The organism is Micromonospora sp. NPDC049679 (genome assembly GCF_040659735.1).
In the GTDB taxonomy this organism is placed as follows: Bacteria; Actinomycetota; Actinomycetes; order Mycobacteriales; family Micromonosporaceae; genus Micromonospora_I.
The window spans coordinates 228,264-272,925 of sequence record NZ_JBFANZ010000002.1; the positions used below are offsets into that span (position 1 = coordinate 228,264).

Annotated in this window: 39 protein-coding genes, 2 tRNA genes, 1 other RNA gene and 1 pseudogene (1 of these 43 running past the window's edge); 16 read left to right on the forward strand and 27 right to left on the reverse strand. The window is 70.5% G+C overall.

Features of this window, described 5'->3' with window-relative positions; all coding sequences use genetic code 11:
• The 6 genes and pseudogenes from AB0J06_RS02770 to AB0J06_RS02795 all read right to left on the reverse strand — a co-directional run.
• Positions 1–250 carry the 5' portion of a protein kinase gene (locus AB0J06_RS02770; RefSeq protein WP_357423873.1) on the reverse strand. 1,340 nt of this gene lie to the left of the window's left edge, so the window shows 250 of its 1,590 coding nt (coding positions 1–250); it begins with the start codon at positions 248–250; its stop codon lies beyond the left edge, outside the window.
• Positions 251–281: 31 nt separating this feature from the next.
• Positions 282–725 carry a hypothetical protein gene (locus AB0J06_RS02775; protein WP_357423875.1) on the reverse strand — a complete coding sequence of 148 codons (444 nt, stop codon included), beginning with the start codon at positions 723–725 and terminating at the stop codon, positions 282–284.
• A gap of 116 nt (positions 726–841) precedes the next feature.
• Positions 842–4,492, reverse strand: a pseudogene (locus AB0J06_RS02780) (adenylate/guanylate cyclase domain-containing protein); the annotation flags it as partial.
• The gene (locus AB0J06_RS02785) at positions 4,489–5,319 is read right to left on the reverse strand and encodes an MBL fold metallo-hydrolase (RefSeq protein WP_357423877.1); all 831 of its coding nucleotides are present in this window, start codon (positions 5,317–5,319) and stop codon (positions 4,489–4,491) included. The gene AB0J06_RS02785 and the pseudogene AB0J06_RS02780, both read right to left, overlap by 4 nt.
• A 48-nt stretch (positions 5,320–5,367) precedes the next feature.
• Complete coding sequence (locus tag AB0J06_RS02790) at positions 5,368–5,823, reverse strand: RidA family protein (RefSeq protein ID WP_357423967.1); 456 nt, start codon at positions 5,821–5,823, stop codon at positions 5,368–5,370.
• 29 nt (positions 5,824–5,852) lie between these two features.
• The gene (locus tag AB0J06_RS02795) at positions 5,853–6,008 is read right to left on the reverse strand and encodes a hypothetical protein (protein ID WP_357423880.1); all 156 of its coding nucleotides are present in this window, start codon (positions 6,006–6,008) and stop codon (positions 5,853–5,855) included.
• A 222-nt stretch (positions 6,009–6,230) separates the two neighbouring features.
• On the opposite strand from AB0J06_RS02795, the gene AB0J06_RS02800 reads away from it, so the two are divergent.
• From AB0J06_RS02800 to AB0J06_RS02810, 3 genes are read left to right on the forward strand one after another with little or no spacing between them, the layout of a single operon-like run.
• Positions 6,231–7,070 carry a hypothetical protein gene (locus AB0J06_RS02800; RefSeq protein ID WP_357423882.1) on the forward strand — a complete coding sequence of 280 codons (840 nt, stop codon included), beginning with the start codon at positions 6,231–6,233 and terminating at the stop codon, positions 7,068–7,070.
• A 43-nt stretch (positions 7,071–7,113) separates the two neighbouring features.
• Positions 7,114–8,085, forward strand: a complete 972-nt coding sequence (locus tag AB0J06_RS02805) for an ArsA-related P-loop ATPase (RefSeq protein WP_357423969.1) — start codon at positions 7,114–7,116, stop codon at positions 8,083–8,085.
• A gap of 54 nt (positions 8,086–8,139) precedes the next feature.
• Positions 8,140–9,291 carry an ArsA-related P-loop ATPase gene (locus tag AB0J06_RS02810; RefSeq protein ID WP_357423884.1) on the forward strand — a complete coding sequence of 384 codons (1,152 nt, stop codon included), beginning with the start codon at positions 8,140–8,142 and terminating at the stop codon, positions 9,289–9,291.
• Here AB0J06_RS02810 and AB0J06_RS02815 read toward each other — a convergent pair.
• The gene (locus tag AB0J06_RS02815; protein WP_357423886.1) at positions 9,278–9,574 is read right to left on the reverse strand and encodes a WhiB family transcriptional regulator; all 297 of its coding nucleotides are present in this window, start codon (positions 9,572–9,574) and stop codon (positions 9,278–9,280) included. The two genes, AB0J06_RS02810 and AB0J06_RS02815, sit on opposite strands and share 14 nt — an antisense overlap.
• Before the next feature lie 407 nt (positions 9,575–9,981).
• Between AB0J06_RS02815 and AB0J06_RS02820 the strand changes: the two genes are divergently transcribed.
• Positions 9,982–12,462: a transglycosylase domain-containing protein gene (locus AB0J06_RS02820; protein ID WP_357423971.1), complete on the forward strand. Its 2,481-nt coding sequence runs from the start codon at positions 9,982–9,984 to the stop codon at positions 12,460–12,462.
• A 72-nt stretch (positions 12,463–12,534) separates the two neighbouring features.
• On the opposite strand, the gene AB0J06_RS02825 is transcribed toward AB0J06_RS02820, so the two are convergent.
• The gene (locus AB0J06_RS02825; protein ID WP_357423888.1) at positions 12,535–12,990 is read right to left on the reverse strand and encodes a GatB/YqeY domain-containing protein; all 456 of its coding nucleotides are present in this window, start codon (positions 12,988–12,990) and stop codon (positions 12,535–12,537) included.
• A 25-nt stretch (positions 12,991–13,015) separates the two neighbouring features.
• Between AB0J06_RS02825 and AB0J06_RS02830 the strand changes: the two genes are divergently transcribed.
• The 3 genes from AB0J06_RS02830 to AB0J06_RS02840 all read left to right on the forward strand — a co-directional run bounded on the left by AB0J06_RS02830 (position 13,016) and on the right by AB0J06_RS02840 (position 15,103).
• On the forward strand, positions 13,016–13,909 hold the full coding sequence (locus AB0J06_RS02830; RefSeq protein WP_357423890.1) for a metallophosphoesterase: 894 nt from the start codon (positions 13,016–13,018) through the stop codon (positions 13,907–13,909).
• Positions 13,910–13,993: 84 nt separating this feature from the next.
• Positions 13,994–14,070: transfer RNA gene (locus AB0J06_RS02835), tRNA-Pro, on the forward strand.
• A 394-nt stretch (positions 14,071–14,464) separates the two neighbouring features.
• On the forward strand, positions 14,465–15,103 hold the full coding sequence (locus AB0J06_RS02840) for a hypothetical protein (RefSeq protein ID WP_357423892.1): 639 nt from the start codon (positions 14,465–14,467) through the stop codon (positions 15,101–15,103).
• 63 nt (positions 15,104–15,166) lie between these two features.
• Here AB0J06_RS02840 and AB0J06_RS02845 read toward each other — a convergent pair whose 3' ends face one another.
• The 6 genes from AB0J06_RS02845 to AB0J06_RS02870 are packed head-to-tail and all read right to left on the reverse strand — an operon-like array spanning position 15,167 to position 18,633.
• Complete coding sequence (locus tag AB0J06_RS02845; protein WP_357423894.1) at positions 15,167–15,598, reverse strand: VOC family protein; 432 nt, start codon at positions 15,596–15,598, stop codon at positions 15,167–15,169.
• A 9-nt stretch (positions 15,599–15,607) separates the two neighbouring features.
• Positions 15,608–16,066: an AraC family transcriptional regulator gene (locus AB0J06_RS02850; protein ID WP_357423896.1), complete on the reverse strand. Its 459-nt coding sequence runs from the start codon at positions 16,064–16,066 to the stop codon at positions 15,608–15,610.
• 44 nt (positions 16,067–16,110) lie between these two features.
• The gene (locus AB0J06_RS02855) at positions 16,111–16,929 is read right to left on the reverse strand and encodes a GvpL/GvpF family gas vesicle protein (RefSeq protein ID WP_357423898.1); all 819 of its coding nucleotides are present in this window, start codon (positions 16,927–16,929) and stop codon (positions 16,111–16,113) included.
• Positions 16,930–16,981: 52 nt separating this feature from the next.
• Positions 16,982–17,305 carry a gas vesicle protein K gene (locus AB0J06_RS02860; protein WP_357423900.1) on the reverse strand — a complete coding sequence of 108 codons (324 nt, stop codon included), beginning with the start codon at positions 17,303–17,305 and terminating at the stop codon, positions 16,982–16,984.
• A complete protein-coding gene (locus AB0J06_RS02865) occupies positions 17,286–18,245 on the reverse strand; it encodes a gas vesicle protein (protein WP_357423902.1) in 960 nt (319 codons plus the stop codon). Before AB0J06_RS02865 ends, AB0J06_RS02860 begins: the two co-directional genes overlap by 20 nt.
• Complete coding sequence (locus tag AB0J06_RS02870; protein ID WP_357423904.1) at positions 18,238–18,633, reverse strand: gas vesicle protein; 396 nt, start codon at positions 18,631–18,633, stop codon at positions 18,238–18,240. The genes AB0J06_RS02865 and AB0J06_RS02870 overlap by 8 nt, the downstream gene beginning before the upstream one ends.
• Before the next feature lie 429 nt (positions 18,634–19,062).
• Between AB0J06_RS02870 and AB0J06_RS02875 the strand changes: the two genes are divergently transcribed.
• Positions 19,063–20,487, forward strand: coding sequence for a diguanylate cyclase (locus AB0J06_RS02875; protein ID WP_357423973.1), 1,425 nt, complete (start codon positions 19,063–19,065; stop codon positions 20,485–20,487).
• 70 nt (positions 20,488–20,557) lie between these two features.
• On the opposite strand, the gene AB0J06_RS02880 is transcribed toward AB0J06_RS02875, so the two are convergent.
• The gene (locus AB0J06_RS02880) at positions 20,558–21,637 is read right to left on the reverse strand and encodes an aspartate-semialdehyde dehydrogenase (RefSeq protein WP_357423906.1); all 1,080 of its coding nucleotides are present in this window, start codon (positions 21,635–21,637) and stop codon (positions 20,558–20,560) included.
• Between the two features lie 3 nt (positions 21,638–21,640).
• Entirely contained in the window at positions 21,641–22,906 is a 1,266-nt protein-coding gene (locus AB0J06_RS02885; RefSeq protein ID WP_357423908.1) for an aspartate kinase, read from the reverse strand.
• 203 nt (positions 22,907–23,109) lie between these two features.
• Here AB0J06_RS02885 and AB0J06_RS02890 point away from each other — a divergent pair, with 203 nt between their 5' ends.
• Both AB0J06_RS02890 and AB0J06_RS02895 read left to right on the forward strand, forming a co-directional pair.
• Positions 23,110–23,919, forward strand: a complete 810-nt coding sequence (locus AB0J06_RS02890; RefSeq protein WP_357423910.1) for a hypothetical protein — start codon at positions 23,110–23,112, stop codon at positions 23,917–23,919.
• Positions 23,920–24,003: 84 nt separating this feature from the next.
• Positions 24,004–24,549, forward strand: a complete 546-nt coding sequence (locus AB0J06_RS02895; protein ID WP_357423912.1) for a nitroreductase family protein — start codon at positions 24,004–24,006, stop codon at positions 24,547–24,549.
• A 16-nt stretch (positions 24,550–24,565) separates the two neighbouring features.
• On the opposite strand, the gene AB0J06_RS02900 is transcribed toward AB0J06_RS02895, so the two are convergent.
• The gene (locus AB0J06_RS02900) at positions 24,566–25,573 is read right to left on the reverse strand and encodes a hypothetical protein (protein WP_357423914.1); all 1,008 of its coding nucleotides are present in this window, start codon (positions 25,571–25,573) and stop codon (positions 24,566–24,568) included.
• A gap of 371 nt (positions 25,574–25,944) precedes the next feature.
• Between AB0J06_RS02900 and leuA the strand changes: the two genes are divergently transcribed.
• Entirely contained in the window at positions 25,945–27,717 is a 1,773-nt protein-coding gene (gene leuA / locus AB0J06_RS02905; protein ID WP_357423916.1) for a 2-isopropylmalate synthase, read from the forward strand.
• A gap of 90 nt (positions 27,718–27,807) precedes the next feature.
• Here the strand turns inward: leuA and AB0J06_RS02910 are convergent, their stop codons facing one another.
• The gene (locus AB0J06_RS02910; RefSeq protein ID WP_357423918.1) at positions 27,808–29,214 is read right to left on the reverse strand and encodes an MFS transporter; all 1,407 of its coding nucleotides are present in this window, start codon (positions 29,212–29,214) and stop codon (positions 27,808–27,810) included.
• A gap of 99 nt (positions 29,215–29,313) precedes the next feature.
• Here AB0J06_RS02910 and AB0J06_RS02915 point away from each other — a divergent pair, with 99 nt between their 5' ends.
• A complete protein-coding gene (locus AB0J06_RS02915; RefSeq protein WP_357423920.1) occupies positions 29,314–29,982 on the forward strand; it encodes an HNH endonuclease family protein in 669 nt (222 codons plus the stop codon).
• Positions 29,880–30,248, forward strand: coding sequence for a hypothetical protein (locus AB0J06_RS02920; RefSeq protein ID WP_357423975.1), 369 nt, complete (start codon positions 29,880–29,882; stop codon positions 30,246–30,248). The genes AB0J06_RS02915 and AB0J06_RS02920 overlap by 103 nt, the downstream gene beginning before the upstream one ends.
• A 41-nt stretch (positions 30,249–30,289) precedes the next feature.
• Here the strand turns inward: AB0J06_RS02920 and AB0J06_RS02925 are convergent, their stop codons facing one another.
• The 7 genes from AB0J06_RS02925 to AB0J06_RS02955 form a co-directional block, all read right to left on the reverse strand.
• Positions 30,290–31,414 carry an ABC transporter ATP-binding protein gene (locus AB0J06_RS02925; RefSeq protein WP_357423922.1) on the reverse strand — a complete coding sequence of 375 codons (1,125 nt, stop codon included), beginning with the start codon at positions 31,412–31,414 and terminating at the stop codon, positions 30,290–30,292.
• Positions 31,411–32,394 carry an ABC transporter ATP-binding protein gene (locus AB0J06_RS02930; protein ID WP_357423924.1) on the reverse strand — a complete coding sequence of 328 codons (984 nt, stop codon included), beginning with the start codon at positions 32,392–32,394 and terminating at the stop codon, positions 31,411–31,413. Before AB0J06_RS02930 ends, AB0J06_RS02925 begins: the two co-directional genes overlap by 4 nt.
• A gap of 50 nt (positions 32,395–32,444) precedes the next feature.
• Positions 32,445–33,401 carry an ABC transporter permease gene (locus AB0J06_RS02935; RefSeq protein ID WP_357423926.1) on the reverse strand — a complete coding sequence of 319 codons (957 nt, stop codon included), beginning with the start codon at positions 33,399–33,401 and terminating at the stop codon, positions 32,445–32,447.
• Between the two features lie 76 nt (positions 33,402–33,477).
• Complete coding sequence (locus AB0J06_RS02940) at positions 33,478–34,485, reverse strand: ABC transporter permease (protein WP_357423928.1); 1,008 nt, start codon at positions 34,483–34,485, stop codon at positions 33,478–33,480.
• Between the two features lie 98 nt (positions 34,486–34,583).
• Positions 34,584–36,254: an ABC transporter substrate-binding protein gene (locus AB0J06_RS02945; protein ID WP_357423930.1), complete on the reverse strand. Its 1,671-nt coding sequence runs from the start codon at positions 36,252–36,254 to the stop codon at positions 34,584–34,586.
• 256 nt (positions 36,255–36,510) lie between these two features.
• A complete protein-coding gene (gene recR, locus AB0J06_RS02950) occupies positions 36,511–37,104 on the reverse strand; it encodes a recombination mediator RecR (protein WP_357423932.1) in 594 nt (197 codons plus the stop codon).
• 59 nt (positions 37,105–37,163) lie between these two features.
• Complete coding sequence (locus AB0J06_RS02955) at positions 37,164–37,472, reverse strand: YbaB/EbfC family nucleoid-associated protein (RefSeq protein WP_357423977.1); 309 nt, start codon at positions 37,470–37,472, stop codon at positions 37,164–37,166.
• Between the two features lie 426 nt (positions 37,473–37,898).
• Here AB0J06_RS02955 and AB0J06_RS02960 point away from each other — a divergent pair, with 426 nt between their 5' ends.
• Positions 37,899–40,913 carry a LamG-like jellyroll fold domain-containing protein gene (locus AB0J06_RS02960; RefSeq protein WP_357423934.1) on the forward strand — a complete coding sequence of 1,005 codons (3,015 nt, stop codon included), beginning with the start codon at positions 37,899–37,901 and terminating at the stop codon, positions 40,911–40,913.
• A 54-nt stretch (positions 40,914–40,967) separates the two neighbouring features.
• Here the strand turns inward: AB0J06_RS02960 and AB0J06_RS02965 are convergent, their stop codons facing one another.
• Positions 40,968–43,268, reverse strand: coding sequence for a DNA polymerase III subunit gamma and tau (locus AB0J06_RS02965; protein ID WP_357423936.1), 2,301 nt, complete (start codon positions 43,266–43,268; stop codon positions 40,968–40,970).
• A 107-nt stretch (positions 43,269–43,375) separates the two neighbouring features.
• Positions 43,376–43,466, reverse strand: an RNA gene (gene ffs, locus AB0J06_RS02970) — signal recognition particle sRNA small type.
• Positions 43,467–43,547: 81 nt separating this feature from the next.
• Between ffs and AB0J06_RS02975 the strand changes: the two genes are divergently transcribed.
• Positions 43,548–43,635, forward strand: a tRNA-Ser gene (locus tag AB0J06_RS02975).
• 360 nt (positions 43,636–43,995) lie between these two features.
• Positions 43,996–44,529, forward strand: a complete 534-nt coding sequence (locus tag AB0J06_RS02980; protein WP_357423938.1) for a hypothetical protein — start codon at positions 43,996–43,998, stop codon at positions 44,527–44,529.
• Positions 44,530–44,662 lie beyond the last annotated feature (133 nt).

Consider the following 44,662-nt stretch of genomic DNA (forward strand, 5'->3'; position numbering starts at 1 on the left):
CCGCGTCGAAGAGGTCGACCACGTGCGGGTGCGACGAGAGCTTCCCGGCCGCACGCGCTTCGCGCAGGAAACGCTGCTGATCGCGCTCGCTGTCGAGTGTGCGGTTTTCGATCTTGACGGCCACCGCACGCCCCACCGACCCCTGGGTCGCGCGGTAGACGGTCGCGTAGCCACCCCGGGCAAAGACCGATAAATCCGACAGGCCAGGCACCACCGGTACCGGCAGCGCGCCTGGTGGGGTATCGGTCACGGGTTAAAAGGTACCCAAGGGCTCCGACGCATCACTGCGCCCCGTCCGTTGCGGGCGTCGCGACCGCCCCGGCGCGCCGCCGCCCGTGCCAGATCGCGGCCCCCGTGACCAACCCGCCGAGCCCTTCCCAGAGCGCCACCCCGATGAACCGCACCGGCGCGACCTCCATGACCACGAGCAGCGTGAACACCGCGAACGTCAGCATCCGGAACACCGCGCTGAACGAGAAGAACGGCTGCCAGTCGGTGCCGGCGGCCACCAGGTAATAGACCCCCATGTTCAGCGACGCCATCGAGGAGGCGGCCATGAACGTACGGGTGTGGTCGCCGGTGGCCCGCTCGACCGCCGGCAGCACCTCGAACCCGAGCAGATGGAGCAGGACGTCCGGGAAGACCAGCCCCACCGCCCCCAACAGCAGCGCCATCACGCCGAACACGGCGACCGTCCATCCTGGAACGGAGCGGGGCAGCTTCATGTGCGGTCCTTCCGGCGACCGGGGGCGTCCGCAGTGGACCCGATGTCGATCTAGGCTACCGGTCCCGACGCCGCCAGATAATCGCCAGGTTGGGCAGGGTCGGACCAACCCGTCGGCTCTTTCCCGGCGACACGGGCGCGTACCGCCTCGGCCTCGGCCCGCTCACTCGACTGCTCCGTGGCGTACGCCAACCGGACCGCCTCGTCGGCGACCCCGCGGGCCTCCTCCTCGTGGCCGTTCGCCGCGAGCGCCTCGGCCAGCACACCGCTGGCGACGACCCGGCTGCGTACGTCCTCGGCCGGCACCGCGACAGCCCGCCGCGCCCAGTCCAACGCCTGGATCTGCTGCCCGTCGGCGAGCAGCGCCGACGCGTACCGGGCCAACGCGAGCCGGCGCGGAAAGAGCAGCGAGGGCGCGTTGGTGGAGGCGGCGATCGGGGCGAGCAGACCGATCGCGGTCGACGCGTCCCCCTCGGTCAGTCGTGCCATCGCGAGCAGCACCCGCGGACCGACCTGCGCGGCGGCGAGCGGGTTGTGCGGCTCCACCGAGGTGAGCACGGCGCGGGCGTCGCGTTCGGCCCCCTCGACGTCTCCGCGTTCGAGGGAGACGAACCCACGCAGTGTGCCGGCCATTCCGGTCAAGAGCGGGTGACCGACCCGCTCCCCGTACTCCAACGCGTCGGTGAACAGGTCGATGGCGTGCTCCGTCTCGCCCAGCCCGCGCGCGACCGCGCCGCGCACGACGAGCGCGAAGCCCCGGCCCCAGTCGTCCGAACCGGCCGCGAAGTCGCGGTACGCCCGGCGGGCCTCCCGATCGGCTTCGGCCAGCTCTCCCAGCTCAGCGGAGGCGAACGCCTCGACGGCCTGCAGCGTGCCGACGGCCCAGGATTCGCCGACGCGCTCGCCGAAGGGAAGGAAGATCCGGGCCAACCGGCGCGCCTCGCCGAGCCGGCCGGCGAGCAGCCGGGCGAACGCGGTGGTGCCGCGCAGCCAGGCGCGCCCGACCGGGTCGCCGAGCTCGGCGAAGAGTCGAGCGGCCCGTCCGAGCACGGCGTCGGTGCCGGCGAAATCGCCCCGGGTGGTGGTCACCCAGGCGAGGTTCTGCAGCGACCACGCCTGTCCACGCCGGTCCCCGGCGGCCACGTTTACCTGGTAGGCGGCCGCGAACCTGCTGCTGGCCTGCGCCAACCGTCCGCTCAGGAAGTCGGCCATGCCCAGCCGGCGCATCGCCTCGGCGCGCTCGGCCGGCAACCCGGCGTCGGTCGCCACCCGGAGCGCCTCGCGCCACGCGGCAGACGCCCGCTGCAGCTCACCGAGGGCCCGCTGCGCCCGACCGCTGACAAGCAGGGCGCCCGCCCGACTGGCGGCGTCGTCACCGGCGTTGGCCAGGATCTTTTCCGCGTCGGCCAGCGCGTCGGCGGGCCGCCCGGTCTGCAGCAGGGCGCGGGCGTGCACGAGCCGGTCCGCGCTCGGCACGGATTCCTCACCCAGCGCGACGGCACGTTCGGCGAATTCGACGGCGAGGGCCGGCTCGCCCGCGCCGACCGCACGGCGGGTCGCGCGGCCCAGCGCGGCGACGCCCAGCGGGATGACCGTCCGCGCGGTGGCGTCGGAGCGCAGCCCGACGGCGTCGGCGAGCGTCGCGGCCCGCTCGACGTGGTGGGCGATGAATTCGTCGCGGGTCGCGGCCGGCATGCCGGGCGGACGCGCGGTGGCGTCGGCGGCGCGGACCATGGGGCGCGTCTCTCCGGTCGGGGGCGCGGCCCACCTAGCGAGGTAGGCGTGGCGCTCGGCGAGGTCGGCCTTGCCGATCCCGGCGTGCGCGGCCTCGCGCATGAGCGGCGTCGCGAAGGTGAACCCGCCACGCGTGCGGTGCAGCATGCGGCGCTGCAGCAGCTCGTCGACGGCGCGCTCCAGTTCGACGGCGACCACGGCGGCCGGCCGCCCGTCCCGCCCGCTCCGCCGCTCCCGCAACGCCTCGAGGGTGCCGGCGGGGACCGTGTCACCGATGACGGCGGCGTCGCGCAGCACCGACCGGGCGTCGGGCGGGAGCGCGTCGATGCGGGCGGCGAGCACGGCGGCGAGGTCACGGGAGAGCAGACGACTGCCCAGCGAACCCGGCGCCAACCGCCACATTCCGGCCGCCTGACCGCCCTGGCCCGGCGCCTCCCGCCCGGCCGACGTGCGCTCGGCCGTCTCGGTCAGCGCGCCCCGCTCGATCAGCAGGGTCACCAGCTCGGCGAGGTAGAACGGGTTGCCCTGCGCGGTCGCGAGCAGCCGGTCCGTGTCGGCCTGCGGCAGCTTGCCGCCGTTGAGATACGCGGCGAGCAGCCGGCCGGCGTCACCCCCGCGCAGCGGCGGCAGCGGATAGACCTCGGCGTCGGCGACCCGGGTCAGGGTGCCGGCGGTGCGCACCAGCTCGGGACGACCGAGCAGCAGTACGAGCACCGGGCCGGAGAGTCGGGACAGCATCGCGCCGAGCGCCTCGACCGTGTCCGGCGTGGCATCGTGCAGGTCGTCGACGACGAGGAGCAACGGCGTCTCCGTGGCGAGCGCGCTCAGCAGCTCCGCCACCGCGATCGGCACGGCCTCGGCATCGTCGGCGGGGACTTCGGCGCCCCATTCGGGGGTCGCCGGCACGCCGTGCTGGGCGGCGAGGTCGCCGTAGCCCAGCAGGGCCAGCAGGAGGTCATCGGCGATCGGCGGCGCGTCGGAGCCGACCCGGGCGAGTCGCTGGCCGAGCCGGCGCAGCCGCTCCTCGACGACGGGCCGGGTGACGGCCGTCGCCGAGTCGGTCGGCAGGCCGACGGCGATCCGGACCAGATCGGCGAGGGGAGCGAGCCGGCGGCGCTCGCCGAAGGCGGCGCAGCGCACCGACAGCACGCGCGCACCGGTGTGGGTGGCGCGGCGGCCGGCGGCGCCGACGTCATGGCCGGCGGCGAAGCGCTCGGCCTCGGCCGCGAACCGCGACTTGCCGATGCCCGCCTCGGCGGTCATGACCAGTACCCGCGGCTCGCCGCGGTCGACGACCTCGGCGAGCCGGCCCGCGACCCGTCCGATCTCGGCGTCCCGGCCGACGAACGGCGCCTCGTCACCGAGGCCGGAGCGCGTGCCGGGGGCGTCGTGCAGGCCGAGGAGTTCGTACGCCTCGACCGGCTCCCGCTTGCCCTTGAGTCGCAGCGGCCGCAGGTGGCGCCAGGACGCCACGTGCCGGGTGGCCGCGGCGGTGGTGGCGCCGGCGTAGACCGCGCCGATGGCGGCCGCGTCGGCCAGCCGTGCCGCGGTGTTGACGGTGTCGCCGATGACCGTGTACTCGATCGCGGCCTGGATGCCCGCGACGACGTCTCCGGTGTTGAGGCCGACGCGCAGGCCGAGCGGCGCGCCGCCGCCGCGTTCGTCGTCGAGGACCCGCCGGACAGCACGCTGCATGGAGAGCGCGGCGCGGACGGCGCGCTCGGCGTCGTCCTCGTGCGCCACGGGGGCGCCGAAGACCGCCATGATGCCGTCGCCGGTGAGCTTGTCGACGTGTCCGCCGAAGGTCTTGACCGCGCCGGCGAGCGCGGCCAGCACCCGGTCGGTGACGGCGCCGACCCGCTCGGGGTCGAGGTCCTCCGACCAGGAGGTAAAGTCCGATAAATCGCCAAAAAGCACCGTAACGACGCGGCGTTCGGCTGCCGGGAGGGACGCCGCGGCGGGCAACGCGCCGCCACAGTTGTGGCAGAAGCGCGCGCCTGGCACGGCTACGGTTCCGCACACTGCGCAAGTCACGGTGTGTCCAACCCCACGAACCCCGCGCCGGATTCCCGGCCTGCCTGATCCAGGTACGCGAGTTGGGCCCGCACCGACCATTCGGCCGCCGGCCACAACGACCGGTCCACGTCCGCGTAGACGGCCGCGACCACGTCCGGAGCGGTGCGCGCCCCGCTCGCCACCGCCTGCCGGACCTGATCGAGCCGGGCGCGGCGGTGCGCCAGGTAGAAGCGCGCCGCGGCGGCGCAGTCGGCCAGCGCCGGGCCGTGACCGGGCAGGGCCGGGATGTCGTCGTACGCGGAGAGCAGGTCAAGGCTCCGCAGGTAGTCGCCGAGGTCGCCGTCCGGATGCGCGACGACGGTCGTGCCCCGGCCGAGAATCGTGTCTCCGGTGAACACGGCCCGCTCGCTGCCGCCCTCGACCACGAAGCACGCGGAGTCGGCGGTGTGTCCCGGCGTGGCCACCGTGGTGATCGTCAGACCCGCCGCCCGGAACAACTCCCCGTCGGTCGGCGGGTCGTCCGGCCGCTGAACGCCTTCCATCAGCCCCCGGACGGAGGCCTCCGTCCGCTGCGCCAACTCCGCGACCGCTTCGACATGGTCCGGGTGGCCGTGCGTGAGCAGGATCAACGAGATCGGCTGATGTGCCACGATCGCGGCCAGGTGCCCCGGATCGAGCGGCCCCGGATCGATGACCACGGCGTCGCGCGCGCCGGGGGCGCGCAGGACCCAGGTGTTGGTGCCCTCAAGCGTCATGGGCCCCGGGTTGGGCGCGCGCAGCAGCGTCACCCAACTCGGCAGCTGATCCGCCAAAGCCGCAGCTGGCGCCGTCACGTGCCCCGTCATGGCTGCGATGGTACGACCAGCGCATGACGGGACCGTGGCGACTTTCGGTCAGACGACCTCGACGATGACCTCGACCTCGACCGGCGCGCCCAGCGGAAGCTCCGCGACGCCCACCGCGCTGCGGGCGTGACGCCCCGCCTCGCCGAAGACCGCGCCGAAGAATTCCGAGGCGCCGTTGATCACGGCGGGCTGTCCGGTGAACCCCTCCGCCGAGGCCACGAACCCGGTCACCTTGACGACCTTGACCACGTTCTCGAGCCCGACCAGCGCGTCGATCGCGGCGAGCGCGTTCAACGCACACTGCTGGGCGAGCTGCTTGGCCTGCTCCGGAGAGACACCCGCGCCCACCTTGCCCGACGCGAGCAGTTGACCGTCGGCGATCGGGACCTGCCCGGAGACGTAGACGTGCTTGCCCGACTGCACGGCCGGCACATAGGCGGCCACCGGCGGGACCACCGAGGGCAGGCTCAGGCCCAGCTCGGCGAGCTTGGCGTGCGGGTCCACGGCGCGTGGCCGTTCCGGCTGCGCCTCGGTCACGACCGCGGCCGCTTCATGTAGGCCACCAGCTGCTCCGGGTTGGGGCCCGGCACCACGGCCACCAGCTCCCAACCATCCTCGCCCCAGTTGTCGAGAATCTGCTTGGTCGCGTGGACCAGCAGGGGCACCGTCGCGTACTCCCACTTCTGCATTGCTCGAAGGCTCCCTCGGGTTGGCTACGGCGACAGCCTACGGGCTGCCCCTGCCGTGCCGGACGAGCGCCGACGCAATGTCGCCGGCCCGGCGGGCGGGGCCACATTCGCGCCACACGGTCGGCCGACTCCGGGTCCGCGCTTCGCCGGCATCGACCGTTACCCTGACCCGCGAACGGGCGCACCGGCTGGCCCGCCTGAACTGGATCCCTGGGGGGAACGATGACTCACCCGTCCGACGGCGGCACACAACCGCCGGACGGCCAGCCCGGCCAGACGCCCCCGGTCGACCCGGTCGCCCCGCCGCAGGCCGTCGCGCCGCCGTCCGAGCCCGCCGCGGGGGAGACTGGACCGCCGGTGGCCGCGTCCGCCGCCGCGACCCCGCCGGGCAGCGCCCCGGATGAACCCTCGCCGGTCGCGCCCGGCGAGCCGCACCCGACCGCACCGACGCCGGATCAGCCGGTGCCACCGCAGCCCTACCCCGGCCAGCCCTACCCCGGCCAGCCCGTATCCGGACAGCCCTACCCCGGCCAGCCCGTATCCGGACAGCCGCATCCGGGAGCGGCCGCGTTCCCACCGCCGGGCTTCCCGCCCGGCTATCCGACCCCGCAAGCGCCGAAGAAGCGGCGCGGCCTGCTGATCGCGTCGATCGTGCTGGCCGTGGTGCTGCTCCTCTGCGCCGTCGGCGGGATCGGCGCCTTCATGGTGCTGCGCAAGGCGGAGAACGGCGAGGGCGCGGCGGAGCCGGTGGCCGCGGTCGACAACTTCCTGCGCGCGGTCTACCAGGACCGGGATGCCGAGAAGGCGGCCAGCATGGTCTGTTCGGAGGCGCGCGACCAGGCGGAGATCACCAAGAAGGTCGACGAGGTCAAGGGATACGCGCAGACCTACAAGAGCCCGCGATTCCGCTGGGAGCCTCCGAAGGTCGACGAGCAGAACGCCGAGCGCGCGGTCGTGTCGGCCACGCTGACCATGATCACCGGGGACGAGAAGACGGCGGAGCAGCCGCTGCGCTTCACGGTGGTGCAGAAGACCGGCTGGTGGATCTGCGAAGTCGGCTGATTCCCGGCCATCCCGTCGAGCTGGCTAGGCTCGCAGGGTGAGGGTGACTGAAGAGTCCAACGGGCCGGTCAACCACGGTTGGCCGGCCCGTCTGCATGTCGTGACGGGCAAGGGCGGCGCGGGCAAGACCAGCGTCGCCGCGGCGCTCGCTCTTGCGCTGGCGGCCGAGGGGCGGAAGACACTGCTCGTCGAGGTCGAGGGGCGGCAGGGTCTGGCGCAGCTCTTCGAGACTCCGGCGCTGCCCTACGAGGAACGCACGATCGTGCCCGCCGGCCCCGGCAGCGAGGTGCGCGCGCTCGCGGTGGATCCCGAGGAGGCGCTCCTCGAATACCTCGCCATGTTCTACAAGCTCGGTGCGGCGGGGCGCGCGCTGCGCAAGTTCGGCGCGATCGACTTCGCCACGACGATCGCGCCCGGACTCCGCGACGTGCTGCTCACCGGCAAGGTCAAGGAGGCGACGACCCGTACGGCGAACGGGCAGCGCGTCTATCAGGCCGTGGTGCTCGACGCCCCGCCAACCGGGCGTATCGGTCGGTTCCTCAACGTCACGGCGGAGACCGCCCGGCTGGCCAGGGTGGGCCCGATCAAGACGCAGAGCGAGGGAGTCGCCGCGCTGCTCCGCTCACCGATGACCGCCGTGCACGTCGTCACCCTGCTGGAGGAGATGCCGGTGCAGGAGACGGTGGACGCGATCGACGAGCTGACCCAGCTCGGCATCCCGGTGGGCAACGTGATCGTCAACGCGACCCGCACCCCGCTGTCGACCGAGGGCAAGGTGACGCAGGCGGAGCTGCGCCGCGGGCTCGCCGCCGCCGGGCTCCCCACCGACCGGGCCACCGTCGCCGGTCTGCACGCCGAGACCAAGGCGCACCGCACCCGGTTGGCGCTGGAGGAGTCGCTCCGCGGCGAGCTCGCGGAGCTCGGGCGGCCGATGATCGAGCTCCCGCTGCTGCCGGGCGGGGTCGACCGGATGAGCCTGGAGACGCTCTCCGCAGCGCTGCGGGCAGCCGACTGACTCACACCACGGCCGCTGACCGGGCATCCGGGGGGTCGGCCCCTATACGCTCGATTGGTGCCTTCGGATCACGCCGCGCAGCGGCTGGATGTCGACCGGATCCTCGCCGACCCCGGCGTCCGGATCATGGTCTGCTGTGGCGCGGGCGGGGTCGGTAAGACGACGACCGCCGCCGCGCTCGCGCTGCGTGCCGCGGAGCGGCACGGTCGGCGTACGGTCGTGCTCACGATCGACCCGGCCCGCCGGTTGGCGCAGTCGCTCGGCCTGACCGAGCTGGACAACACGCCACGGCCGGTCAAGGGGATCGACGTCGAGTCCAGCGGCGGCGAGCTGCACGCGATGATGCTCGACATGAAGCGCACCTTCGACGAGGTGGTGCTCGCGCACACCGATCCGGTGAAGGCGGCGGAGATCTTCGCCAACCCCTTCTACCAGGCGGTGAGTTCGACCTTCGCCGGCACGCAGGAATACATGGCGATGGAGAAGCTCGGCCAGCTGCACGCGCGCGGCGAGTGGGACCTGATCGTGTTGGACACGCCGCCGTCGCGCTCGGCGCTGGACTTCCTCGACGCGCCGGCCCGGTTGTCCCGGTTTCTCGACGGACGGATGCTGCGCATGCTGCTCGCCCCGGCCCGGGCCGGCGGCAAGAGCATGTTCAGCCTGGTCACCGCGTCCTTCGGGCTCTTCTCGCGAGCGGTGCAGAAGATCCTCGGGGCGCAGCTGCTGACGGATCTGTCGGGATTCGTGGCGGCGCTGGACTCGATGTTCGGCGGATTCCGGCAGCGCGCGGACAAGACGTACCAGATCCTGCAGGCGCGGGAGACGGCGTTTCTGCTGGTCGCGACGCCGGAGCCGGACGCGATCCGGGAGGCCGCCTACTTCGCCCGCCGGCTCCGTGAGGAGAGCATGCCGCTGAGCGGACTGGTCCTCAACCGCGTGCACCGCACGGCGGTCGGGGACTTGTCCGCGGAGCGGAGTCTGGCGGCGGCGGCGGAGCTGACCGAGGCGGGCGGGCACGAGGGCACCGCCGACGCGCTGCGGGTCCACGCCGCGTTGGCCGAGCAGACCGTACGCGAGCGGCGGGTGGCGAAGATCTTCACGGACGACTTTCCGACGGTGCCGACGGTGGCGGTGACGGCACAGCCCGCCGACGTCCACGACGTCGACGGGCTGCGCACGATTGGCGCCGCGATCAGCCTGCCGTGACGAGCACCTTCTCCTTGTCACGCATGGCGGCTTCGAACATCTTCCGCCAACTGGCCACCTGCGGGTGACGGCGCAGCAGAGCCCGGCGTTCCCGCTCGGTCATGCCACCCCACACCCCGAACTCGATGCGATTGTCGAGTGCGTCGGCCAGGCATTCGTAACGGACGGGGCAGCTGCGGCAAACTCTCTTCGCCACGTTCTGCTCCGCGCCCTGCACGAACAGCGCGTCCGGGTCACCACTCTGACATGCCGCCAGTGTGGGCCAGTCTGCGATCATGCCCATCTGTCTACGTCCCCCCTTGCAGTCCCGCTACCGACTAGGACAACAGCCGGCAAAACCCCCGGCCACCCACGGACGCCTCGTTTCCCCCAAGCGACGCGCGGATGACGTGCGATACTCGCCGGACCATCATGCTCTGTAGTCAACCGACTACGCAACGTTGTCCGCCAAATCCATTAATCCGGACATCTACTCTTCTTGCGGCCGCGGAGCTCGCATACCCGGTCTCGATCCGTGAAAACGCCGCCCGGACCGCGTTCCGAGGAGGAAGCTGGGCGGTAGAGCGAAGGGCAACCGCAGGCGCGAAAGTCGTGCGTTTAGCACAACGAGGCCGGCGGACGCAGGAAATGGGGCAAGTACGCCTCCCGCGCCGCCCTGGGCCATTCACGTACCCTGACGTGGTGACCTGGATGCGGAAGCGTGACCACAACCTGCTGACCAACGCCGCATCGCTGCTGATCTGCGGACTCTTAGCCGGCGTGGTCGTCGCGGCCGCCGCCTTCCCCGCAGTTGCGATGTCGGGACTCGCCGCTAAGGCGGGCGCGGAAACCTTCGACAAGCTGCCGAGCGAGCTGACCGTCAAGCGGCCGCCCCAGATCAGCTATCTCTACGCCTCGGACGGCAAGACGCCACTGGCGACCCTTTATGACGAGAACCGCCGGGATATCCCACTTAAGGATATTCCGCCGATCATGCAAAAGGCGATCATCGCCGCCGAGGATCACGGCTTCTACGAGCACAACGGCGTCGACGCCAAGGGCATCGCCCGGGCGTTCGTGGCCAACAACAGCGCGGGTGAGACGACGCAGGGCGCTTCGACGCTGACCATGCAGTACGTCCGCCTGACCATCGCCTACTCCGCCACCCACCCCGAGGACGTGGTGGCCGCGACCGAGGACACGAGCGCGCGCAAGCTGCGCGAGATGCGCTACGCGCTGCAGATCGACAAGGAACTCTCCAAGGACGAGATCCTGGAGCGCTACCTCAACATCGCTCCCTTCGGCAATGGCGCGTACGGCGTCTTCGCCGCGAGCCAGGTCTACTTCGCGAAGGCGCCGAAGGACCTCAAGATCGAGGAAGCGGCGATGCTCGCCGGCATGGTCAAGGCGCCCACGGCCTTCAACCCGAACAGTCCGGGTGGCGCGCAGGCGGCGAAGGAGCGGCGTAACTATGTGATCGACAACATGGTCGATATCGGCGCGATCACGCAGCAGGAGGCTGACGCCGCGAAAGCGACGCCGCTCAAGGTCACCGGGAAGCAGGCCCCGAACGGTTGCGTGGCCACCAACAAGAACAGCTGGGGCTTCTTCTGCGACTACTTCTACCGCTGGTGGATGGAGCAGGAGACCTTCGGCGCCACCTCCTACGACCGTGAGCGGCGCCTCAAGAGCGGCGGCTACAGCATCGTCACGTCGCTCGACCCCAAGACGCAGGACGCCGCGAAGGCCAACATCGAGCAGCGCCTGAAGACCGGCAACAAGAACGCCCTGATGCTGGCCGCCGTCGAGCCGGGAACCGGCCGGGTCCGGGCGCTCGCGGTCAACCGCAACTTCAAGCTGGACGACCCGAACAAGCCGCAGAACAAGATCTCGAGCAACCCGGCCAAGGCCCGGAAGGGCATCAAGGGCACCTACCCCAACACCACCAACCCGTTGATGACCGGCGGCGGCGACATCACCGGCTACCAGGCCGGCTCGACGTTCAAGATGTTCACGATGGTCGCCGCGCTGGAAAAGGGCTACCCGCTGGCCACGACGATCAACGCGAAGTCCCCGATGCAGACGAAGTACGTCGTCGAGGCGGGCGGGCCCGCGTCCTGCAAGAGCACGAGCTACTACTGCCCCACCAACGCCAACCCGTCATGGATGAACGGCGTACGGAACATGTGGTCCGGCTTCGGGCGCTCGGTCAACACCTACTTCGTCAAGCTCGAAGAGATGGTCGGCGCGGAGAACGCGGTCAACGCGGCCAAGCGCCTCGGCATCAAGTTCCGCGCCCAGAGCGACGCGGACATCGCCAACAACAAGACCGCGGCGAACCAGTGGGGCGCCTTCACGCTCGGCGTCTCGGCCACCACGCCGCTCGACCTGGCGAACGCGTACGCCACCCTCGCGGCTGACGGCAAATACTGCGAGCCGATCCCGGTGCAGGAGATCCGCGACCAGGACGGCAACAAGCTCGACGTGGCCAATCCGCGCTGCCGGCAGGAGTTCAAGGCGGAGATCGCGCGGTCCGCCATCGACGCCGCACGCTGTCCGGTCGGTGACAACTCCGCGACGAGCCGCTGCGACGGCGGCACCGCGACCATGATCCGGGGCTCGGTGAAGCACCCGGTCGCCGGCAAGACCGGCACCACGGACGGCGAAAAGACCGCCTCCCTGGTGGTCACCAGCAAGCAGTTGGCCGTGGCCGGCATCCTCGCCGACCCGGACTGGGCGCAGACCAGCGCGGTGATGGACCACAACATCGTCAACCCGGCGGTGTACGAGACCCTGGCCGACGCGTTGAAGGGGAAGCCGAGCGTCCAGTTCACCCCGCCGGGCGGCAAGCTCATCGCCGGCGACCAGCGCTCCATCCCCGTCGTGAAGTGCCAGCCGCTCGACTCGGCGAAGTCCGAGATCCGCAACGCCGGCTTCGACGTCGAGGTGGACAACACCCCCGTCGCGTCGACGTGCCCGGCGGGCACGGCGGCCGGCACCACCCCGTCCGACCGCACCATCAAGGGCGGCGTCGTGACCATCCAGGTCAGTAGCGGCAAGGGCACGAAGGCCACCCCGGGCACCCGCCCGGCGGGACGCGGCGGTAGCACCGGCACTCCGGGTGGCGGCACCCAGCCCGGTTGGCCCGACTGGCCGGGCCTGCCCGGCGGCGGCAACCGCGCCAACGGATAAGCAGCGAGACGGATCAGCGAGAGCGGGCGGGCACCTGAGGGTGCCCGCCCGCTCCGTCTGGTCAGCTTCCCCTCAGACGCCGAGCTGTCGCCGTACCTCGGCCGCCACCCGGCCCCCCTCGGCCCGGCCGGCCACCGCGGCCTGGGCCGCCTTCATCGCCGGACCCATCTGTGTCTTCCCCTCGAACCCGCCCGCGGCGAGCGCGCCCGAGACCACGTCGGCAAGCTCAGCGTCACCGAGCTGCTTGGGCAGGTAGCGGTCGAGCACCTCGCCCTCCGCCAGCTCCTTCGCGGCCTGCTCGGTCCGACCGGCGTCGGCGAACGCCGTCGCCGCCTCGCGGCGCTTCTTCGACTCGCGGGTCAGCACGGCGAGCACCTCCTCATCGGAGAGCTCCCGCTTGGCCTTGCCGGCGACCTCGGCGGTGCCGATCGCGGCGAGCGCCATCCGCAGCGTGGAGGTGGTCAGCTCATCGCGGGCCTTCAACGCGGCCCGCATGTCGGCGGTGAGGGAGTCCTTCAAGGTGCTCATGGACGGTCAAACTACCCTGGACGGTATGCGAAAGCGCACTGTATTCCGCTTGACCGCCGGGACCGCCGCACTGGGCGCCGCCACGTTCGCGTACGCGTCGCTCATCGAGCGCAACATGTTCACCCTGCGCCGCTTCGACGTGCCGGTCCTCGCGCCCGACGCCGAGCCGCTGCGCATCCTGCACCTGTCCGACATGCACATGATGCCCGACCAGCGTCGCAAGCAGCAGTGGGTGGCGTCCCTCGCCGGGACCGACCCAGACCTCGTCGTCGTGACCGGCGACAACCTGGCCCATCCGGAAGCGGTGCCGGGCGCGCTGCGTGCGTTGCAGCCGCTGCTGGACTTCCCCGGCGCCTTCGTCTTCGGCTCCAACGACTACAAGGGCCCGGTCTGGAAGAACCCGTTCACCTACTTCAACCCGAACCGCGAATACCGGCAGGGCGCTGAGCTGCCGGCCGAAGACCTGCGCCAGGTGCTGACCGGCGCCGGCTGGGCGGATCTCAACAACGCGCGCACCTCGATCAAGGCGGGTGGGCGTCAGATCGAGCTGGTCGGCGTCGACGACCCGCACATCGGACGCGACGACTACGCGTCGGTGGCGGGTCCGGCGCCGGCCGGGGCGGACCTGTCGGTGGCGCTCACCCACTCGCCGGAACCGCGCGTACTCGACGAGATGGCGGCGGACGGGTTCGATCTGATGCTCGCCGGCCACACCCACGGCGGCCAGGTCTGTATGCCGTTCGTCGGGGCGCTCGTGACCAACTGCGAGCTGCCGCGACAGATGGCACGGGGACTGCACCGGTGGCCCGGCACCGACACCTGGCTGCACGTCTCCGCCGGCATCGGCACCCATCCCACCGCGCCGATCCGGTTCGCCTGCCCGCCCGAAGCGACCCTGTTGACGCTGATCCCCAGCTGAGCTGCCGCTCGCCGCCGCGACGGTCGCGGGGCGGGTACCGAATTTGATCCCCGGGCACGGTGGGCTACTATTCTCGGCGTACCTCGGGGTGTGGCGCAGCTTGGTAGCGCGCTTCGTTCGGGACGAAGAGGTCGTCGGTTCGAATCCGGCCACCCCGACCAGAGGTAAGAACGAATTAGGGCCCCTCCTGGAGGGGCCCTAATTCGTTTCCGACACCCACTGGCAGCCTCGGGCACCCACGGCCCAGCAACCGGTGCTCGGAGGAGGGGCGAGACGACCGAGGTAGCGGTATTGGCAACGGTGCCTACCCTCTTGACCATGGGAGCACTCAAACCGTGGCACCTCTTCGTCCTGACGCTCTGCTGCCTCTTGCCAACCGCTGCCGCGATCGTGGGCGGAGTCTGGGCGGCGCGCCGATCTCGCAACCGTCACTGATCCGCGGCCAAGCGACGGGCCGAGCAGCAAGGGGCGTCGCCCGTCGGTGGAAACCCTGGCGTCCCATTCCGGGTCTTCTCGGATAGCTTCTCGGCCCCGGACGCTGTGACCATCAGGTCCATGGGGAAGCGATGGCGTCAGCTCACGGTTTGGCTGCACATCCTGACATCAGCCGGATGGATGGCGCAGGCCATGACGCTGTGCGTGCTTCTCTCGGTCGGTCTCGCCGCGGACGATCTTTCCGTCCGCGACGCCGCGACGTCTATGGCCCTCGCCGTCGACGGCCGCCTGGTCGGTCCGATGGCCGACGCGTCGGCCTTCACCGGGATCATGCTCGCGGCCGCCACCCCGTGGGGTTTCTTCCGGCACTGGTGGGTGCTCGCCAAGTTCGCGATCACTCTCGTTCAGCTCTACATCGGGATCTTCTTGCTCTCGCCGAGGCTCGCCGACTCCGTCACCGCCGGACCGTCGCCGGCGCAGATCGCTGGGACGGTGTTGATGGCCAGCGCGATCGCGTTCCAGGGCTGGTTGTCTGTGGCGAAGCCGTGGGGCACCGTTCGCGGTCGTCGCCGCACCCCCGCGGGAACCGCACCGTGGTGGGTCTTCGCCGCCGCCGTCCTGGGCGGCCTTGCCGACCTGGCGCTCGCCTTCGCCATCGGCCACCCATTGCCGTTACTGTCCATGATCCTGCTCGCCGTCGGCCTGCCACGCCGGCGGCGATGGGCCGGTACCCGCCAGGCGACGCCGGCTCGGGCGTGAAGGGGCTACGCCCGGCCGGCCCGGTCACCGGGTTCCGTCCACGCTGGCAACCCGTCAGATGAGTCAGGCGAAATCGGCGGGGGTGAACTGCCGCGACTCGACCAGCACCATCCAGTTGCCCGAGTTGTCGCGGGCGACGGCCTCCACGCCGTAGGGGCGCTCCTCCGGTTCCTGGATGAACTCCACGCCCTTGGCCCGCAGCTCGTCGTAGGTCTTGCGGCAGTCGTCCACGTTCAGGCCGAGGCCATTCATGCCGCCCTCGTCGAGCGAACGGTTCATTGCGGTCACCATCTCGGGCGAAAACGGCGGGCCGGGGATGGTCAGGTGGACCTGCAGCTCGGGCTGGTTCGGGTGCATGACCGTGCACCAGCGGTAGCCGCTGTCGCCGAGGGTGATGTCAGTGTGCTCGGCGAAGCCGAGGACGTCGATGTAGAACGCTTTGGACGCTTCGATGTCCTTCACGAAAATACTGACGATGGAGATGTTGGTAATCATGTGACCAGGCTAGGAGCCGGCGGGAGGCGGTGGCTTCTCCTGGGTTGCGCACCCGCGTCGCTCGGCCAGCCCCCACATGAAGACGAAGCATCCCGGAATTCGCGGGGCACCGGTCGCCGCCCAGCGGCGCTGGAACTCGCTCGGCGTCTCCCCGACCAGCTCCCGGAACCGGCTGCTGAACGAGCCGAGACTGGAGAAGCCGACGGCGTGGCAGACCTCGGTGACGGTGAGATTGGTGGCACGCAGCAGGTCCTGCGCGCGTTCCACCCGCCGCCGCGACAGGTACGCGGCGGGCGAGAGGCCGTAGGTGGCGGTGAACAGCCGCTGGAGGTGGTATTTGCTGATACCCGCCACCGCGGCGAACGCCTTGAGGTCCAATGGCTCGGCGTAGTGACGGTCGGCGTGGTCGCGGGCCCGGCGCAGGTGCACCAGCAGGTCGCCGGGGGCCCGGCGCGGCGGAACGCTCACGGCGAGCCAGTCTAGGGGGCCGGGCAGTCCGGTGCTCGGCCGTCTCAGTCGCGCCGGTCGGCACCGTTTCGGCCGCTGATGCCCTCTGCCGGTGCCAACTCGCTGAAGGAGTACGGGGGCCACGGCCCCAGGAATCGGATCCTCGCCGCGGCCTGCTCGTCCTGGATGCGTGACAACTCGGCGCCGAGTTCCTGCACCCGGTCGCGATGCACGAGAAGAGCGGCGGCGAGCACCGGCACGTGCCCCTCCGCCCTGTCGCCGCGGCGGCCCTCCGAGATGTCCTCGACCAGGCTGACCAGGCGTCGGCGGTACTCCGGATAGACGCGGTCCGCCAACTTGTCCGCGGCGTCGCGCTGCATCTTCTCCAGCCTCTTCACCAGTAGCCGGCGAACACCCGCTGGCTTGCTCTCCAACTCGGCCGTCAGCGCGCGTACCTCTGGTTCGTCCTCCGTTACCTGGCCGCGGTCCAAGCTGATGTCCACGCGAAGCTCCACGCGGTCCTGCAGTGCGTCGAGCCGCGCCCGCAGCTCTTCCGCCGTGTCCCGCAGCCAGTTGCGCAGTGTCTCCTGGGCAGGGCGGTCCTCGTCGGCGCGGACGAGCACGTTGAAGGTGGCCGGTAGGGCGGTCCCGGCGATCTCCCAGGCACGCTCCACCACCGCACTGTGCTCCAGAATCCACCGCTTGGCGTCCTCGTCGGCTCCCTGGTAGGGCCCTGAGTTGGTCTCGTGAACGATCGCCGCGACCCCATCCGGGACGTCCACCAGCCGCAGGGGTGCGCCGTCGATTCCGGTTCCCAAGCAGTCGGAGGAGAGGTCCAGGGGCCAGGGAAGGACGGCGTAGACGTACAGGTCCGGACCGTTCATATCGTCCTCCACCTTTCACCGTGGTCCCGGTCGCAGCCGCACGCGATGGCGATCACAGCGTCCCCTTTTCCGCTTCGTCGGCCCATCGGGACGGATTGATGAGCTTGTCGACCACGTCGTCCACCACGTCGTCCAGGCCGCGTCGCAGGTCCTTGACCGAATTGGTGATCCCGTGCTCGGCCTTGATCTCCTCCATCGCCTCGTCGAGCTCCATGAGTGCCTCGCCAAGTCGGTTCTGCTCCTCCTCGGTGAGGTCTCCAATCTCCAGCCGCCTCACGGCCTGGGTCTCCAGCGCCTCCTCGATGATTTCCACGAGCGTGACGACGAGCGTCAGGACGCCGTGCTTCAGACTCTTCTCATCGACGGTGAGCGCCACTGTCCACCTCCGCGACCTGCCCGGACGACGCCGGTTTTTCCGTGATCTCCCGAATGAGCTCAGCCCAACCCGGCGCGTCGTCCGGGGCGAGCAGGACCGTTCCGTCAGCGGTCGTCAAGGCCAATACGTGCGTCTGTCCCCGCGGGGTCCGCCCCCAGCGAACCTCCACATCCACGATGTCGCGCGGGGCCAGGCTGACCGCCGCACGCGCGTCCAACGGCGATCGCCACGTCAACCCCGCGTGCCTTTCGAGCCGCGCGGTCCCACCACGCCAGAGCACCGATCCTGCGCGCATCTCCTGGTACCACGCATGGGCTTCCCGGGCGGGCGCCGCCGGAGCCTGCGTCGCGCTCGCCTCCTGCGTCGCGCCCCTACCGCGCAGACGGGGTTGCACGAGGGCCAACAGTTGCTCTGGGTCTGCCGCCGACAGCAGATGGGAAGTGCCGTCGACCATTTCCGCCTGCAGACGTTGCCGCTCCTCGCCGCCGACGGTTCGCTCGGCGCATAAACCGGCGGCCCGGATGCCCTCCCACGGGGCCTGCCACAACATTTCCGCAGGCTCGCGCCGGAAGACCAATAGTCTTCGATCCGTGAGGTACACGGTGCCGGGGCGCCAGGAGTGGTGAAAACCGTCGGCGTACACGCCGCCGGACATCCGCGCCACCAGTTCCTCACCCGGTAGCAGCGGCACCTGACGGGCGACGGAACGCTGCACCCAGGCCCGGGTCCGCTCGTCCCACTGCCGCATCATCCCGTACTCCAGCATCGTCTCCAGTCCCGCGAGGGTGGCGCGGAGGTTGACCCCGATGAGCGGGATGTCGGCCACGGCGATGATCAGGTCCAGGTTGAGGTAGACCCCCTTGTTGAGCAGCACCTCCACGAGATCCGGCAAAGTCACCCGGGGGTCGCGCGTGGGCTGCAGCGGTGCCGACTCACCCATCGGTACGGCGTCTCCGCACCTGTTGCGCCGGCGCCTGCCGGGCCGGTTCGGTCCGATCGGTGGCTCCGGCTTCGATCTGGCGTTTCGATTCCGCTGCCGACAACGACCGCGCGCTGCGCCAACCGCACCAGGGACAGGACTGTTCCAACAGCTCCTCGGTGGGGACACGTTTTCCGCAACCGGGGCAGGTCTCCTTGGCCTCGATCGCGTCGCGCCAGGCTGGAGTCTCGGTGTCCGTCCCGGCGGGGAACTCCAGCCCGTAACGCGCGGCGGTCTCGAAGGACGCCAGGGCAGCCCGGATCCGGATGCCGAGAAGCTCCACGCCGGCGACCGACACCATGATGTCCGCGTTGAGGACCAGACCGCGGTCCAGGAGCGTCTCCACCACGTGGACGAGGGTTCCCTCGCTATCGCGTTGCGGCTGCAATGACTGCCTCACGCTGCGATCACCATCTCGCTCCTCCGATCTGCCCGCGCCAGGTGTGCACGGACCCTGCTTAATACCGTCCGCACTCCGGAAGAAAACCGGAGCGTGCCCTCTCTCACGGTGACGGCGCTGTCGATCGAGGGCTGCGTTGACGCTGGTCAGAGCGGGGACAGGATGATCAGTTGCGAGGTCTCGCCGGGCGTCACGGGAGCCGGGCGCAGCGGCAGTGCCTGGCCGGCTCGTCTCTCCCGCGCACCATGCGGGCCAGCTACCGGGCCGACAGCGACGTTCCAGACACTCTGAGTAAGCTATGGCGACGTCCTCCGGCCCCTCCCCCGGTTAGACGCGCTTGTACCGTCCGTTCCCCCACCCCGAGACGACAACGTGCGACTGGACCATGAAGGCATCGTTCGTGCCGCGGCGGCGCGCCTCACCGAGGCGACCACCGCGGTAGAGGCGTGCGAATTCGCGGTGGCGGAGCTGAGTCGGCACACGGATGCCATGATCGCGGTGCTGCTGCAGGCCCACGATCACCTGCGCTGCGTCGCGGCGACCGGCTCCTGGCACGTCTCCGCGTCGCTCCCGCCCGGCACCGGGGTCTCGAGTCGCGTCTACGTCAGCGGCAAGACCGAGACGGTCACGGCGGTCGAGGCCGATCCCGACTACATCCCGACCGGACCCGACGTCACCCTCGAGATCTGCGCTCCCATCCTCGACGGTCGGCGTCACCCGATCGGCACCGTCAATCTGGAATGGACCGAGCGGGTCGACAGCGAGCAGTGGCGCGAAACCGTTGAGCGGATCGCTGACCGACTCGGCGCGCGCCTCGACCAGCTCGGCGGCGCTCCGCCGGAAACGCACAGCGAAAAGCTGCTGCGACACGCGATGGCGCTCACGAGCGCCGGGTCGGAGCATGAACTCCTCGCCGTCGCGGTCGAGGCCGCCCGGGACGTCTCCGGGCTCGCGGCGTCGGTGTTCGTGCTGACCGGGCCGGACGGCCCGCGGCTCAACGTCCCGGCGACGCTGCGGGACGGCCTGGAGCTGCGGATCCGCTGTCGGCTCGCGGCAGCAGGACGGGTCGGGCTGGACCGGTTGCTCGCCCGCGCCCATCTGCACGGCGCCCTCTACACCCTCGGCGAGCCCGAGCAGCTCGCGTCGCACGACTACGGGATCCTGACCGAGGCCGGCGTGCACACCTTGATCGCGGTGCCCCTCGGCGGCGCCGAGACCGGTGGGGTGATGCTGGTGGCCGACGAGCGGACAATGCGCCCGGACCCGACGACCGTCAACCTGATGGAGCTGCTCGCCGCGCAGACCTGGACCTGCCTCGACCGGCTGCGGACGCTGGACCAACTACATGAGCGGGCGATGTCGGACCCGCTGACAGGGCTACGCCACCACGGACCGTTCGGCGAGCGCATGGCGACCGCCACTCCCGGCCGCACGGCGCTGGTCGCGATCGATGTGGACGAGTTCAAGACCATCAACGACACGTACGGTCATCAGGTGGGTGACCGGGTGCTGGTGGACCTGGCGCGGGCGCTGCAGACGGCGCTCCGGCACGGCGATGAGCTCTACCGGATCGGCGGTGACGAGTTCGTCGCGGTCGTCGACGTGCTCCGGCCCGAGGAGGCCGTCGGGATCGGCGAGCGGCTGGCCCGGGCGGCGCGCATGATCGGCCGCACGGTCAGCGTGGGGGTCGCGGTGCAATGCCTCGGGGAGGCACCGGAATTGACGCTGCGTCGGGCGGACGTGGCGCTCTACGACGTCAAGCGGGACGGTCGGGACGGCGTGCGCCTCGCCACCGTCGGCTGAACGACGAGGTCGCCGGGCTTCACCGCTCGACGCGGATCCCGCCGGCGGGACCGGGCACTTCCCTGACCGCTCAGCGGCGGGCGGCGAATTCGGCGGCGAGCAGCTCGGCGATCTGCGCGGTGTTGAGGGCGGCGCCCTTACGCAGGTTGTCGCCGGTGACGAAGAAGTCGAGCGCACGGGGGTCGTCGACCGACCGTCGGATGCGGCCCACCCAGGACGGGTCGGTGCCGACGGCGTCGATCGGCATCGGGAACTCGCCCGCCGCCGGGTCGTCGACCAGGATCACGCCGGGCGCGTTCCGCAGCGCCTCGCGCGCGCCCTCCGCGTCGACCTCGGTGCCGAAGACCGCGTGTACGGCGACCGAATGGCCGGTCACCACCGGGACCCGGACGCAGGTGGCCGATACCTTGAGGTCGGGCAGGCCGAGGATCTTGCGGGACTCGTTGCGCATCTTGAGCTCTTCGGAGGACCAACCGCCGTCTCTGAGCGAGCCGGCCCAGGGCACGACGTTGAGCGCGAGCGGGGCCGGGAAGGGGCCGAGGTCGTCTCCGACGGCCTGTCGGACGTTGCCGGAGCGGGAGCCGAGCACCCGGTCGCCGGCGATCTTCGTGAGCTGGTCGTGCAGCGTGTCCACGCCGACCTGACCGGCCCCGGAGACAGCCTGGTAGGAGGCGAGCACGAGCTCGCGCAGGCCGTACTCGCGGTGCAGCGGCGCGATCGCCACGATCATGGCGAGCGTGGTGCAGTTGGCGTTCGCGATGATGTTCCTCGGCCGGTTGCGGATCTGCTCCGGGTTGATCTCCGGCACGACCAGCGGCACGTCCCGGTCCATCCGGAACGCGCTGGAGTTGTCGACGGCGACGGCTCCCCGTGCGGCCGCGACGGGCGCCCATTCCGCGGCGACCTCATCGGGCACGTCGAACATCGCGACGTCGACCCCGTCGAACACCTCCGGCGTGAGCGCCTGGACGGTCAACTGCTCGCCGCGGCAGAGCAGTTGCTTGCCGGCGGACCGGGCGGAGGCGACGAGCCGGATCTCGCCCCAGACGTTCTTGCGGGACGAGAGGAGGTCACACATCACGGTGCCGACGGCGCCGGTGGCGCCGACGACGGCGAGCGTGGGCAGGTGCGCGCGGTTGGCATCAGCCATGCGTCACCTCCCGGTGCCGGCGTAGACGACCGCCTGCTCCGTGCCACCGAGGTCGAATGCCTCGTGCACGGCGAGCACCGCGGCGTCCAGGTCGGTGTCCCGGCAGACGACGGACACCCGGATCTCCGAGGTGGAGATCATTTCGATGTTGACCCCGGCCTCGCCGAGGGCGGCGAAGAAGCTGGCGGCCACGCCCGGGTGGGAACGCATGCCGGCGCCGATGAGCGACACCTTCCCGACGTGGTCGTCGTAGAGCAGGCCCTTGAACTTGACCGGCTCCTGGATCTTGCTGAGCGCGGCCATCGCCGTCGGCCCGTCCGCCTTGGGCAGCGTGAACGAGATGTCCGTGCGCCCGGTGCCCTCCGTCGACACGTTCTGCACGATCATGTCGATATTGATCTCGGCGCTGGCGACGGTCTCGAAGATGCGCGCGGCCGCACCCGGCTCGTCCGGGACGCCGACGATCGTGATCTTCGCCTCGCTCCGGTCGTGAGCGACCCCGGTGATCAGTGCCTGCTCCACGGGAAGCTCCTCCATCGATCCGGTGACCATGGTGCCGGTGTTGGTCGAGTATGACGAACGGACGTGAATCGGCAGATCGGCCCGACGCGCGTATTCGACGCTCCGCAAGTGCAGCACCTTCGCGCCGCAGGCGGCCAACTCCAGCATCTCTTCGTACGTGATCTGCTTGATGTGGCGTGCGTTGGGGACGATACGCGGATCGGCGGTGAACACGCCGTCGACGTCGGTGTAGATCTCACAGACGTCGGCGCCCAACGCCGCGGCGAGCGCGACGGCGGTCGTGTCCGAGCCGCCCCGACCCAACGTGGTGATGTCCTTGGTGTCCTGGGAGACGCCCTGGAAACCGGCGACGATCGCGATCGAGCCCTCGTCGAGCGCCCCCCGCAGGCGGCCCGGCGTCACGTCGATGATGCGGGCCCGCCCGTGCACCGAGGTGGTGAGCACACCCGCCTGCGAGCCGGTGAAGGACCGCGCCTCGTAACCCAGGTTGTGGATCGCCATGGCGAGCAGCGCCATCGAGATGCGTTCGCCGGCGGTCAGCAGCATGTCGAGTTCACGGCCCGGCGGCAGCGGGCTGACCTGATGCGCGAGATCGAGCAGTTCGTCGGTGCTGTCACCCATCGCGGACACGACGACGACCACGTCGTCGCCCCCCTTGCGGGCGGCGACGATGCGCTCGGCGACCCGCTTGATCCGCTCCGCGTCGGCGACGGAGGAGCCGCCGTACTTCTGCACCACCAGTGCCACGGCGGTCCACTCCCTCCGGTCGGGCTGAGCGTGCCGACGCCGCCGGTCTGGAGCCGGCGGCGCCGATGTAAGTCCCCATCAGGGTACCGGCGGCGGACGGCGACCCCGACATCCGATCCCACGATCCGGCCCGGGGACGACACGCCGGGGCGACGCGACGGACCTGACGTATCGAAGCGCTTCTTCATACAGAGAATAGGCGGATGCGCCTTCCCGCGGTCTCCCGGTATGCCGTCCGTCGCAAGCTGGTCGGCGCGCTGCTGCTCGCCGTCCCCGTCCTGCTCGCTGGCTGCGGCGGCGATTCGACCCCGTCCGGGGCGGCACCCAGCGGCAGCGCGACCGCCACCGGAGGCACGGAGGAGCGGGCGCAGCTCGCCGGGCTCGTCGCGTTGGGGCGGGACAGCAGCCTCACCGCCTTCTACACCCTGTCCGCGCCCGGGCAGCCGGACCGGACGGTCGGTGTGACCAGGGCCGTCGACGGCAGTTGGCGGATCGACATCCCCGGCGGTGCGCTCGGCGGCGACGCCGACGTCTCGGTCGCGCAGAATTCCACCGGGCTCTACCAGTGCGCCCTGCCGTCGGCGACGAACTACCTCGACCCGGCCTGCGTACGGGTCGGCGACCCGGGCGCCGCCCTGGCCAGCGGCTTTGATCCGCGCATCCAGCACGCCTTCACCGACTGGCAGGAGGTGCTCACCGATCGACAGGCCCCGATCTCTGTCTCCACCACCCCGCTCCTGCCGGGCGTCCGGGGCTCCTGCTTCTCGGTCGAGTCCACCTCCGCGTCGCTCAACCCCGCGCTCGACGTGGGGATCTACTGCTACGAGGCCGCCGGGACGCTGACCGGTGCGAAGCTGGGGTTCGGCTCGTTGGTGCTGGCCGGGCCGCCGACCGCCGCCCCGCCCACGGTCACGCTGCCGGCTCCGGTCGTCGATCGCGAGCCGCTCAATGTCGCCGCACCGGCGCCGGCCACGGAACCGACGACGACGCCCACCAGCCGATCCGTGGGCTGAACCCGCTCACGTGCCGGATTCGAGCCGACACGCCCGGTAGCCCTCGATTGGGCGATCCTCTGTGGAATGCGGCACACTGCGGCCATGGCCGAGCTACACCCGCTGCTCGCGGAGCGGTGGAGCCCCCGCGCTTTCGACCCGTACGCCCGCGTCTCGGACGCCGACCTGACGTCGCTGCTGGAGGCGGCGCGGTGGGCCCCGTCGGCGGCGAACACGCAACCGTGGCGGTTCGTCGTCGGCCGGCGGGACGACGAGACGCACAAGCGCATCTTCGTCAATCTCTCGCCGGGTAACCAGCGGTGGGCCGGCAGCGCGGCGCTACTGGTGATGGGTGCGCACGCGACGGCGAGCCGGACCGGCGCTCCGCTGACCCACGCGGCGTACGACCTCGGTCAGGCGGTGGCGCACTTCTCGCTCCAGGCCGCCGCGCTCGGCCTGCACGTCCACCAGATGGCCGGCTTCGACGCCGCCGGGCTCCGCTCCGATCTGGAACTGCCCGATGCCGTGAACCCGCACGTCGTGGCCGCCGTCGGACGCCTCGGCGACCCGGCGTTCCTTCCCGAGGACCTGCGGCTGCGGGAAACGGGACTGCGCCGGCGGCACCCTCTGACCGACCTGCTGCTGAACTAGGCGTGTTTCGCCTGTCCTAACGGAGCACGGGCAACGTCCGGACCACCGCGCTGCGCCGCCACCATGGCGCGAGGCTGTAGCGCAGGCCGGCTCCGCTCACCGTGATGCAGATGAGGACGAGCGCGGCGAGGAGGCGCTCATCGAAGACCGGGTTGCCGGCGAGCGGCAACGCCGCCATCCACGTGAGGACCAGCAGAACGGTTCCCGTGGTCGCGGCGATGATCATCCCGACGCCCAGCAGCAGTCCGAGCCCGATCACGGCGAGCGCGATCATGAAAGCCCAGTCGACCCAGGCCCGGCCGACCAGTTTGCCGAACACGTCGACGAACGGGCCGTCCACCGCGGCGAGAAATCCGCTGGTCGGCGACGTTCCGGTGCGCCATGCGCCGACAGCGGGCGTGGGGGCGTCCAGCCCGAAGAGTTTGTCGAAGAACGTCCACAGGAAGGCCAGGCCGAACATGACCCGGGTCAGCGCCCAGAGCAGTTGGCCCGGCGCGCTGCCGGCCTGCTCGACGCCGGTGGCGCGGGCGGCGGCTGCCGCTTCGGCCGCCCGACGCTCGGCGCGGGTGATCGGCGATACCCCGCTCGGCCGGTTCCAGGACGGCTCCTGCGGGCCCGTCCGGGTTGTCGACGGGCTTAGGGGCGCCTCGTCGTACGGAGGATCGAGTTCCGGTTCGACGTCGAGCGGAAGGTCGATGTCGAAGGCCTGCTCGGCGACGACCGCATCGTCCGGGTCGGCTACGGGAGCCAGCTCGGGTACGTGAGCCGGCTCGGGTGCGGAAGCCGGCTCGGGTGTCGTGACCGGTGGCGGCGCGAGGACCAGCTCCGGTCTGCGGTTGGGCACGAGTGTCCGCACCGGAGCGGAAACGGGCGCGAAGGTGGGCTGCGAATCGTGGTCGGCCGCGGGCGGTTCCGGCCACGCCGGGACGGCTTCCAACTGTGGCCGTCGGAAGATCTCCGTCGCCGCCTCACCGACCTCTCGCTCGCCGGTCCGCACCGCGCCACCAGCTGTGGCCTCGCCCATCCCCGCCTCCCCGTGGGGCACAAATCGCCCATATGCACGTTACCCTCAGATTCGGTTCGACGCGCCGAAATCACTCGAACACGTAAGGTGAAATTGGGGAGTGGTCATGAGCCGTCCGCACCATGGCTGCGAGCTTCGTCTCAGAGTCCGGGCTTGGCTTGGACGAGCCATATTGATCACGTAGGGTGACGGAAGTCATGTGGCAGGTACTCCTTCTTCGTCGCCGCGACGAGGCCCATCCGGCCGGCACCTCGTCGCGGAGTTGACGTACGCCGCCTTGCCATTCCCGATCGATCGCCCGTCGCGCTTCCGCGCTCCCGATCGAACGTCTGCCTCCCGCCCGACCTCGTCGCCCGCGGCGACCCCGTCACATGACCCAGGAGTTTTCTGACATGTCCGATGCAGCCGGCACCACCGACGCCGATTCCATCGCCCGGCAGCAGCCGAGCCGCATGCCGTACCAGCGCTACCAGCCGTACCACCACCAGTTCTCCGTCGATCTGCCCGACCGGCAGTGGCCGGGCCGCCGGGTCGAGGCCGCCCCGCGCTGGTGCGCGGTGGACCTGCGCGACGGCAACCAGGCGCTGATCGACCCCATGTCGCCCGAGCGCAAGCGCCGGATGTTCAACCTGCTGGTGCAGATGGGCTACAAGGAGATCGAGGTCGGCTTCCCCTCCGCCAGCCAGACCGACTTCGACTTCGTCCGGCAGCTCATCGAGCAGGACCTGATCCCCGACGACGTCACGATCCAGGTGCTCACCCAGTGCCGCGAGCACCTGATCGAGCGCACCTTCGAGTCGCTGCGCGGCGCCAAGCGCGCGATCGTGCACTTCTACAACTCGACGTCCACGCTGCAGCGTCGGGTGGTCTTCGGCCTCGACCGGGACGGGATCAAGGACATCGCCACCCAGGGCGCGCGGCTGTGCCAGAAGTACGCGGAGATCCACACGCCCGACACCCAGATCTACTACGAGTACTCGCCCGAGTCCTACACCGGCACGGAGCTGGAGTACGCGCTCGAGGTCTGCAGCGCCGTCATCGACGTGATCGACCCGACGCCGGACCGTCCCCTGATCATCAACCTGCCGGCGACGGTCGAGATGGCCATGCCGAACGTCTACGCCGACTCGATCGAGTGGATGCACCGACGGCTGCCCCGGCGCGACAGCGTGATCCTGTCGCTGCACCCGCACAACGACCGCGGCACCGGCGTGGCCGCCGCCGAGCTGGGCCTGCTGGCCGGCGCGGACCGCGTCGAGGGGTGCCTGTTCGGCAACGGGGAGCGCACCGGCAACGTCGACCTGGTGACGCTGGGACTCAACCTCTTCTCGCAGGGTGTCGACCCGAGGATCGACTTCTCGCAGATCGACGAGGTCAAGCGGACGGTCGAATACTGCAACCAGCTTCCGGTGCACGAGCGCCACCCGTACGCCGGCGACCTCGTGTACACCGCCTTCTCGGGGTCGCACCAGGATGCGATCAAGAAGGGGCTCGACGCGCTGGCCGCTGACGCGCTGGCCGCGGGCGTCCCGGTCGACAGCTACACCTGGGGCGTGCCCTACCTGCCGATCGACCCGAAGGACCTGGGCCGCACCTACGAGGCGGTCATCCGGGTCAACTCGCAGTCCGGCAAGGGTGGCGTCGCGTACATCATGAAGTCCGAGCACCACCTCGACCTGCCGCGACGGCTGCAGATCGAGTTCTCCGGCGTGGTGCAGCAGTTCACGGACGACGAGGGCGGCGAGGTCGAGCCGCAGCGGATGTGGGAGATCTTCGCGAGCCAGTATCTGATCGACCACCAGGAGTCGCCGAAGGTCGCGCTGGGCGGCTACAGCACGGCGACCGTCGACGGCAAGGTCGAGATCGACGCGGTGGTCCGGGCCGGCGCCGAGGAGCGGTCGCTGGTCGCGATCGGCAACGGCCCAATCGACGCGTACGTGAACGCGCTGCAGGCGCTCAACATCCGGGTACGGCTGCTCGACTACGCCGAGCACGCGATGTCCTCCGGTGGTGACGCGCAGGCGGCGGCGTACGTGGAGTGCGAGGTGGACGGCCGTACGGTCTGGGGCGTCGGTCTCGACCCGAACATCGTGACCGCCTCGGTGAAGGCCGTGACGAGCGCCGTCAACCGCGCGCACGCCTGAGCGTAGGACTTCCGCGTCGATCAAGGGCAGGTTCACCCGATCAGAGATCGGACCACGTGGACATGCCCTTGATCGACGGGAAGGGTGGGTTCATGCGTGGGGGCGGCGGAGGAAGGCGGCCAGGGCGGCGCCGGCCAGCATCAGCGCGGCGCACCAGAGCATCGCCGCCCGGAACGCGGCGGTGAGCGCGGCCGGCATCCGGTAGGCCTCGCCGGAGAGCCCGACCAGCAACGGCAGCGCCGCCACGGCCAGCAGTCCGCCCGTGCGGGCGGCGGCGTTGTTGAAGCCGCTCGCCACGCCACTGAATCGGTCCTCGACCGCACCGAGCACCGACGCGGTGAGCGGCGCCACCACCATCGTCATGCCGAGTCCGAAGAGCAGTACGCCGGGAAAGACCTCGGTCCAGTATTCGGCGCGGGGGCCGATCGACCGCAGCACCAGCACGCCGGCTGCCGCGATCAACGGCCCGATCATCAGGGGCAGGCGGGGACCGATCCGGGTGGCCAGGGCTCCGGCGCTGGGTGAGCCTGCGGCGAGCAGGATCGTGATCGGCAGCGTGGCGAGGCCCGTCTGCAACGCCGAATAGTGGGCGACCGTCTGGAGCTGGACCGAGAGAAAGAAGAGATGACCGCCGAGCGCGGCGTAGATCGCGACCGTGTAGAGGTTGAGCACGCCGAAGATCCGTTGCGAGAAGAGCGACGGCGGCAGCATCGCGGCGGCGCCGCGACGGCGCTCGACGAGCACGAAGAGGCCGGTGGCAACGATCCCGACGAGGATCGCGGCGATCACCGACCAGGAGCCGATGCCGCGGGCGGGCGCCTCGATCAGCGCGTACGCCACGCCGGCCAGCCCCAGCGCGCCGAGCAGCGCGCCGGCCAGGTCGAAGCGCGGCCGCTCCGGCGCGGGGGCGCGGCTTTCCGGGACCCAGCGCAGCGCGGCCAGCAGGACGAGCACCCCCAGGGGGACGTTCATGAAGAAGATCCACCGCCAGGACAGGGCGTCGATCAGCCAGCCTCCGATGAAAGGGCCGACGGCGGTGGAGACGCCGGAGAGGCCGGACCAGACGCCGATGGCCCGTCCCCGGTCGTCGGGGTGAAAGCTGGCACGCAGCACGGAGAGCGACCCCGGCGTCAGCAGCGCGGCGCCGATCCCCTGCACGAACCGCGCGACGACCAGCAGTTCGACGCTCCGGGTCAGGCCGCAGACGGCGGAGGCGGCGGTGAACCACACGACGCCGAGGACGAAGAGTTTCCGCCGCCCGTAGCGGTCACCGAGCGCCCCGCCGAGCAGCACGAACGCGGCGAGGGTGAGCAGGTATCCGTCGACCGTCCACTGGAGACCCGCAGTGGTGGCGTCGAGGTCGGTGCCGAGCTGCGGCAGGGCGACGTTGACGACCGTGGCGTCGAGGAACGCCATGCCGGAGGCGAGGATGGTGGCGACCATCGCGCCGCGTCCGGCCGGAGAGCTCAGGCGCAGGGTCGCCGGGGGCTGGGTCATGTGGTCCAATCTGCCGTGCCAAATATTGTGTTAGTCGCAAATCGCCGAAACCGCCATCGTTTCCCCCGCTCGGCGTCGTACACCCCGCAAGCTTGTCTGGTGGACACGCTCCCTACGCGGTCGAAGACCTGGCGCGGCGCGGTGGCGGCGCTCGTCGCGGCCCTGACCCTCGGCGGCGCCACGGCCTGCACCGCACCTGACGACCCCGCGACCGCACCGTCGTCGAACGGCGAATCGCCGAAGCTGCTCGGGCAGCTCACCGTGGCCAGCGCCGGCTCGATGAAGGGGTACAGCCGGGACCGGTTCCCGCACTGGCGGGACACTGGCAAGAACTGCGACGTGCGGGACACCGTACTGCAGCGCGACGGGGAGGACGTGAAGCTCAGCGGCTGCAACGTGGTCGGCGGGCGCTGGTCGAGCGTCTACGACAACCGCACCTTCTCCGACCCGTCCCAGGTGGACATCGACCACATGGTGCCGCTCGCGAACGCCTGGCGGTCGGGTGCCGCCGACTGGGACGACAATCGGCGCGGCGAGTTCGCCAACGACCTCACCCGGCCCCAGCTGATCGCGGTTTCGGCGAGCTCCAACCGGGCAAAGGGTGATCAGGATCCCTCGCAGTGGAAGCCGGCGAACCGCGACTACTGGTGCACGTACGCAGAGGACTGGATCGCGGTGAAGCACTTCTGGCGGTTGTCGGTCACGACCGCGGAGAAGGCCACCCTCACGGACATGTTGGAGAGCTGCTCATGGGCGAAGAAGCCGTAGCGGAGCAAGTCGCCACCGCCGACAGCCGCACCACGGACATCGTGCCCGGACCGGGGGGCGTGATGACGGACGAGGTCGGGGTGGTGACGGGCGAGCTGACCCTGCGCACCGAGTTCTCCGACGGTCAGGTCACGCTGCGGGTGCAGTACAAGGACGCGGACGAGTGGTACGTGGTGACCGGCGGGCGCGCTCCGCTCGCCGACCCCGCTGATCTCGCGGGCGTGCACACGATCGCGGTCGGCCTGCTGCACCGCCCCGAGGGATAGGACAGGGCCCATTCCCGCGGGAATGGGCCCTGTCCTAGCACCTACGGGGTGGGGATGAGTTCCCCCGGGTCGCCCGGCGAGGAGGCGTCGTCCGGCCGCACCAACTCCGGCTCCACCTCGTGCGCCCGCAGCTTGCCCGCAGCGATCTCCTCCACGTAGTGACACGCCACCCGGTGCCCACCGACAATCTCGCGCAGCACCGGCCGCTCGTCGTGGCAGCGCGTCGGCTGCGCCCACGGGCAGCGGGTGTGGAAGCGGCAGCCGGTCGGTGGGTTGGCCGGCGACGGCAGGTCGCCGGCGAGCAGGATGCGCTCCCGCCGGTCCTCCACCAGCGGATCCGGCACCGGCACCGCGGACATCAGCGCCTTCGTGTACGGGTGCATCGGCTCCCGGTAGAGGTCGTCGCTGGACGCCTCCTCGACGAGGCCGCCGAGGTACATGACCCCGACGGTGTCGGCGATGTGCCGCACCACCGCGAGGTCGTGCGCGATGATCAGATAGGTCAGCCCGCGCTCGGCCTGCAGGTCTTCGAGCAGGTTGATGACCTGCGCCTGGATCGACACGTCGAGGGCGGAGACCGGCTCGTCGGCGACGATCAGGTCCGGGTTGAGCACGAGCGCGCGGGCGATCCCGATGCGCTGGCGTTGGCCGCCGGAGAACTCGTGCGGATACTTCCGGAGCGCGGAGGCGGGCATCCCGACCGCTTCGAGGGTGGCGCGCAGCGTCTTCGCCGTCTCGGCCTTGTCCTTGGCCAGCCCGTGCGCCTTGAGCCCCTCCACCAGCAGCGACTCCACCGACTGGCGCGGGTCGAGGCTGGAGAGCGGGTCCTGGAAGATCATCTGCATCCGCCGGCGGGCGCGGCGCATCGTCTCGCCCTTGAGCTCGCGCAGGTCGGTGCCGTCGAAGATGATCTGCCCATCGGTCGGCTCGACCAGCCGCAGCAGACCCCGGCCCAGCGTGGACTTGCCGCAGCCCGACTCACCGACCAGGCCGTACGTCTCGCCTGACTTGATCGACAGCGAGACGCCGTCGACCGCGTAGACGTAACCGACGGTGCGATCGAACAGCACCCCGCTCTTGATCGGGAAGTGCACCTTCAGGTCGCGCAACTCGACCAGCGGTGCCGCCGCGTCGCTCACGGCCGCCGCCTCGTTCTGCTCGCTCATACCGTCACCTCCTGCGGAACCGGGTTGTTGCAGCGCAGGAGGCCGCCGCGGGCGGTCGGCTCCAGCGGCGGGGTCCCCTCGACACAGGCGTCCACGACCCGGTCGCAGCGGGGCGCGAAGGCGCACCCTTCCACCCACGGGATGTTGTCGGAGACCGAACCGCGGATCGCGTGCAGCCGCTCGCCGCGCAGCGAGTCCAGGCGCGGCACCGAGCTGAGGAGCCCGTGCGTGTACGGATGCCGCGGGCTCGCGAACAACTCGTGCCGCTCCGCGTTCTCCACGACCTTGCCGCCGTAGAGCACGTTGACGGTGTCGCAGAGTCCCGCGACGACGCCCAGGTCGTGCGTGATCATGATCAGCGCCGTCCCGGTCTCGTCGACCAACTGCTTGAGCAGCGTCAGGATCTGCGCCTGGATGGTCACGTCGAGCGCGGTCGTGGGCTCGTCGGCGATCAGCAGCCGGGGCTTGCAGGCCAACGCGATCGCGATGAGCGCGCGCTGCCGCATGCCGCCGGAGATCTGGTGCGGGTATTCCTTGAGCCGCCGGGTCGGGTCGGGGATGCCGACCGCGTCGAGCAGGTCGCGTGCCTCCCGCAGCGCCGCCTTGCGGTCGCGGCCCTGGTGGCGTTCGAGCACCTCGGCGACCTGCAGCCCGATCGGGATCACCGGGTTGAGCGACGACAGCGGGTCCTGGAAGATCATGCCGATCTCCCGGCCACGACGGTCGCGCATGTCATCCGCGCGGAGCTTGAGCAGGTCCGTCCCCTCGAAGAGGACCTCCCCGGTCACCTTGTTGCCCCGCTTCGGCAGCAGCCCCATGATCGCCAGGCTGGTCACGCTCTTGCCGCAGCCGGACTCGCCGACCAGCCCGACGGTCTGACCGGGCTCCACGCTGAAGCTGACCTTGTCGACCGCCGTGAAGGACGGCTCGCCACGCCGCTGGAAGACGACGCTCAGATCCCGTACGTCGAGCAGGCTCATTCCCGTACTCCCTCTTGCCCGCCGCGGCCGCTAATCGTGGTCATGCGCGGTCACCGCCGGTTCTTCGGATCGATGGCCTCGCGCATCGCCTCGCCGAGCAGCGTGAAGCCGAGCGCGACGACAATGATCGCCAGCGCCGGGTAGTAGGCGAGCTCCGGTCGGACCTCGAAATAGCGCTGACCGTCGACGCCGAGCATCAGGCCCCACTCGGCCCGGTTGATGTCCGGGTCGCCGAGGCCGAGGAACGACAGCGCCGCCGCGTCCAGGATGGCCACCGCGAAGGTGAGCGTGGACTGCACGATCACCGCGGTCATCGAGTTGGGCAGCATGTGCCGCAGCACGATCGTGTGCTGCTTGACGCCCAGGGCCCGCGCGGCCAGCACGTGGTCGCTCTCCCGCTGCGCCAGCATCGAGCCGCGGAGCAGCCGGGCGAAGATCGGCACATTGACGATGGCGACGGCGAAGATGACGGTCCACTGGCTCGACTGGCTCGCGACCGCGACCAGGGTGATCGCCAGCAGCAGGCCGGGCAGCGCCAGCATGACGTCGGTCAACCGCATCAGCGCGACGTCGACCCAGCCGCCGACGGCACCGGCGATGGCTCCGATCACCACGCCGAGAGCGAGACCGATCAGCGTGGCCAGCACGCCGACGAAGAGCGTCTGCCGGGCCCCGTAGATCAGGCGGGAGGCGTAGTCGCGGCCCAGCGGGTCCGAGCCGAGCGGGAAGTCGGCGGTGGGGCCCGGGATGTTGTCGACCGTCAGATCCTTGGTCAACTCCTGGAAGCGTTGCACGGGATCGTGCGGCGCGATGAGCGGCGCGAAGATCGCGACCAGGAGGAAGAGTCCGACGAGGACCGCGCCGGTGATCGCCACCGGGTTTCGCCGGAGCCGGCGCAGGGCGTCCCGGAAGAGACTGACCCCGCCCTTCTCCGCGGTCGACCTGGCGAGTTCGTCGAGGCGGGCCTTCTTCTTGTCGGCCAGCACGCCAATGCTGCGTTCACTCATGCCGTCACCTCGCTACGCGCCGTGACGCCATGAGGCTCAACCGCGCTGAACTGGCTGATTCGCTCACTGCGTTCGCTCATCCCACACGCACCCGGGGGTCGATGATCGCGTACGACAGGTCGACGAGCAGGTTGACCACTACGAAGACCAGTGCCGCAAGCAGGATCAGGGCCTGCAGAACGGGATAGTCCCGGCTGCCGCTGATGGAGTCGGTGATCAGCGTGCCGAGACCACCCCAGTTGTACACCTTCTCGGTGAGCACGGCGCCGGCGAGCAGGGCGCCGGTCTGCAGGCCGATCGTCGTGACGACCGGCAGCATCGCGTTGCGCAGCACGTGCCGGCCGCGCACGGTGCGCTGGCGCAGGCCCTTCGCCTCGGCCGTGCGCACGTAGTCCTCGTTGAGCACGTCGAGCACGCTCGCCCGGGTGATCCGCACGATGACCGCCAGCGGGATGGTGGCCAGGGTGATCGCCGGCAGGACCAGGTGCCAGAGCGCGTCCGCGCTCGCGTCGAACTCGCGGGTCAGCAGGCCGTCGAAGACGAAGAAGCCGGTGACGTCGGTGTTGTCGAGTCCGGTGGTGAGCCGTCCGGAGGGCGGGAACCAGTGGATGTTCTGGGTGAAGACGTCCTTGAGCAGGTAGCCCAGGAAGAAGATCGGGATCGAGATGCCGAGCAGCGTGCCGGCGATGGTGAGGTTGTCGAGGAACCGACCGCGGTGCTTGGCGGCGAGATAGCCGAGCGGGACGCCGAGTCCGACCGCGATGATCATGGCGAAGGCCGCCAACTCGATCGTGGCCGGGAAGGCCCGGGTAATCACGTCGATGACCGGTTCACCGGTGCGGATCGAGTTGCCGAAGTCGCCGGAGAACAGTTTCTGCATGAACTTGCCGTACTGCACCCAGATCGGCTGGTCGTAGCCGAGGGCCTTGATCAGCAGCTCCCGTCGCTCCGGGGTCGCCCGCTCACCGAGCAGCGCCTCGACAGGGCCGCCGGGCAGGTTCCGCAGCCAGACGAAGATCAACGCGGATAGCGCGATCAGGGTCACCACCAGCTGTAGCAGGCGGCGCACTATCACTCGCAACATCGTTCACACACCAGACTCTTGAGCTCCGTGCAGGACGGCCCGGGCCGGGAATCTTATCCCGGCCCGGGCCGACCCACTTACCGTGCTATCCGCTGTGGTCAGCCGACGGAGACCGTGTTGAAACGCTCGTCGGTCAGCGGGCTGGCGACCAGACCCTTGACGTCCTTCGTCACCACGATCGCCGGGGGCGCGTGCCAGACCGGGACGGCCGGCAGCCATTTGGTGGCGATGTCCTTGTTGACCTGCTGCCAGGCGGCCTTCTTCTCCGCCTCGTCGACCTTGGCGTCGGCGGCCGAGATCGCGGCGAACATGTCGGTCATCGCCTGGTCACCGAACTCGGTCTTACCCCGACCGAAGAAGGTGCCCACGAAGTTGCCCGGGTCGTTGTAGTCGCCGGTCCAGCCGAGGATGTGCAGGTCGTGCTTGCCCAGCTGCTGGACGTCGTCCTTGAAGCCGCCGTTCCACGGCCGCGGGACACCGTTCACCTTGATGCCGGCGGCCTGCAGGTCGTTGGCGAGGACGGTGAAGATCTCCTGCGGGTTGGGCATGTACGGCCGGGTGACGTCCGGCGGGTAGTAGAAGTTGAGCGTCAGACCCTCGGCGCCCGCCTCCTTGAGCAGCTGCTTGGCCTTCTCCGGGTTGTACTCGTACTTCTGCACGTCCGGCGCGTACCCGAGCACGGTGTCCGGCATGAACTGGCTCGCGACGCTGGAGCCGCCGGGCGCCTTGCTCTGGACGAGCTGCTCGCGGTTGAGCGCGTAGGCGATCGCCTGCCGCACCCGGAGGTCCTTGAGCTTCGGGTTCTTCTGGTTCATGCCCAGGTAGAGGATGTTGAACGCCGGGCGGTTGATGACCTGGAAGCCCTCGCCGGAGAGCGCCTTCCGGTCGGCCGGGGCCGGGAAGTCGATGCCCTGGACCGTACCCGCGCGCAGCTCCTGCTTACGCGTGCTCTCGTCCTTGATGACCTTGATGATCACCTTGTCGACCTTGGCCTTTTCGCCCCAGTAGTTGGCGTTGCGGTTCAAGGTGATCTCGTTCTTCGCCTTGTCCCAGCCACCGAACGTGAACGGCCCGGTACCGGTCGGGTGCGCGTTGGCGTACTCGCTGTATTCGAACGAGTCGCCCTTCTGGGCCACCTTGTCGGCGTCGTACTTCTTGAGCGCGTCCGGGCTCGACATCGAGAGCGAGGTGAGCGCGAAGGCGCCGGGGAAGGCGCCCTTGTAGGTGTTCATCGTGACGACGGCCGTGTTGTCGTCCTTGGCCTCGCACTTGTCGTAAATGGACTTGCCCGCGCCGTCGCCCTCGTTCTTGGCGAAGCCGCCGAACACGTCCATGTAGTAGATCATCTGGCTCTGGGCCGCGGCGCCCTTCATGTTGTACCAGCGGTCGAAGTTGAAGCAGACCGCCGCCGCGTTGAAGGCCGTGTCGTCGTGGAACTTGACGCCCTTGCGGAGCTTGAAGGTCCAGACCTTGCCGGTCGCGTCGTGCTCCCAGCTCTCCGCCAGACCACTCTCGAGCTCGGCGGTGCCGGGCTTGTGGGTGATCAGGGTGTCGTACATCTGCCGGACCGGCCGGAACGACTCACCGTCATCGTTGAAGATCGGGTCGAAGTTCTTCGGGTCACCGGCACCGGCAAAGATGAAGGTGCCGCCCGTCTTGCCTTCGCCACTGTCGCTCTTCCGGTCGCTTTGCGCGCAGCCGGCCGCGCCGACTGCCATCGCGGCAACGGCTGCGGCGGCGATTGCCACCTTGAGCCTTCTCGCCTGCATCTCTCACCTCTGTTATGCGCATGACCAACGCCGGGGTTTTGGCTCGGTCCGTGTGCGGCACGCTAGTGCGCTCAGCAGCGATAGCGAAGTCCCGCTCGCGAATCCTTACCAACCCGACACCTACGGTTGATCATTGACAGAGGAGTGGTCCGGTTTGGCCGCTTTGAGAAGCAATGCGGCATAACAGTTATGTAACAGTCTCGGTAGCGCCGGAACCTGCGCTGTCATACCGAACGGCCGTCAGACCGCGCGGCCGTCAGACCGCGCGGCGACCCTCGAACGCGCGACCCAGAGTGATCTCGTCCGCGTACTCCAGATCGCCGCCGACGGGCAGACCGCTGGCCAGCCGGGTCACGGCGATGCCCATCGGCTTGACCATCAGGGCGAGGTACGTCGCGGTCGCCTCCCCCTCGGTGTTGGGGTCGGTCGCCAGGATCAACTCGCGCACGTTGCCCGAGCCGAGCCGGACCATCAACTCACGGATCCGCAGGTTGTCCGGGCCGACGCCCTCCAACGGATTGATCGCGCCGCCCAGCACGTGGTAGCGGCCGCGGAACTCACCCGTCCGCTCGACCGCCACCACGTCCTTCGGCTCCTCGACCACGCACAACACCTCGTCCGTACGGCGCGCGTCACGGCAGATACGGCACTGCTCGGACTCGGCGACGTTGAAGCAGGTCGTGCAGAAGCGCACCGACTCCTTGACCTTGCGCAGCGCGTTGGCGAGCCGGGTGACGTCGGCCGCGTCGGCCGACAGGATGTGGAACGCGATCCGCTGGGCGCTCTTCGGCCCCACGCCGGGCAACCGGCCCAGCTCGTCGATCAGGTCCTGGATGGCACCTTCATACATGCGCGGGGGCTCTTATCTCGGGTGGCTCTATGTTCCGGGCAGCTGGTGGAAGCGGTGACTCAGAACCCGGGCAGACCCATCCCGCCCATCCCGCCCGTGACCGGACCCATCTTCTCCTCGGTCAGCTGGCGGGACGCCTCGTTGGCGTTACGCACCGCCGCGAGCACCAGGTCTTCGAGCGTCTCCACGTCCTCCGGGTCGACCACCTTCGGGTCGATCTTCACGGACTTGACGTCACCCGCGCCCGAGACGGTCACCGTCACGAGGCCACCGCCGGCCGTGCCGGTCAGCTCCGCCTCGGCGAGTTGCGCCTGAGCGGCGGCCATCTGCTGCTGCATCTTCTGCGCCTGCTTCATGAGCTGCTGCAGGTTGGGCTGTCCACCGGGGCGCACAGGAGGCTCCTTACGACGTGTCTGGCTCGGGCCGCCGCCAAGCCTAGCCGCCACCGGCGGTCGGCCACCGGCACGCCGCCCCGCCGCGCCGCCTCCCGCGGCCCGCCGAGGCGCGGATCACGGGACAGCGCCGGTCGGGTGACCCCGGGCCAGCCGTCACGGCGGCTACCACCTGCCGCACGGCCATTTCTGCGACGGCGCCGGACCGCACGCGGCGACGCGCCGAACGGGATCCGGGCGGAGATCGACGCACCCACCCAGCGAACATAGTCGTTTGTTTATGGGCAGCCGGGATCAGGGCGCCCCGCCCTGTCTGCAATCCGCCAGCAGCCATTGCTTGACGGCGGACCTGCGCAAACCCAACGCTTCGCCTGTCAGCGCGCACAGCCTGGAAGGACGTACATGTCCACGGCCCACAGAAGCCTTCGGCGCCTCTCCGCATCTCTCCTCGCGACCGCCACCGCCACCGCGGCCGCGACCTTCGTTATCGGCGTTACGGCCGGCCCGTCCGCGGCGGCGCTCGCCCCCGATCAGCCACTGAGCGGGACCGCGTCGAGCATGTGGCAGACCAATGACACCGTCCGCGCGCTCGCGGTCTCCGGCGGCGTGGTCTACGTCGGCGGCGACTTCACCTCCGTACGCCCGCCCGGCAACGCGAGCGGCGCCGGCGAGGTCACCCGGACCCGCCTCGCCGCGTTCAACGCGAGCACCGGCGCCCTGGTGACATCGTTCAACGCGACGATCAACGGCAACGTCTTCGGACTGTCGATCTCACCCGACGGCAGCCGCCTCTACGCGGTCGGCAGTTTCACCACCGTCAACGGCGTCACCCGCAACCGGATGGCGGCCTTCAACCTGCCCGGTGGAAGCCTGATCACCGGCTGGGCGCCGAGCGCCAGCGCGACGGTCACCGCGGTCCACGCCGGGGCCGGCGCCGTCTACGTGGGCGGTGACTTCAACACCGTCAACTCGGTGGCCAAGGGACGCCTCGCCGCGCTGCACCCGACGACCGGGGCGCTGATCGCGGGCTTCACCGCGTCGGCCAACAACCGGTCCGTCGCGATCGAACTCGCGCCCGCCGCCGGCCGGCTGCTCATCGGCGGCACCTTCACCACGGTCAACGGGGTCGACCAGAACGCGATCGCCGCGCTCGACCCCGCCACCGGCGCCACCCGGCCGTGGGCGGCCACCGGGATCGCACCCAACCGCCCCAACTGCGTCGCCCATGTCACCGACATCGAAATCTCCGGCGACACCGCGTACGTCTCCGCCGAGGACGAGAACGTGGGCTGCTACGACGGCACGTACGCGGCGAAGGTCGCCGACGGCGCGCTCGTCTGGAACAGCTACTGCTACGGCGGCACCCAGGCGGTCAAGGTCGTCAACGGCTGGCTCTACAAGGGGTCGCACCAGCACGACTGCGGCTACAACCCGGGCGGCTACGTCGGCACCCAGGACCGCAACACCTTCTTCTTCAACCGCCTCGTCGCCCAGTCGCTGGCCGACGGCAGCCAGGGCCACTGGAGCCCGAACACCAACGCCACCACCTCGACCAACCCCGTCGGCCCCCGCGTGCTGGCCAGCGACGGCACCCAGCTTTTCGTCGGTGGCGACTTCACCACCGTCAACAACGCCGCACAGCAGGGCATCACCCGGTTCCGTCCCGGTGGCGGCACCGCACCGGATCGCCCGGTCGCCCCGACCGTGACCGCTACGGCCGCCGGCACGCTCACCGTCACCTTCCCGGCCGTGGCCGACCGCGACAGCGGCACACTCACCTACTCGATCTACCGCGACGGCGGCACCACTCCGGTCGCCACCCGCACCGCCGAATCGTGGCCGTGGACCCGCCCCACGTTGCGGTTCGACGACACCGGGCTCCCCGCCGGCAGCAGCCACACGTACACCGTCGCGGCCAGCGACGGAACGCTGAGCAGCGGACGGTCGCCAAACTCGGCGTCGGCGACCGTCAACGGCAGCGACCCGGCCAGCTACCCGGCGACGGTGCTCGGCAGCGGCCCTGAGACGTACTGGCGGCTGAACGACAGCGCCGGCACCGCCGCCGACAGCTCACCGGCCAACCGCGCGGGCACGTACGTCGGCGGGGTGACCCGGGGGCAGACCGGCGCGATCGGCGATGACACCGCGGTCACCGTGAACGGTTCCAGCGGCTACGTCACCGCCGACCAGCCCGCACCGGCTCCTGCGGCGTTCACCCAGGCGGCCTGGTTCCGCACCACGACGCTGACCGGCGGGACGATCCTCGGCTTCTCGAATGCGCAGACCGGACCGGGGACGATCAACGACCGGGCCGTGTGGATGGACAACAACGGGCAGCTGGAGTTCGGGCTACGCCAGACGGCGTCGGCGACGAGCCGGTTCACCTACGTACGGAGCCCGAACTCCTACAACGACGGCGCGTGGCACCAGGTGGCCGCGACGTACGACGGAACGACGATGTCGCTCTACGTCGACGGGGCGCTCGCCGCGTCGGCGGCGGCGACGCACGCCGGCTCCGGCACCGGTTACCTGCGGGCCGGCTACACCGACCTGACCCGCTTCGACACGGTCTTCGGGCCCAACCAGACCGCCAGGACCTCACCGAACAGCTTCTACCTCAACGGCAGCCTGGACGAGGTGGGCGCGTGGTCGCGGGCGCTCCCCGCCGACCAGGTGCGCGCGCAGTGGATCTCCAGCGTGGTCGGCGGCAGCACACCGCCGCCACCGGCGGCCTCGTACGCCGGCACGGTGCTCGGTGACGCGCCGTCGATGTACTGGCGGCTCAACGAAACGGCCACCGGTGCGGTCGCCGACTCGTCCGGCAACGGACGGGGCGGCACCTACCGCGCCGGCCTGACCTTCGGCGCCGCGGGTGCGATCGTCGGCGACGCTGACACGGCGATCGGCTCTCCCGGATCGTCCGGCGTGGCCTACAGCAACACCTCGGCCGCCGGTCCGACCACGTACTCGCTCGAGGTCTGGTTCCAGACCACGACGACGCGCGGCGGCAAGCTGCTCGGCCTGGAGAACGTGCAGACCGGGTGGGGCACGTCGTACGACCGGCAGCTCTACCTGACCAACGCGGGGCGGCTGGCGTTCGGGACCATGTCGGGCGGCGCCCAGCGGGTGGTCGAAAGCGGCGTCAGCTACAACGACGGGGCCTGGCACCACGCCGTCGCGACCCAGGGGCCGGGCGGCATGACGCTCTACGTCGACGGCGCCGCGGTCGGCACCGACGCCACCACCACCCCGGACGCCGCGACGGGCTTCTGGCGGCTGGGCGGAGGCAACCTGACCGGGTGGCAGAACGCCCCGACGTCGAGTGCCGTCGCGGGCACCATCGACGAGGCGGCGGTCTACCCCACCGCGCTGACGGCGGCCCAGGTGGCGTCGCACTTCACGCGGGCCGGGCGCTGACACCCCTCGACCAGAACTGACGGAGCCCGCCCCAACCGGGGCGGGCTCCGTCAGTCAGCGCGTGTCCTCTTCGCCGATCTTCTCGGCACCGAGCGTCTGCTGCAGCAACTGCAGCGCCTGCTGCTCGCTCGTCTGCCGCGCGGTCTTCTCGTCGATCACCACGTCGAGCGGCTCGTCACCCGGGTCGAAGCCCTCGTAGGCGGCGGCCGCCGCCTTCGGCGGACCGTCGTATTCCGGGTCGTAGGGAGGCTCGTCGGGCATGGTCCCGTCGCGCCACGCACCCTCCGCGCCCTTCGCCGGGGTACGCGCGACGCGTCCCGCCGCGGCCGCCCGCGCGGCGGCGAGGCCGGGACTCGGCGCCCCGTTGCCGTTGCGAGGGCTCCCGCCGTCGGCCACGGCCGGGACCTGGGGCTCGGCCGGGGCCGGGCTCGGGGCGACGCCACCGGGAGTGGCCGGGGTGGGCCAGGCTTCGCTCTCGGCGGCCGGGGCCGCCGTCGGCGCGGCGCCGCCCGGGCGGGCCGGCTCCGGCCAGTCCGAGTCGCCGGTCGACGGGGGCGACGGTGCGCCGCGCTCGGCCGGTGCCGACGTGGCGCGGTCCGGTTGAGCGGGGCTCGGCGTCGGACGCGCCGGAGCGCTGGGGGCGGCGGACGCCCGCTGCTCGCCGGCGAGCTCGCAACGGATCTGCCAGCGGACGCCGAGCACCTCGTAGATCGCGTCGAGGAGCAGACCCGGCGAGCCGGAGAGCATGTTGGCGTGCACGCTGTGCCGGAACGTCAACACCAGCGTCTGGCCGTCGATGTCCCGGACCGTAGCCTCCCGCACCACGGCGGCGGCGCGCTTGCTCTTCCGACTCACCATGCCGAGGACCTCGTCCCAGACCCGGCGTACGGCGACCGCGTCCAGCTGGCCGGGAACGGCGGCCGGGCCCGGCGGGACCGGCTCGGGAGTGACCGGATCGGGCATGACGGCCTCGGGCGGCACCGTGCGGCGCACCGGCTCCGGCTCGGGGGTCGCGGCCGGTTCGGGCACGGCGGCCGGCGGGGCGACCTGGGCCGGCGGCGTGGGCGGCGCGGTGACCTGCGGCGACGGTGCAGCCGCGGGCCGCTGGGTCGGCGCGGGGACAGGCGCTGGGCGTACCTCCGCCTGGGTCGCCGCGGCGTGGCCGGCGGCGGCCGGCGGCACCTCTGCGCCGGGGAGCGTGAGCCGACGCTCCATGCGTTCGAGGCGCTGCAGCAGCGCGCCGGTGGAGTCTTCGGCGCCCGGCAGCAGCATGCGCGCCGTCACCAGCTCCAGCAGCAGGCGGGGCGCGGTGGTGCCGCGCATCTCGACAAGTCCGTTGTGGACGATGTCGGCGGAGCGGGAGAGTGTCGCGGGGCCGAGCCGCTCGGCCTGCGCGGCCATCCGCTCGATCTGGTCGGTGGGGCCGTCGATCAGGCCCTTGTCGACCGCGTCGGGCACCTGCTGCACCACGATCAGGTCGCGCAGCCGCTCCAGCAGATCGGAGGCGAACCGGCGCGGGTCGTGGCCCGCCTCGGCGACCCGGTCGATCGTCCCGTACGCGGCCGCGCCGTCACCGGCGGCGAGTGCGTCGCACATCTCGTCGAGCAGCGCGCTGTCGGTCACCCCGAGCAGCGCGACCGCCCGCGCGTAGCTGACCCCCTCCGGCCCCGCGCCCGCGATGAGCTGGTCGAGCACGGACAGGCTGTCCCGGGCGCTGCCGCCGCCCGCGCGGACCACCAGCGGAAAGACCGCCGGGTCGACGGTGACGCCCTCGGCCTCGCAGAGCTGCTCCAGGTAGGGGCGGAGCACGCCGGGCGGAATCAGCCGGAACGGGTAGTGGTGGGTGCGCGACTTGATCGTGCCGAGGACCTTCTCCGGCTCGGTCGTCGCGAAGATGAACTTGACGTACTCCGGCGGCTCCTCGACCAGCTTGAGCAACGCGTTGAAGCCGGCCGACGAGACCATGTGGGCCTCGTCGATCACGTAGATCTTGAAGCGGCTGCTCGCCGGGGCGAAGAACGCCTTCTCGCGCAGCTCGCGGGCGTCGTCGACACCACCGTGGCTCGCCGCGTCGATCTCCAGGACGTCGATCGACCCGCCACCGTCGGCGCCGAGCGAGCGGCAGGAGTCACACTGCCCGCACGGCTCCGGCGTCGGGCCCTGCTCGCAGTTGAGCGAGCGGGCCAGGATGCGGGCGCTGGACGTCTTGCCGCAGCCACGCGGACCGGAGAACAGGTAGGCGTGGTTGAGCCGCCCGCTGCGCAGCGCCTGCGACAGCGGCTCGGTGACGTGCTCCTGGCCGATGACCTCGGCGAACGTCCTCGGCCGGTACTTGCGGTAGAGCGCGAGTGCCACTCGTCCGCCTCCTCTCGACCGGGCCATTCTCCTGCCGGCGGGTGGGCTCAGCTACCCCAGCCTGCTACGCGTGTCTGACAGGATCGGCGTGACGGTGGCGGAAAAGATAAGGCCCCCCGTGCACCCGTCAGAGCCCGCTTATCCTTGCTGCCTTCCGGCCCTGGGGAGGTTCACGAGATGCACGCCGCACGGGGGGTGTCCCCAGTCTAGCGGGGTGCTCCAGGGATGCCGAAGGGTGGTGGCGTGGGTCACGACGGAGGTACCTGTATCCTTGCCGACGGAGGATTCGCCTAGAGGCCTAGGGCGCACGCTTGGAAAGCGTGTTGGGTTAACACCCTCACGAGTTCGAATCTCGTATCCTCCGCCAGCCTGACCAGGCACAACGCAGGGCCGGCCCCACCCGGGGACCGGCCCTGAGTCGTCTCCACGCCGACTCGCCACCGCCCGCCACCGCCCGCCCTCGCCCGGCCTCGCCCGGCCCTCGCCCGTCGATCAAGGGCATATGCGCACGCAACGATCTTCAATCGTGCGCATACGCCCTTGATCGGTGCGAAAGTCCTTGATCGACGGGATAGGGATCCGCCGCGGCGGCGCATCCGGGCGCGATCGACGGGCGAAACGTCGTCGTACACATGTGCGATCCACAGGTTGTGGATATCGGGCAGACCCTTTTGAGACCTCGTGCGTTATCAGTAGCGTTGGGCACCACTGGTAACTGGAGGATCACATGACGCGACGACCCCTCGCGTTTGCGGCAATGCTTCTCGGCGGGATGCTGGTCGCCGGATGCGGCCAGGCGTCGGCCGAAGGAAGGCATGATCCCCCGTCGTCCACATACGGGCCGGAGATCGTGCACTTCGGTGGCGTCCGGGACATCCGCTTCGGCGAGACGAGGGAGCAGCTGACGAAGCGCGGCGCGCTCGACCCGAAGGGCCAGGCGTGTGGTCCCGCTTTCGCCGGGCTCAAGGCCGTCGACCCGGTCTTCGCCGACGACCGGCTGGTGCTGGTCTGGGTGAATCCGCCCCAGCACACTCCCGAGGGCGTCACGGTCGGCACGCCGGTCACCAAGGTCCGCACCCTGTACTCGGAGATCGACGACCTCAAGGCGCCGCCGAACACGTACCGCTACGACGGGATGCTCATCGCCGAGGGCGACCGCGCGTACCTCTTCCTGCACGACGGGGAGAAGGTGCAAAAAACCATCATCGGGTACGCCGAGTACGCCCACCGCCTCTTCGACGACGGCTTCGGCTCCTGCTGACACCCATATCCGTCGATCGTTTCGGTACCGTCGGAGTGCGGCGACTTCCCATTAAGGGCTCGTCGACCGGCCCAGCGCGGAGATCAACGTCGTGGCGCTCGTCGGCGAGCGTGGCCGGGAGGTGCGCGAATTC

Excerpts from the sequence above, each read along its gene's own strand:
- AB0J06_RS02775 (WP_357423875.1), bottom strand. The coding sequence starts at position 725 with ATGAAGCTGCCCCGCTCCGTTCCAGGATGGACGGTCGCCGTGTTCGGC.
- AB0J06_RS02785 (WP_357423877.1), bottom strand. The coding sequence starts at position 5,319 with ATGACGGGGCACGTGACGGCGCCAGCTGCGGCTTTGGCGGATCAGCTG.
- AB0J06_RS02795 (WP_357423880.1), bottom strand. The coding sequence starts at position 6,008 with ATGCAGAAGTGGGAGTACGCGACGGTGCCCCTGCTGGTCCACGCGACC.
- AB0J06_RS02800 (WP_357423882.1), top strand. The coding sequence starts at position 6,231 with ATGACTCACCCGTCCGACGGCGGCACACAACCGCCGGACGGCCAGCCC.
- AB0J06_RS02815 (WP_357423886.1), bottom strand. The coding sequence starts at position 9,574 with ATGGGCATGATCGCAGACTGGCCCACACTGGCGGCATGTCAGAGTGGT.
- AB0J06_RS02820 (WP_357423971.1), top strand. The coding sequence starts at position 9,982 with ATGCGGAAGCGTGACCACAACCTGCTGACCAACGCCGCATCGCTGCTG.
- AB0J06_RS02825 (WP_357423888.1), bottom strand. The coding sequence starts at position 12,990 with ATGAGCACCTTGAAGGACTCCCTCACCGCCGACATGCGGGCCGCGTTG.
- AB0J06_RS02830 (WP_357423890.1), top strand. The coding sequence starts at position 13,016 with ATGCGAAAGCGCACTGTATTCCGCTTGACCGCCGGGACCGCCGCACTG.
- AB0J06_RS02840 (WP_357423892.1), top strand. The coding sequence starts at position 14,465 with ATGGGGAAGCGATGGCGTCAGCTCACGGTTTGGCTGCACATCCTGACA.
- AB0J06_RS02845 (WP_357423894.1), bottom strand. The coding sequence starts at position 15,598 with ATGATTACCAACATCTCCATCGTCAGTATTTTCGTGAAGGACATCGAA.
- AB0J06_RS02855 (WP_357423898.1), bottom strand. The coding sequence starts at position 16,929 with ATGAACGGTCCGGACCTGTACGTCTACGCCGTCCTTCCCTGGCCCCTG.
- AB0J06_RS02865 (WP_357423902.1), bottom strand. The coding sequence starts at position 18,245 with ATGGGTGAGTCGGCACCGCTGCAGCCCACGCGCGACCCCCGGGTGACT.
- AB0J06_RS02880 (WP_357423906.1), bottom strand. The coding sequence starts at position 21,637 with ATGGCTGATGCCAACCGCGCGCACCTGCCCACGCTCGCCGTCGTCGGC.
- AB0J06_RS02890 (WP_357423910.1), top strand. The coding sequence starts at position 23,110 with ATGCGCCTTCCCGCGGTCTCCCGGTATGCCGTCCGTCGCAAGCTGGTC.
- AB0J06_RS02895 (WP_357423912.1), top strand. The coding sequence starts at position 24,004 with ATGGCCGAGCTACACCCGCTGCTCGCGGAGCGGTGGAGCCCCCGCGCT.
- AB0J06_RS02900 (WP_357423914.1), bottom strand. The coding sequence starts at position 25,573 with ATGGGCGAGGCCACAGCTGGTGGCGCGGTGCGGACCGGCGAGCGAGAG.
- leuA (WP_357423916.1), top strand. The coding sequence starts at position 25,945 with ATGACCCAGGAGTTTTCTGACATGTCCGATGCAGCCGGCACCACCGAC.
- AB0J06_RS02910 (WP_357423918.1), bottom strand. The coding sequence starts at position 29,214 with ATGACCCAGCCCCCGGCGACCCTGCGCCTGAGCTCTCCGGCCGGACGC.
- AB0J06_RS02925 (WP_357423922.1), bottom strand. The coding sequence starts at position 31,414 with ATGAGCGAGCAGAACGAGGCGGCGGCCGTGAGCGACGCGGCGGCACCG.
- AB0J06_RS02930 (WP_357423924.1), bottom strand. The coding sequence starts at position 32,394 with ATGAGCCTGCTCGACGTACGGGATCTGAGCGTCGTCTTCCAGCGGCGT.
- AB0J06_RS02935 (WP_357423926.1), bottom strand. The coding sequence starts at position 33,401 with ATGAGTGAACGCAGCATTGGCGTGCTGGCCGACAAGAAGAAGGCCCGC.
- AB0J06_RS02940 (WP_357423928.1), bottom strand. The coding sequence starts at position 34,485 with ATGTTGCGAGTGATAGTGCGCCGCCTGCTACAGCTGGTGGTGACCCTG.
- AB0J06_RS02945 (WP_357423930.1), bottom strand. The coding sequence starts at position 36,254 with ATGCAGGCGAGAAGGCTCAAGGTGGCAATCGCCGCCGCAGCCGTTGCC.
- recR (WP_357423932.1), bottom strand. The coding sequence starts at position 37,104 with ATGTATGAAGGTGCCATCCAGGACCTGATCGACGAGCTGGGCCGGTTG.
- AB0J06_RS02960 (WP_357423934.1), top strand. The coding sequence starts at position 37,899 with ATGTCCACGGCCCACAGAAGCCTTCGGCGCCTCTCCGCATCTCTCCTC.
- AB0J06_RS02980 (WP_357423938.1), top strand. The coding sequence starts at position 43,996 with ATGACGCGACGACCCCTCGCGTTTGCGGCAATGCTTCTCGGCGGGATG.